We start from the raw sequence: 57671 nt of genomic DNA, 5'->3' as shown, positions 1-57671 counted from the left end.
GCTTCTCGATCTCGGCGTGGACGTAGCCCACACCCTTGTCGACGCGCTCCTGGTCGATGTCGGTCAGCACGACCGGCACCTCAAGGCGGCGCAGGAAGAGCAGCGCCAGCTGCGAGGCCATCAGACCCGCACCGACCACGCCCACCTTCGTCACCGGACGCGCCAGCGACTTGTCCGGCGCACCCGCCGGCCGCTTGCCGCGCTTCTGCACCAAATTGAAGGCATAAATACCCGACCGGAGTTCGCCACCCATGATCAGATCGGCGAGGGCCACGTCCTCCGCGTCGAACCCCTGCTGGAGGTCGCCGTTCTTCGCCGCGGCGATGATGTCGAGGGCGCGGTATGCGGCCGGAGCCGCCCCGTGCACCTTGCTGTCCGCGATGAACCGGCCCTTGGCGACCGCCTGGTCCCAGGCCTCGCCGCGGTCGATCGCCGGACGCTCGACCGTGATGTCGCCCTTGAGGACGGAAGCCGTCCAGAGCAGCGACTGCTCCAGGAAGTCCGCGCCCTCGAACAGCGCGTCGGCGATGCCCAGGTCGAGCACCTGCTGGCCCTTGAGCTGCTTGTTCTGGTTGAGCGAGTTCTCGATGATCACGCTCACCGCACGCTCCGCGCCGATGAGGTTCGGCAGGATCGTGCAGCCGCCCCAGCCGGGGACCAGGCCGAGGAAGACCTCGGGGAGGGAGAAGGCCGCGATGGCCTTCGACACGGTCCGGTACTCGCAGTGCAGACCGACCTCGACGCCACCGCCCATGGCGGCACCGTTGTAGTAGGCGAAGGTCGGGACGGCGATCGCGGACAGCCGCTTGAAGACCTCGTGGCCGCCCTTGCCGATGGCGAGCGCGTCGTCGTGGTTCTTCAGCAGCTCGACGCCCTTGAGGTCGGCGCCGACCGCGAAGATGAACGGCTTGCCGGTGACGCCGACACCGACGATCTCGCCGGCCGACGCCTCCTTCTCGACCTGGTCGATGGCGGCGCTCAGGTTCGCCAGCGAGGCCGGACCGAAGGTGGTCGGCTTGGTGTGGTCGAAGCCGTTGTCCAGGGTGATGAGGGCGAACCGGCCCGCGCCGAACGGCAGATCGAGGTGGCGTACGTGCGCGGACGTCACGACCTCGTCGGGGAACAGCTCGGCCGCACCCTTCAAAAGCTCGGTGGTGGTGCTCACTTGTCGCCTCCGGCGTCCTTGTGGTGCGGGTTCTCCCAGATGACGGTGGCGCCCATGCCGAAGCCGACGCACATGGTGGTGAGGCCGTAGCGGACCTCCGGCTGCTCCTCGAACTGACGGGCGAGCTGCGTCATCAGACGCACACCCGACGAGGCCAGCGGGTGGCCGAACGCGATGGCACCGCCGTACTGGTTGACGCGCGCGTCGTCGTCCGCGATGCCGTAGTGGTCGAGGAAGGCCAGCACCTGGACGGCGAACGCCTCGTTGACCTCGAACAGACCGATGTCACCGATGCCCAGGCCCGCCTTGGCGAGGGCCTTCTCGGTCGCCGGGATCGGCCCGTAGCCCATGACCTCGGGCTCGACACCCGCGAAGGCGTACGAGACGAGGCGCATCTTGACGGGCAGGTTGTTCTCGCGCGCGAAGTCCTCGGACGCGATGAGCGAGGCGGTCGCGCCGTCGTTCAGACCGGCCGCGTTGCCCGCGGTGACCCGCCCGTGCACCCGGAACGGCGTCTTCAGCCCGCTCAGGTTCTCCAGGGTGGTCCCCGGCCGCATCGGCTCGTCGGCGGTGACGAGACCCCAACCGGTCTCGCCGACCTGGTCGTTGGTGTTCCGCACGGAGATCGGCACCAGGTCCTGCTGGATCTTGCCGTTGGCGTACGCCTTGGCGGCCTTCTCCTGCGAGCGCACGGCGTACTCGTCGGCGCGCAGCTTGGTGATGTGCGGGTAGCGGTCGTGCAGGTTCTCGGCGGTCATGCCCATGAACAGGGCCGACTCGTCGACGAGCTTCTCGCTCACGAACCGCGGGTTCGGGTCGACGCCCTCGCCCATGGGGTGACGGCCCATGTGCTCGACACCACCGGCGATGGCGATGTCGTACGCACCGAAGGCGACGGAACCGGCGACCGAGGTGACGGCGGTCAGCGCGCCCGCACACATCCGGTCGATGGAGTACCCGGGGACCGACTGCGGCAGCCCGGCGAGAATGCCGGCGGTCCGCCCCAGGGTCAGCCCCTGGTCACCGATCTGCGTGGTCGCGGCGATGGCGACCTCGTCGATCGCCTTGGGGTCGAGACCCGGGTTGCGGCGCAGCAGCTCCCGGATCGCCTTCACGACGAGGTCGTCCGCGCGGGTCTCGTGGTAGATGCCCTTCGGGCCCGCCTTGCCGAACGGGGTGCGGACGCCGTCGACGAAGACGACGTCCCTGACGGTACGAGGCACGATGGCTCTCCTCCAGAGGTGCGGGACGGCACTGCTGCATAAGCATCCGCTGAGCGGGCGCTCAGCCCCATGCTACTTGTGAGTAACAGCCCTGCACACCCCTGGGCGGCCGAGCGGCGAACGTCACATGGTGCAACATGTTACCGCCGGTTACAGAGGTTGACCTCAGGGCGCGGGGAACTGCGCGACCAGCCACACGCGACCCGCACTCGCATGAACAACAGGAGCCCCCTACCCCTTAGGCGGAGCGGTGGACCCCCGAGGACTAAGTACAGGAGTAGCCACCGGGTGAGACACCCCACCTCCACCGATCACCCCGAACAACGTCCGAGCAACATCCGCCCCAAACCCGTACACATCGTGACTCATCGCAGACAACGTAGGCCGAGTCAGCCGACACAACTGAGAATCGTCCCAGGCCAGCAACGACACATCCCCCGGCACGCTCAGCCCCATCTCCGCCGCCACAGACAGCCCCGCCACCGCCATGATGTCGTTGTCGTACAGAATCGCCGTGGGCCGGTCCGCGCCCGCCGCGGACAGCAACGACCGAGTCGCCCGAGCCCCCGCGTCCCCCGAGAAGTCGGTCGCCACCTGAGCCACCCCGGCCAGCCCGAGCCCCCGCGCCGCCTCGTCGAAGGCGGCCGTACGAATACTGCTGTGCCCCAGCGCCACCGCACCCCCCACCCGCGCGACCCGCCGATGCCCGAGCGCCGCGAGATACCGCACCGCCTCCGTGACGGCCGTCGCGTCGTCGGTCCACACCGAGGTCAGCCCGCCGGCGAGCGACGGATGCCCGACCGCGACCGCAGGCATCCCGAGCCGCTCGACGGCCTGGATCCGCGGATCGTCGGCCCGCAGGTCGACCAGGATCGCCCCGCCGATGATCCGCCCCTTCCACCAGGACTCCTGGAGCCCGACCTCCTCCTCCAGGCTCCGTACGAGCCTGAGCAGCAGCGAGCACGAATGCTCGGTCAGTACGCTCTCCACGCCCGAGATGAAGTCCATGTAGAACGGTTCGAGCCCGAGCAGCCGGGCCGGCCGGCAGATCGCGAGCCCCACCACGTCCACCCGGGCCCCGGCCAGCGACCGCGCCGTGAGGTTCGGCTCCCAGCCCAGTTCACGGGCGGCGGTGAAGATCCGGTCCCGGGTCGCCTCGGCGAGCCCCGGCTTGTGGTTGAAGGCGAGGGACACGGCACCCTTGGACACACCGGCGCGCGCGGCGACGTCCTTGATGGTGACGCGGGGTGTCGGCGATGCCGTCATCGTGCGGGCTCCACGCAGTACAGGGCCGATCGGGCGGTCTCGGCATCCGGAGTCTCCCAGCCACGCACCCCGATGGTCACCTGTTCCCCGGGCAACAGGGTCACCAGCCCACGATCGGCCCACGCTCCCGGGTCCAGCCGGTCGGCCTGCAAGAGCAGATCCCGTACGAGGGTACGGGCCGTCACCGTGACCGCCCCCGGAGTAACACGCACGTCGAACTCGGGCCGGGGGTAAGGGATTTCACGGTCAGGTACGGGAAAGTACAGCGCCCGCAGCCCGTCCGCGTCGGCGACCAGGAACTCCTCGGCCCCCACGGGCGCAAGCCCCTCCGGCACCCGCACCTCGGCGACCGCCCGCCCCTCCGCCACGAACCCGACCCGCACCACCGAACCACCCACCACATCCCCGTCCACGGACAGCCGCCGCAGCTCCACGGTCCCCTTCCACCGTTCCGCCGCCTGATTGACGACCGCCAACACCAGCCCGGATCCCCGCACTTGAAGTGTGAGCAGCCGGTCCGCGTACAGCCGCCGCAGCTCGTGATAGAGCGGCTTCTCGCGTCCGTCCCCGTCGATCGCCGCCCAGGACGTCACCGGCCAGCAGTCGTTGAGCTGCCACACGATCGTCCCCGCGCACACCGGCCAGTGCGAACGCCAGTGCTCGATCCCGGCGGCGACGGCACGGGCCTGATTGACCTGGGTGAGGTAGTGCCACCGGTCGAAGTCCCCTTCAGGCAGCGCAAAATGGCGACCGAGCCCACGCTCCAGCTTCCCATTGCCGTCCTCCGCCTTCTGGTGGTGCAGCATGCCGGGGGATTCGGAGGCGAGCGTCTCGCCGGGCAGCGCGCGCCGCAGCGTGGCGTACGCCGCCGGTGCCTGCCACCCGAACTCGGCCACGAAACGCGGAACTTGGAGCAGGTAGTCGGCGTAGTCCGCCCGGTTCCACACCTCCCACGAGTGGTGCGTCCCGTACGCCGGATCGTTCGGATGCCGATCCCAGGACCCGGACCAGGGACTGCCCGCCGTATAGGGCCGCGTAGGGTCCAACTCGGCCACCAGACGCGGCAGTACGCCCAGGTAATACCCCTCACCCCACGACTCTCCGGCCAGCCGCTGCTCCCACCCCCAGTCCCTGAACCCCCACAGGTTCTCGTTGTTGCCGTTCCACAGCACGAGCGAGGGATGCGGCATCAGCCGTACGACGTTCTCCCGGGCCTCCGCCTCGACCTCGCCCCGCAGCGGCTGCTCCTCGGGATAGGCGGCGCACGCGAACGGGAAGTCCTGCCAGACCAGCAGCCCCAACTCGTCGCAGGTGTCGTAGAAGTCCTCGCTCTCGTAGATCCCGCCGCCCCACACGCGTACGAGGTCCACGCCGATGCCGGCCGCCTGCGCGAGCCGTTCCCGGTGCCGCTCCCGGGTGATCCGGGACGGGAACACGTCGTCCGGGATCCAGTTGACGCCCCGTGCGAACAGCCGCTCCCCGTTGACGACCAGCGTGAACCCGGCCCCGTGGGCGTCGGCGGACGTGTCGAGCCCGACGGTCCGGAACCCGACCCGCCGTCGCCAGCCGTCCAGCGGGACATCGCCATGACGGAGCGTCAACTCGACCTCGTACAGCGGCTGTTCCCCGTACCCGCGCGGCCACCACAACTCCACGTCCGGCACGTCCAGCCGGACGACACCACTGGTCCCGTCGACCGTGCCCCGCACCCGGAACTCGCTGCTCCCACGGCTCACGCGGGCCTCCAGCGTGAGCCCGGCCTCGACCCGGGTGCGCTCGACGTCGACCGCCAACTTGACCTGTCCCACGCCGTGTTCATCGACCGTCACCTCGGGACGCACCCGGGCGATCCGGGCCGTGGACCAGTGCTCGAGCCGCACCGGCCGCCAGATCCCGGCCGTGACGAGAGTGGGCCCCCAGTCCCAGCCGAAGGAACAGGCCATCTTCCGGATGTACTGATAGGGCTCGGCATAGGCGCCGGGCCGCTCGCCCAGCCGCTCCCGCACGGCCTCCGCCTCGGCGTAGGCGGACACGAACCGCACGGACAGCCGCCCTGTCGACCCGGTCACGTCGAAGCGGTACGAGCGGTGCATGTTCCGTACCCGGCCCAGGAGTTGACCGTCGAGCCGGATCTCGGCGGCGGTGTCGAGCCCGTCGAAGACGAGGTCGGTCTGCTCATGGACCGAGGAGGCGTCGAGGTCCGTCTCGTACGTCCACTCCCGGTGCCCCACCCATGCGACCTCGGTCTCGTTCAGCCCGAGAAAGGGGTCCGGGATCACTCCCGCCGCCAGCAGGTCGGTGTGCACGCAGCCCGGCACCGAGGCCGGCAGGGCGCCCCCCTCGTGCTTCAGGGTCCAGCCCTCGGTGAGCGGTGTGGCCTCCAGCATCCGCACTCCCTAAACCGTTTCAGGCCCGCAGGTGGCCACATCTTGGCAGCCTTGGCGAAATAGGGACTTTACCGGTTCAGAAAGCACTGTCAGAGTGCCGAATCAGCCAACCCACTCGTGCTCGTCCGTCCCCTGAACGGAGCTGACGCACATGAACCGCCGTACCGTCCTCGCCGCGGCCACCGCGGCCCTGCTGCTCTCGGCCGCCTGCACCGGCACCGGCGGCGCCTCGAAGGGCGCCGACGCCAACGCGCCTGATGATCCGTCAAAAGTCAGCGGCACCATCAAGGTTCTGACCCAGCGCACCGATCTCGTCGCCGACGGCACGATGAAGAAGTACGCCGCCGAGTTCAACAAGACGTACCCCAAGGTCAAGGTCGAGTTCGAGGCGCTCACGAACTACGAGACCGATGTCAAGATCCGCATGAACACGGAGAACTACGGCGATGTGCTGCTGATCCCCGCGGTGGTCAAGAAGAGCGACTACCCGAAGTTCTTCGCCTCGCTGGGCACCCAGGAGGAGCGCGCCAAGAAGTACCGCTTCACCGGCTTCACCACCGTCGACGGCAAGGTCTACGGGCAGAGCCCGATCGGTGTGAGTCCCGGGTTCGTCTACAACAAGCGCGTCTGGAAGGAGGCGGGGGTCACCGAATGGCCCACCACCCCGGCCGAGTTCCTCGCGGACCTCAAGGCGATCAAGTCCCAGACCGACGCGATCCCGTACTACACCAACTTCGCGGCCGGCTGGACGCTCACCTCGTGGACGTACGTCAACGGCTCGGTCCACTGCGACACCCGGGCGACCGACAAGCTGGCCGAGGGCGACCCGTGGGCGAAGGGCGCCGATCTGCGCGTCGGCGACACCCTGCTGCACGACATCGTGAAGTCGGGCCTGGTCGAGAAGGACCCGACGACCAGCAACTGGGAGGAGTCCAAGCCCCGGACGGCGAAGGGTGAGATCGCCACGCAGTGGCTCGGCACCTGGGCGATCGTCCAGTTCCGGGACGCCGCGAAGAAGGCCGGGGTGAGCCCCGACGACATCGGCTTCATGCCCTTCCCGGCCCAGGTGGACGGCACGTTCTGCGCGGTCCTCAGCCCCGACTACAACCAGGCCGTCAACGTGCACTCCCCGCACAAGGCGGCGGCCCGCGCCTGGGTCGACTGGTTCACCGAGAAGTCCAGCTTCGTCGACGACAACCTGGGCATCTCCCCGCTCAAGGACGCGCCCCTGCCCGAGGTGCTGAAGCCGTACGAGGACGCGGGCGTGAAGTTCATCGAGGTGGACGACAGTAAGGGCGCGCAGGTCAAGAACATCGACAACCAGTCGGAGACCGGCATCTACGCCCCCGAGTACCGGCAGAACCTCGTCGACCTGGCCCGCGGTGCCCGCAAGGGCAGCCTCGACGACTTCTTCGCCGACCTCAGCGAGCGCTGGACCGAGACACAGCGGAACCTGGGGTCCTGATGGCGGACACCACCGAGAAGGCGGCCCTCCGGGTCGCCACGGGGGCGGCCACCCCGGCCGCCCCCACCCCGGCCCGGGCTCCGCGGGGGACCCGGCTGTGGCGCTTCGTCACCCCCTGGCTCTTCCTTCTCGCGCCGCTCGCCCTGCTCGTCACCTTCACCTACGCGCCGATCGTCAACATGGTCGCGTACAGCTTCACCGACTGGGACGGTGTCAGCCCCGAACTGCACTACACGGGCGTCGAGAACTACACCGAACTCCTCACCCGCCCCGAGCTGTTCGAGGTGTTCTTCGTCAGCGGCTACTACCTGGCCGCCTCCGCGCTCCAGATCGTCGCCGCGCTCTACTTCGCGACGATCCTCAGTTTCAACATCCGGTTCCGGAACTTCTTCAAGGGTGTGCTGTTCTTCCCGTATCTGATCAACGGGGTCGCGATCGGCTTCGTGTTCCTCTACTTCTTCCAGGACGGCGGCACCCTCGACTCGGTGCTGTCCCTGGTGGGCTACCACACGGACCACGCCTGGCTCGGCACCCCGGTCTCCGCGAACACCTCGCTCGCCGGCGTCTCGATCTGGCGCTATCTGGGCCTGAACTTCGTGCTCTTCCTCGGCGCGATCCAGTCCATCCCGGGGGAGCTCTACGAGGCGGCCGAACTGGACGGCGCGAACCGCTGGCACCAGTTCCGCTACATCATCGCGCCCGGCATCAAGCCGGTCCTCACCCTGACGGTGATCCTGTCCATCTCCGGCTCGCTGTCGGCCTTCGAGATCCCGTACATCATGACCGGCGGGGCGACCGGCACCGAGACCTTCGTCATCCAGACCCTCAACCTGGCCTTCCGCTTCAACAAGACGGGGCTCGCCTCGGCCGCCGCGGTCGTCCTGCTGCTGATCATCCTGCTGGTGACCTGGGTGCAGCGCCGCCTCGTCCCCGACGACAAGGTGGACCTCACATGACGCGCCGCACCGTGGCCCGCACGCTCGTGTACCTCTCGCTGATCGGTGCGACGGCCCTGGTGCTGCTGCCGCTCGGCGTGGTCCTGATGACCTCCCTCAAGTCCTCGGAGGAGATGGCGAACGGCAGCGGCGCGCTCTCGCTCCCCGACCGACTGTTCAACGTCGACAACTATGTGACGGCGTTTCAGGACGGCCGGATGCTCACGGCGTTCGCCAACACGGCGATCATCCTGGTCGTGGCCATCGGCGGCACGGTCCTCATCGGTTCGATGACCGCGTACGCCATCGACCGCTTCACCTTCCGCTTCCGGAAGCTGGTGATCGCCCTGTTCCTGGTGGCGACCCTGGTGCCCGGCGTCACGACCCAGGTGGCGACGTTCCAGATCGTGAACAGCTTCGGCATGTTCGACACCCTCTGGGCGCCGATCGCGCTCTACATGGGCACCGACATCGTGTCGATCTACATCTTCCTGCAATTCGTCCGGTCGATCCCGATCTCCCTGGACGAGTCGGCACGCCTCGACGGAGCCAACGCCTTCACGATCTACCGAAAGATCATCTTCCCGCTCCTGAAACCGGCGATCGCGACGGTGGTGATAGTGAAGGGGATCACCGTCTACAACGACTTCTACATCCCCTTCCTCTACATGCCGTCCGAAGATCTTGGCGTGATCTCGACGTCCCTCTTCCGCTTCAAGGGCCCCTTCGCGGCCCACTGGGAGACAATCTCAGCAGGCGCGGTCCTGGTCATTCTGCCCACACTGATCGCTTTCCTGTCGTTGCAGAGGTTCATCTACAACGGCTTCATGAAGGGCGCGACCAGGTGAGACACCCAGGGGCGCGGGGAACTGCGCGAGCGACCACGAAGCACCCGCACCCGCCGAACAACAGGACCCCTACGGCGCCTTTGCGGAAAGCGCCTCAACCAAAACAGGCGTCACCAACTCCACCTGCCAGGCCCGAGCCCCGTACCCCTCAAGCGCTGCCGCAACAGCCTCCGCATCAGCGACAACAGGCGGCTCCCAGCAAACCCTCCGCACCGTGTCCGGAGTGATCAGATTCTCCTGGGGCATGTTCAACCCCTCGGCCAGCGCCGAGACCCCGGCCCGCGCCGCGGACAACCGCGCCGCGGCCACCGGATCCTTGTCCGCCCAGGCCCGCGGCGGCGGAGGCCCGACCACAGGCTGCCCCGGCTGGGGCAACTGCGCGTCGGTGAGCGCCTTCGCCCGGTCCACCGCGGCCTGCCACTGCTCCAACTGCCGCCGCCCCATCCGATGCCCGAACCCGGTCAGCCCGGCCAGCGCGTGCACATTGGCCGGCACGGCGAGCGCGGCCTCGACGATCGCCGCGTCCGACAGCACCTTGCCCGGCGACACGTCCCGGCGCTGCGCGATCCGGTCCCGGGTCTCCCACAGCTCCCGTACGACGGCCAGCTGCCTGCGCCGACGCACCTTGTGCATACCGGACGTACGGCGCCAGGGGTCCTTGCGGGGCTCGGGCGGCGGCGCCGACGCGATCGCGTCGAACTCCTGCCGGGCCCACTCCAGCTTGCCCTGCCGGTCCAGCTCCTTCTCCAGCGCGTCCCGCAGGTCGACCAGGAGTTCGACATCAAGCGCCGCATACCGCAGCCAGGGCTCGGGCAGCGGCCGGGTCGACCAGTCGACCGCGGAGTGGCCCTTCTCGAGTACGAAGCCCAGGACGCCCTCGACCATCGCGCCCAGGCCGACCCGGGGGAACCCGGCCAGCCGTCCGGCCAGCTCGGTGTCGAACAGTGTGGCGGGGATCATGCCTATCTCACGGAGACAGGGCAGGTCCTGGGTGGCGGCGTGCAGCACCCATTCCACTCCGTCGAGTGCCTCGCCGAGGCCCGACAGGTCGGGGCAGGCGACCGGGTCGATGAGCGCGGTGCCGGCGCCCTCGCGGCGCAGCTGCACCAGATAGGCGCGCTGTCCGTAGCGGTAACCGGACGCGCGTTCGGCGTCGACGGCGACGGGACCGCTGCCCGCGGCGAACGCGGCGATCACCTCGGCGAGCGAGTTCTCGTCGGCGATGACTGGCGGAATACCGTCGCGGGGATCGAGGAGGGGGATCGGCGCCTGAGCCTCAGAAGATCCGTTGTCGTCCGGAGGGGCGCCTCCGGTGGTTCGCAGTGAGCTGTCTGCTGCGGTCTCTTGGGCTTCGGTCACCTGTCAAGGGTATCTGTGTATGGAAGGCGCCCGCCGACGGAACGTTCCGTCGACGGGCGCCTTGGGGTCGTAAACCAGTCACGTGTCACACGTGTCAGTGAATTCGGTCGGTGATCAGTGGTCAGTCATGCTCGTTGATCATTGTTCAGCGGGGTTCAGTGGATGATCCCGGTTCGGAGGGCCACCGCCACCATCCCGGCGCGGTCACCCGTGCCGAGCTTGCGGGCGATACGGGCGAGGTGGCTCTTGACGGTGAGCGCGGACAGGCCCATGGAGACGCCGATCGCCTTGTTGGACTGGCCTTCCGCGACCAGTCGCAGGACCTCGACCTCGCGGCCGGACAGCTCGCGGTAGCCGCCCGGGTGGCTCGGGGCACCCGGGGGGCGGCGGTGCATACGGGCGCCGGCGCCGATGGGGGCGGCGCCGGGTCGGCTGGGAAGTCCGACGTTGTTGCGGGTGCCGGTGACGACGTAACCCTTCACACCGCCCGCGAGGGCGTTGCGCACGGCTCCGATGTCGTCGGCGGCGGACAGTGCCAGGCCGTTGGGCCAGCCCGCGGCGCGGGTCTCGGACAGCAGGGTGAGCCCGCTGCCGTCGGGCAGGTGGACGTCAGCGACGCAGATGTCGCGGGGGTTGCCGATGCGGGGACGAGCCTCCGCGATGGACGAGGCCTCGATCACATCGCGCACACCGAGCGCCCACAGATGGCGGGTGACGGTGGAGCGGACGCGGGGGTCGGCCACGACCACCATGGCGGTCGGCTTGTTCGGGCGGTAGGCGACCAGGCTTGCGGGCTGCTCAAGAAGAACGGACACCAGGCCTCCTGGAGTGCGGCGTGCTTTCAAGGTCACAGAGGTCTTCGGCATCAAACCTGTGCTCCTTTAGAGAAAGATCACGATCTGGTGAGTAACAATCCGTGCAATTCGGACACGCCTTCGATCATCCGAAGATCGAACGGTTTCGCTCTGCGTCGATACGCGGCCGAAAGTGGCCGTATCGACAAAGAGGTACTAAAGACGGCGTGCCGATGCGCGACAGAAGAGGGGGCTTGGGCGTGACAAAGGGAACGGCCTTGCGGTCCCCGCACGGGGGCCGCAAGGCCGTTCAACGGATTCAGGTGCTACCGGGACTGAGGGCCCCGCCGCTGCGGCAGCGTCACCACCGACGCGTCGCCGGGGGCGGCCGGTGGCAGGCCCGCGATCTGGGCGAGGAGGTCGCACCAGGAGGCCAGGTGGGAGGCGGTGTCCGGGACGCCGCCGAGGCCCTCGCGGGGCGTCCAGGAGGCGCGGATCTCGATCTGGGAGGCGGCCGGCCGCTCCGACATCCCGCCGAAGTAGTGCGAACTCGCGCGCGTGACGGTGCCGCTGGCCTCGCCGTACGACAGCCCGCGCGCCTCGAGCGCACCCGTCAGCCACGACCAGCACACGTCGGGCAGCAGCGGGTCCGCGGCCATCTCCGGCTCCAGTTCCGCACGCACCAGCGTCACCAGCCGGAAGGACCCCTGCCAGGCATCGTGCCCGGCCGGGTCGTGCAGCAGGACGAGCCGGCCGTCGGCCAGATCTTCCTCGCCGTCGACGACCGCCGCCTCCAGGGCGTACGCGAACGGCGCCAGGCGCTGGGGCGCCCGCGTCGGCTCGATCTCGATCTGCGGCCTCAGCCGCGCGGACCGCAACGCGTCGACGGCAGCCCGGAAGGGCAACGGAGCCGTGTCCGCATCCCGGTCCCCCTCCTTCGCGTCGTCCATTCCGCCAGCGCCGTCCGACAGTCGTCCCTGAGCCGCAGCCATGCGGGGAAGATTAAAGGGAACCGGGCCTCCGTGCGGGGAGGGACACCCGTGGGACGGGCCACAGTACGGTCGGAGCCGCCGACGGAGCTTGTTCGCGGGACTGTCGGCGGGGCTGTCGGTGGGGCGTGCGAGACTTTGGGTCGTGAGCGCGAACCAGAGCCCTGCGGGCCAGCAGCCGACAGCGACGTCCGCCGCCGTCAAGAACGACGCCGTGCAGGATTCCGCCTTCCTCAAGGCGTGCAGACGCGAGCCGGTGCCGCACACACCCGTGTGGTTCATGCGCCAGGCCGGGCGCTCCCTGCCCGAGTACCGCAAGGTCCGCGAGGGCATCCCCATGCTGGAGTCCTGCACCCGGCCCGAGCTGGTCGCCGAGATCACGCTCCAGCCGGTCCGCCGGCACAACGTGGACGCGGCCATCTACTTCAGCGACATCGTCGTCCCGCTCAAGGCCATCGGTGTCGACCTCGACATCAAGCCCGGCGTCGGCCCGGTCGTCGAGAAGCCGATCCGCACCCGCGCGGACCTCGCCCAGCTCCGCGACCTCACCCCCGAGGACGTCTCGTACGTCACCGAGGCCATCGGCCTGCTCACCCGCGAACTCGGCGCCACCCCGCTGATCGGCTTCGCCGGCGCGCCCTTCACCCTCGCGAGCTACCTCGTCGAGGGCGGCCCGTCGCGGACGTACGAGAACGCCAAGGCGATCATGTACGGCGATCCGCAGCTCTGGGCCGACCTCCTCGACCGCCTCGCCGACATCACGGCCGCCTTCCTCAAGGTCCAGATCGAGGCGGGCGCCAGTGCCGTCCAGCTGTTCGACTCCTGGGCCGGCGCCCTCGCCCCGGCCGACTACCGCCGCTCGGTGCTCCCCGCCTCCCAGAAGGTCTTCAAGGCCGTCGAGGGGTACGGCGTGCCGCGCATCCACTTCGGCGTCGGCACCGGCGAGCTGCTCACCCCGATGAGCGAGGCCGGCGTGGACGTCATGGGCGTCGACTGGCGCGTCCCGCTAGACGAGGCCGCCCGCCGGATCGGCCCCGGCAAGGCGCTCCAGGGCAACCTCGACCCGACGGTCCTGTTCGCCTCCACGGAGGCCGTCGAGGCCAAGACGCGCGAGGTTCTCGACTCCGCGAAGGGCCTGGAGGGTCACGTCTTCAACCTCGGCCACGGCGTCATGCCGAACACGCCCCCGGACGCCCTGACCCGCCTCGTGGAGTACGTCCACACCAGCACCGCCCGCTGAGCCCCGCGTCGGCGCCCGTCACCACGTATGCCGTGCCTGCCTGCCCCACAGCAGGCGCCCCGGCTCGGGCGGTGGCGGGGTGCCGGCCCTGAGCGGCCAGGCGAGCAGCATGCCCGCGAGGAAGCCGACGATATGGGCGGCATACGCCACGGTGCCGGCCTCGGAGACGCCCTCGCCGGACGAGTACACCGCCGATACAGCACCAGATAGGCGCCCAGGGCACCGGCGATGGCCCCGGAGGCGCCGGACTGCCAGGTGTTGGGCCTACGTGCAGGCCGCAGCCGTAAGGTCGGGGCGCTGGTCAGCGATTGGTCAGCGACGGGCCGAGCGGAGTTCGAGGTTGGTGACCCTGGGCGTGATGGTGGGGACGCACGATCTCGTCGGCGTCCGCGACAGCGAACCAGGCGTGGCCGGCCGCCGGGATCACACTCCGCGGTGAATGCCCCAGCCAGGTGAAACAGCATGGTGGCACAGCTGCGGCGCCGCCGCAGGGTGCACACAGGATCACCAGGTGACGGGAAGCCTCTTGACCCCGAAAACCAGCGAGTCGGTGCGGTATTCGATGTCCTCGAACGGGATTGCGAGCCGCAGGTCCGGAAAGCGGCGGAACAGGGCGGACAGCACGAGCTGAAGTTCAAGGCGGGCGAGTTGCTGGCCGACGCACTGGTGTTGACCGTAGCCGAAGGCCAGATGCGGTACGGGTTTGCGGCGCAGGTCGAGTTCGCCGGCGGGTGAGGGCAGGGCGGCGCCGTGGTTGGCCATCAGCGTGGAGACGACGACGTACTCCCCGGCGCGGATCTCCTGGTCGTTGACCGACAGGTCTGTGTTCGCCTGCCGAACCAGTGGAGGCGCCACTGCCAGCACCCGGAACAACTCCTCGACGGCGCCGCCGGACAGGGAATCGTCGTCGCGCAGGATCGCCAGCTGCTCCGGGTGCCTCAACAACGCCAGTGCGCTGAGCCCGATCATGCCCGAGAGGGTTCCGTGCCCGGCAACGAGAACGTCCAGCCCCATGCCGACCAGTTCGTCGTCGTTCAGCACCGCGCCGTGCTTGCGCACCAGGTCCCCGAGGATGTTGTCGCCCGGTTCGCGCCGATGCGCCGCGACCAGTTCGGCCATGTAGTCGATCATCGCCGCGAAGTTGTCCTGCTGGACCTCCGGCGTGGTGTCCACGCTGCTCGCGATCGAACTGCGCTCCCGGATGTCGGCCCGGTCCTCGATCGGTGCCCCCAGTAACTCGCAGATCACCATCAGGGGCAGCGGTTCGGCGAACGCCCTGATCAGGTCGACGCCCGGACCGGCTTTCTCCACGGCGTCGAGGTGTTCTTCGACGATCTGGCCGATCACGCCGCTGAGCGCCCGGACCCTCTTCATGGTGAAGGCTCCGGCCTGCATCCGGCGGTACCGGGTGTGCTCGTCCCCGTCGTAGTTGAGCAGGACGCCCGGCTGGTTCATCACCGAGCGCGGGCCGGTCCAATGCGGATCGAAGGCGAACCCGACCTCATAGCGAGCGTCGGACAGGACCGCGCGGGCATCGTCCTCGCGGGTGACGAGGACTGCCTCGACCTCGCCCAGCTGGGAGTTGGGCACGGGAATTCGGTGCAACGACGGGTCGTAATGCAGCTCGACGAGATCGGCTCCGGGCCGGAACGGGCACGTGGCCGGGCGGTGGTTGTGAGGCATCGACACTGGTTCGGTCATGGCGTTCGCTACCTTCCTGACGGCGCGTGAGTCGTTCAGCGGGAATGATGTGTACATGGTCGACATTCGGCTCATCGGAAGCGTCAGACCGATCGGTCCGAAAATATTGGCATTTATCGCGGAATCTCGCGGAGATCCGTTCGCGATATCGACTGCGGACCTTTTACGAAGCGCTGAGTTTGTCGTGCAACAGTTCCCGTGTGATGCTGTCCAGCCGCGCCGCGGCACCCTTGTCGAAAGCCGGGCGAATCAGACTGAGCGGCATGCCCTCCACAAAGGCGCTCAGCGGTTCCCGGGGCGGAGCGTCGATGATCCTGACGATCGGAGGAATGGCGAACTCGACCGGCTGCGCGGCTCTCTTCATCTGGTCGACGTGGGCCGCGGTGGCCGGGTCGAAGTCCCCCGCGAAACCGGTGCGCGTTCCACCCGGGAACAGCAGTACATACCGGGCGCGGTGCCCGTTCTTCTCGTCCGCGAACGAGACGCCGAGGAGGTCGTTCAGTCGTCCGCCCTGGAACATGGCCGACCAGCCGTCGTAGCCGCGTTCCAGTCCGAGGTCGTCCCACTGGATGCCCGCCGCTCCCGCCCCTGGGCCGGCGATGTTCATGACGACCGGAGTGTCGGCCTTGTTCATCTGGTCGGCCAAGCCGTATCCGAGCAGGTACCGGCTGAGATAATACAACGCGAAATTATGCTCGAACCCTTCGGAGGTCACCATGCGATGGCTGCGGAAGTACCGTGCACATAACACGAGGGCGTCGACTGCGGCAAACCTCGTCTTGATTTGCCCGATGGCACGCTGGTTCTCGCTGACGAGGCTGAGGTCGGCTTCGATGAAGAAGGCCCGGTCGGCTGCGCCCGACTTGTGGGCAGCGTTGAGGAACTTCTTCCCCTTCGCCGGATCAGGGCCGAGCACGACCACCTGCTCGCCCCGGTCGAGGTAGGTGTTCGCGAGCGCGTGCCCGATGCCGGAGGTTCCTCCTGTTACGACAATGGTCTTCACCGTGATACTCCTCGGAAACACTGAGTCGGAAGAACTGAGTCGCGAATCGTGTGATGCGGAAAGTCCCCGTCCAATGGGCAGTCTTCACCCTTGGGCGAGTAGTGGGAAAGTAAGGAAAAGGAGTCAGGTGGCCGCAGCGGCGATTTCGGCCCGCACCACGTCCCGGGCGAGCCCGACGGCCGTCGCCGCCGCGCCGGTGGGACCCAGGGTCGACCCGCTCACATAGAGACCGTCGATGATCAGCATGATCCGGTCCCCGAGCCTGTCCGGGTCTGTTGCCCGAGTCCGGCGGGCGAGTTCACGCAACTGCTCGCGCACGTTCTGGAAATGCTTCAGGGACACCTGATGGGCCGGATGATCGGGATCGGGAAACTCCGCGTGTGTGTTACGGAGCGGGCAGCCTCTCGTGTTCGGCGCCATGCCCTGGACCGCTCGGACCAGTTCGACCAACTGGTCCTCCGGCTTGTCCACCGTGGCGCACACGCCGGCCACGATCTGTTGCCAGGCTTGGGCGGACCGCTCGAGATAGGCCACCACCAGCTGGTCCTTGCTGGGGAACTCCCGGTAGAGCAACTGCTTGCCGCACCCGATTTCATCAATGATCTGCTGCATTCCCACCGCGTGCACACCTTGCCGATCGAAGAGGTCGGCAACGGTGTCCAGGATGCGCTCGCGGGTACCGGGAGCAGGTTTCCGGGGCATGCGCCGAGTGTAGCAGACCAATCGGTCCAATATCGGGCGGATCTCGATCATCGCACCTGATTCGGACGAGCATCATCAGACGCGGCGTCGCTACCGGTCCGCCGCTACCTCCGCCGTGCGCGTACATAGGACATCGGTGTCAGCACCCGCCCGTGCTCGTCCACTTGGACCGCGTCCGGGCCGGGCCTGGCGGCGGTGTCCAGTGCGCCCGCTTCTCCCATTCTGGCCAGCAGCTCGTGGGTGAAGCTGGTGGCGAAGACGGCTTCGGTGACGTCCAGGATCTGCCAGTGCGGGTCGAGATTCGCATGCAGATTGTCCTTGCTGACCAAAACCTCGTCCACGATCGGTGTCCCCGACGGCATGGACTCCGCGAAGCAGAACAGGTGGAGCGTGGCATCGGGTCGGCAGACCCGGTGGAGCGCGGCAGCGTACGCCGACCGCTGCTCGTCGTTCAGGCAGTGGTACAGCCCGCTGTCGAGCGCGGTGTCGAAACCGGTTCCGACACCGCGCAGTTCAGTGGCGTCGGCAACCAGGAATCGCACCTGGACGCCATGGTCCGATGCGCGCCGTGCCGCCTGCTCGATGGCACTGGGCGAACCGTCCACACCGGTCACCTCGTACCCTTGGCCCGCCAGCATGATGGCGTTCTCCCCCAGTCCGCAGCCCGCGTCGAGCACCTTGCCGGCGAAGCCTCCCGCTCGCGCCAGGTCCACAACGGCCTGTTGGGGCCCACCGATGTCCCAGGGAATCACCTTCCCGCCGGGATCAACGCCACCGAAAGCCGCACGGCCCGCATACAGCGCCTCGAATTCCATGTTCTCTTGAGAGAAAGTCTGTTCTTCCATGGCCATGCCGCTTCCCCTTGCCGTTCGGCCGATCGGGATCAGTTCCGTGGATGCGCTGTGAGTGACTTCAGTCGGCTTCCGGATCAGTGCGTCGGCACCGGACCCTCCTGCTACGGGACGGTGTTCGCTTCCTGGGCCGGTGTGACCGCGGGGGCTGCCGGAACCTTGGCCGGCCGCATACGTGTCGCGACGACCAGCGTGAGGACGACGACCACGGTCATGGCCAGGAAGACATCGGAGTAGGCGGCGCCGTCCTGGCCGGAATGGAGAGGGTTGGCGGCGCCGCTGCCGCTCTGCTGCCTCGCGGACACCAGTACGCCGAACACGGCGGGGCCGGTACCGGCCCCGAGGAACTGGGCCCCCTGAAGGATTCCGAGCCCGGCGCCGGCCTGTTCGGCGGGCAACTCGGCTGCCGCGGCGCCGATGATGGTGGTCATCACGAGGATGAAGCCGATGCTGATCCCGAGGATCCCGACGCCGGCGGGGATCACCGAGGAGCCGCCGGTGAAGGTCGAGAGCGACAGGGAGAACAGCCCGATGAGGGTGAGCCCGGCGAGGACCAGGGGGCGGGTGCCCATGCGGTCGGCGAGGCGGCCGATCAACGGCGAGAGCAGGGCGGTCGCCACACCGGCCGGAATCATGACCAGCGCGCCCTCTCCCGGGGTGAGGCCGTTGACCTCGACCAGCAGCAGCGGAACGAACACCAGGCCGCCGAGATTGACGATCATGGCGAGGAACGCGACGAGGATGCCGGTCCGGTAGACGCGGTTGCTGAACAGCGATGGCGGGACAAACGGCTGCTCCACGTGGACGGTGCGCCATCCGAAGAGCATGAGCGCCGCGACGGCGACCGTGAGGCTGCCCCAGGACAGGGGAGCGGTGAAGCCGGAGACCTGAGCCTGGGTCATGCCGAACAGCACCAGTCCGGTTCCGCTGCCGAGGAGGATGCCACCGGGGAGGTCGAGTCGACCGCCGCCCGCCGGAGCTTCGTCCGGCAGCACGCGCCAGGCGGCGGGAAGCAGCAGCAGCGAGACCATGAGCATGATCCAGAACAGGGCGGGCCAGCCGAGCCACTGGCCGACCCCACCGCCCAGTGTCGGTCCGGCGGCGGTGCCGACGCCCGCGCCCGCCGAAACGACACCGATCCCCATGCCGCGCTTCTCCGCCGGCAGCAGCCTCGTGACGGCGATGATCGAGAGCACCGGGATCGCGGCCCCGCCGAGGCCCGTCACGATCCGCCCGGTCACGAGCATGGGCAGATTCGGGGAGATCGCGCAGACAAGGCTCCCGGCGGCGTAGGTCAGCAGTGCGAAAGCGAAGAGACGCCGAAGGCTCACCCGGTCGGAAACGCGGCCGTAGAGGGGAATCCCGACAGAGAACATCAGCAGGAAGCCGGTGACGACCCAGGCGAGTTCCGCCTCGGAGGCCCCGAATTCCTCCCCGATCGTCGGGAGCATCAGATTGACCATGTCGCTGGCTGTGACCGTGACGAGGATCGCCGGCATCAGCACTGCCAGTAAGGCCAGTCCCGGACCGGTCTGTTCGGTCGTTGTCGACGTGGAAGTCATTCAAAACGTCCTTCGGGCAACTTTCTGCCACCGTGGTAGTTGCAGTTAGGGTAAAGAGATGACGGAGGGATCTTCCCTCCGTCATCGGTCGACTAGTGATTCCGTTGCGCGAGCTCCCGCTCGCTCGCCAGTACCTGCTGGACCAGATGTGCGATCGTCGTCCGGCTGAGCCGTTCCTCCATGGCCCGTTCCGCGTCCCGGAACTCCACTTCGAGCAGGCGCTGCATGTTGCGCCCCACCTCGCATTCGGCGCTCGGTGGATGCGGGTGCCGGGACAGTACCGGCCCCGCTTCGACGGCGGCGTACACGTCGTGGAGCGTGATGTCGCGCGCGGGGCGGGCGAGCGACCAGCCGCCGTTGCGCCCCTCGGTGGACCAGACAAGACCGGCGTCCCGCAGGCTGCCGAGGATCCGCCGCACCAGGACCGGATTGCTCGCCAGGCTCTCCGCGATCTCCGTGGAGGTCAACGAGTGATCGCGCCAGCGTGCCAGCATCGTGAGCGCGTGAATCGCGACCGCACTCCTGCTGCTGACACTCACCACGACCCCTTCCCGATCGGCACCCCATCGATCTGAACTGTAACGAGGCTAGTGGCAGTTTGATCGGCGCGTCAATGCGGGGTCCGGCCGGGGCCACGCACGAGCCCCCGGTGTGCGAAGCAACAGCCCGAAGAACCGCACCCCTTGGACGAGAGGAGCCTGAGGGTGAACCGTAATGACATCGGGAGCACGCGCAGTACCGTGATGAACAGACGCCGCCTGACCGGCCGGACGGCCACGAGGAGGAACGCCTGTGGAGCGGTTGACCAGCACGATCCTCAAGTCGCTGCCCGGTCCGCCCGACCACCCGGAATCGCCCGATCTCATCCGTCTCCTCGGCGGTCCCCGTGGTGAACGGGCCCCGCGAACGTGCGACTGTCAGGAAACCCGCGATCGCCACTGCCTCACCCTGCTCAGCCTCGGGGTCGACCGGGGCACGGTCGTGACCCACGCCGACGCCCAGCTGTACGACGCCGGCCGGTGTCCCGACACCGGGTGCGTATGGCGCTCTCTGCTCACGCTCGTGTTCGCCGGCGATCTGGTGCTGGCCGACCTGCACTGCTCGCGCCTGTCCGAGCAATCCCGGTGGTCCGGCACCGGTCCCGAGGCGCAGGTGGTGCAGATTGTCCGCAGCCGTATCGGCTTCCTGGTCGGGGATCCGGACGGCACCCGGCGCATCCTCGGAGAGCTCGTGCAGGGCCCCATCGCCGAATCGATGGACGCGGTGGTGGTGGGCTGGCTCACCGAGGCACTGGTCCAGCTGGGCGAGCCGTACACGGCGGAGAACCTGTTGGTCGGCCATGGCTACTCAGGAACCCTCCCTGTACGGATGCCGGGCAAGGCGCTGCTGCTCCAAGCGAGAGGGCAGCTCCATCTCGCGCTGCGGCGGTCGAAGCGTGCCTTGAAGGACTTCCTGGCCTGCGGGGCCGAGGTCGCGGCGTGCGATTTCGCCAATCCCACGGTGATCCCTTGGCGCACCGGCGTCGTGCTGTGTCTGCGGGAGCTCAAACAGGATGAGCTGACGCGTACGCTCGCCCGCACCGAACTCATCGGAGCGAGACGATGGGGTTCTCCCCGGGAGATCGGCAGGGCGTTGCTCACCGCGGCGTTGGTGGAGGACAGCTCGGTCGCGAGGGATCTCGTCGCCGAGGCCGTCGATCTGTTCACCACGTCGGACGCCCGCTGCGACGTCGCCTACGCGGCCCACGTTCTCGGCGCCGCCCCTGGGCTCCAGGACGACGTGGTGTGGGTGCGTCAGATCCTGCGGCGCATCGCGGAGCTCACGCAGCGGAGCGGCAACCGGCATGCCGTCGACCGTGCCACCGAGAGGCTGTCCGGGTTCCTGTCCTCCCACGGCGATCCGGTCCTGACCAAGCACGAGACCGGTGTGGTCAAGCTGGTCTGGGCCGGGTACAACAACACCGAGATCGCCGACCATCTCTCGCTGACGCGCCGCACTGTGGAGCACCATCTGTCCGCGATCTACCGCAAGTTCGGGCTCACCGACCGGCGGCACCTCTTCCGGTCGATGACCGAGTTCCTCTGAGGCGCCCGTGCACCGTCACCACGGCCAGCGCCATTCCTTGTTCTCCGGAACCACCCAGTAGTGCTCCAGCTGGATCCTGCCGAACAGCCAACGTCCGTGCTCGAGCACGTAGCTGTCGGAGAACCGGCCCACACTCTGGTGCACCACGTCCTCCTTGTCGAACCTGACGTGCTCCTCGAAGAAGCAGGCACCGGTCGCACGGTCGCCGTCGACCGTCACCTGGTGCACCTGGTTGAAGTTCTTGAGCATCACCTCGGATGCCCCCTGGAGTTCGACCATCTTCGGCAGCAGCGCGCTGTAGTACTCCTGGATCGCCGCGCGGCCACGGGCATCGCCGAAACTTCCGTAGTCCAGGTGCGCGTCGGTCGTGAACAGGGTGCCCAGGCCGGTCCAGTTCCGACCGTTGAGGCAGTGGTGGAAGGAGTTGCGCAGTTTCGTGAGTTCCCGGATCGCCTCCAGCTCCCGCACTCTGGCCGCCAACTCGTCGATCCGGGACCCCAGGTCCACCCCGTCCGCCATCTTGATTCCTCTCCAGCGCAGTCGAATCCCGTTCTGTTTCTTGCTGAAACCGCGCCCAGGTTCGCAGCCGCAGGACGGACATCACAAGTCCCGCGCCCCATTCCTGGGGTCACTCCGAAATCCGTGAATTCATGCATCCGATTAAGGTCGGGAACGGGAATGCCGGCGACACCGAACGGGAGACACCTTGAACCAGTCGAAGCGAATCGCACTGATCAGTGGTGCGGGCCGCAACATCGGGGCCGCGACGGCCAGGGAGCTGGCCGACCGTGGATACCACGTGATCGTGAACTACCGCAGCGACGGCCGTGCGGCAGCGGACGTGGTCGAAGCGATCGAGTCGCGCGGTGGCACGGCCGAGGCGGCCCAGGCAGATGTCTGTGTCGGTGAACAGGTCGGCGCGCTGGTGGAGCGGGTGCGCGCCGACTACGGGCGGATCGACCTGCTGATCTGCAACGCGAACACCGTGACACCGCCCTTCGCGCCCTTCGCCGAACTGGACTGGGACGCGTTCGCCGCGAAGGTCAACGGAGAACTCGCCGGTTCCTTCTTCCTCACCCAGCGGACGCTTGCCGTCATGCGTGAGCAGAAGTCGGGCAGGATCATCTACATCTCCAGCACGGCGTCGGACACCATCGGTATGGCCCTGCCCCATTCCGTCGCCAAAGCGGCGCTGAACACGTTCAGTCGTCATATCGCCGGCATCGCCGCCCAGTACGGGGTCACGGTGAACACGGTCTCCTTGGGCGCCGTGCACACTGATGCCACGTCGGAGTTCAGTGAGAGCTTCTGGAAGTACACGACCGACCGTTCCGTGGTGTCGCGCAGGGTGCAACCGGAGGACGCTGCCCGCGCCGTGGCCCTCGTCGCCGATGACGGCTTCGGGTTTACCTCAGGGCAGGTGATCCGGGTCGACGGCGGGTTCGAGGTGCTGGACCAGCAGCTGCATCCCCTGGCGGACAGCTTCCGCTGACGGAGGCACACGGGAACGGCCGCGGGTGCCCGTCCCTGTGGGACGCCCGTAGGTTTCCGGCCCATCCCTTGTTGCCCCCGAAGAAAGCATGCCACTGTGAGGTCGGCCCGAAAGGGCCGACCTTTCTTCGTGATTTCGGTCAGCTCGGCGTACGAAATCACATGTCGCGCTTCGTGAAACTGAGACGGGCATGGAATTCCGGGGACACGGTGAACCGACAGGAGCACGCTCACGGAACGCCGTTCGAAATGACCGCGGGGGACGTGGCCCGTCAGCGCACCGTGGGTGAGCCACGCCTCCTCCTCGCAGAGGCCAGGAGGAAACGGCACGAACTCGTCTCCCAGGGGCGCTGGCAGGAGGCGGACGTTCTGGTCGAACGGGCCCTCCGGGATGTCGCACGCGACGCGAGTGCCGTCAGCGGACAGGATCTGGCCTACCTGACGTACGTTCCGGGCGCCCAGGCGCTCGGCGCAGAAGAAGGCGAAGGGCAGTTCGGATGCCGCACGGTCAGACGCACGAATGCGGTGCGTGCGTTGCTCCTGACCAACCGTGGCCTGAACCGCACCGAGGCCGTCCGCCAGGCCAACCTCGTGCTGGGTTCGCCTGGACGAGACGACGTCGGCGGCTTCTGGGCGGCCGTACTCACGCTGATCCATGCGAACGAGCTGTCGGCCGCGAACAGTGCCTGTGCGCGGGCGGCCTCCGGGCCGACGCGGACCCGATCCGCCCTGCACCGGGATGCGCTGGCGCTGCTGCGCGGGCGGATATGGGCGGTGTCCGGTCAACTGCCGAAAGCCGTCTCGGTGTTCGGCCGGGTCCGGGAGCGCAACACGAGTCCCCAGCTCACCGGGGTGGCTGCCGCGTGGCATGTCGAGGCCCTCAGCGCGGTCGGGCAGCACCGGCAGGCGTACATCGCCCTGCATGAAAGCGGGTTCCACGGTGCCGGCACGCCCCACCCCGAGCGAGCGCAACTACTTGTCGCCCGCAGCGCAGCACATCTCGCCGCGGGGAACTTCCAGTTGGGGCTCCAGGACGCGCTTGCCTGCGGCGAGTGTGCCGGCATGTGGGGGGTGCGCAATCCGGCCGTCCTCCCCTGGCGTTCACAGGCTGCGCTCTGCGCCTCGGCGCTCGGGCGAGCAGGCTTCGCCGTCGTGCTCGCGCGCCAGGAGCACGAACTGGCCCAGCGGTGGGGAACAACTCGCGGGCAGGGAATCGCCCTGCACGCGCTCGGCATCGCCCAGCGGGACAACAGGGGGGTTGACGCACTTCTCGAAGCAGAGTCGTTGCTGTCCGGCTCGCCGGACACCCTGGAGGTGGCCAAGGTGCGCTACGGCCTAGGATGCCTGCTGCTGTCGCTCGGACGACTCGAAGAGGCGAGGGAGTTCCTCGGTGCCGCGGCCGGCACGGGCTTCCGGCCGTGGTCGGCCTTTGCGGCCGCCACAGTTCGACGGCTGGCCGACGGTCACTGGGCGCCGTCGCTCACCGAGCAGGAGAAGAAGGTCGCCAGACTCGCGCTCGCCGGCCGGACCAACAAGGAGGTGGCGCTCGACCTGTACCTGACGGCACGCACGGTCGAGTTCCACCTCTCGAACACGTACCGCAAGCTCGGCATCTCCGGGCGGGAAGAACTGGCGACAGCGGCATTGCTGATCGGCTGAGACCGTTGCCACGACTCACCGTCACAGCCCTTGGGCACCGGTGCCGACAAGCAGACCGTGCCGATGAGTTCCGGATGTCGTAGGGCTTGTCATCGTCCAGAGCGTCCGGATACGGCTCGTGGCCGTGCGGCTGGGGGGAGGGCCACTCCGCCCAGCCGCCGTGGAGGCGTTGGAACTATTCGAAATGCTGCACCATCGGGTGGAGTTGCTGATCCAGAACGTCGAAGCCGCCGTCCACGCGGAGTACTTGGCCCACTGACGCTCCGAAGTCGTCGTCGGCGACGATCGCGATACTGCGCGCCGCCTCGTCGGCCTCGATCAGTCGGCCGAATACCGATCGACTCTCCATGAGCTTGCGGAGGTCGTCGATCATGACACCCGAGGACGCGTCGGTCCGCACCGCGCCGAACGCGACCGTGTTGACGATGACCCCGTACTGCGCTGCGACCCCGGCGACGTGCCGGCTGAATGTGTTGAGCGCGGCCTTGGCCGTGGAATGGGCCGCGACACTGCCGACCCTGTCCGCCGCCGTGCTCGAAACGTAGACGATCCGGCCCTTCCGCTCCTCCGCCATGACACGCAGCACACTCTGGGTGAGGAAGTACGCTCCTGCCAGTTCCCCGATCACCTTCCCGATGAAATCGTCCCAGGAGAGCGTGAGCAGAGGCTCGAACGGCGGATTCACTGTGTTGGCGTTGCAGACGAGAGCATCGATTCGGCCGCGGTCGGTACGGATCCGGTCGATCATTCCGGCGACCTGCTCGGGGTCGCAGACGTCGGCTTGGACAGTCTGGGCGGAGCCGCCCGCGGACTCGATCGTGCTCACCACATCCGCGGCCGCATCGGCGTTCTGGTGGTAGTTCACGGCCACGTGATAGCCGCGCCTTCCCATCTCCCGTGCGGTCGCCGCGCCGATCCCACGGCTCGCGCCGCTGATCAGCACCACCTGCTGTGACTGCTCCACGTTTCCTCCCGGGTCCGAAGCGTCTGGAGATCGCCCGTCAGGCGACCTTGGACCCGAGCCTGCGGTGTTGTCTCTACGGCTCTCCACCAGACTTTCGCCGCCCGTTTCTGCGGGCCCCCCGCAGGGCTGCCAGGGCCCTCTTGCGGGCACGTCGGACCGACTGCGAGGCTCGGTCGAGCCGATAGATGCGTGGAAGGGCCATGTGGTGCACCGCGAACCAGGATCGACCGAAGCCGTCTCCACAATTCTGAGTGGCCTCGGGAAGAGCCAGGGTCCGGTCGAGCTCAGGGCAACGCGCTGCGGCTCGGTGCCCTCACCGGGGTGTCGCTGTTGCCCTATGGGATGAAACGTGGTGAAACAACTCTGAATGCTGCTCGGTGACTCGCCAAATATCCTCACGGGCCGGCCGAAACGGCGAGGGCACGTGAATGACATGTGGGTGAACCTTTTCCGAATTGCCGGGCAGTTAGGAGATTTTGCTCCGTGTCTTTCCGTTTGGTTGTCCAGTTGACAGAAGTGTGACCTTGTGGCACGATTTCTAAGGCGGACCGATCGGTCCCGAATCGATGGAGATGTTATTCTGGCAGGGTGGATTTGTTCGAAGGTGAGCTGAAGGCCCTGCTCATGGTGGCAATTCATGCCGCGAATCTCATTTTCTGTCGGCTGATTAAGGGTACTGCCTTGTGTCCCTGATGTAGTTCGTAGTCCGACCTCCAACGGCGGTCATCAATGGCGATGCTGCAGATCCAGTCCTGACGTCAGCCGTGGGCGGCCTGTCCGCCTTTCCGGACGAGAGGCGCCTGACCTGGCGGTGAGGCGTTCCCTGTATCTATGTCCATGTGTTGACCGATTTGCCGAGTGAGGTCAAAAGCCTTGTTTCTGTCGACGCGACCAGTCCGTGTCGCGTTGCCACGTGGCGCTGTTGGTCAACAGATGGGGGTGGCGAAAATGGCCGGAAACGACAGGGAGAGTCAATTCGCGAAGGCGGGCGCGGGAACCGAGGTGGTCCCCACGTGTCTAACGGCCGGACATGTGGCGAAAGGACCCGCCCCTGAGTCACGGACGACCGCGTGGCAGCGGGGCACGGCCACCTACGTACCGGGAATGTCCCTCCCCGACGACCGCACACTCGTACCGCCTGACGATTTATGTCTCGCCTTGGGCAACATCGAGTTCGCGAATCGCGGAGTGGACCGCGCGACGGTCACCGAGCGGGCCGAACGGCTGCTCGGCGCGGCGGAGCCGCACACGAACCCGCACCGAACGTGGCTCGCGATCCTGGCCCTGCTTTACGCCGGTGACCTCGAGTCCGTCAACGCCCAGTGCGAGCGCCTGGAGTGTGATCCCGCGTGGGTCGGCTCGCACCTGTGCCAGGAACTGCTGTTGCTGCTGCGGGCGCGGAGCAACCTGCTCTCGGGGAAGGCTCGCCGGGCTACGCACATGCTCAAGGCGGTGCTCGACCGTGGCCCGTCGGCCCAGCCGGCCTCCCTCGCGGTCGCGTGGCTGATCGAGGCGCTCGTGCACCTCGGTGAACTCGACGGCGCCCACCAGGTGCTGGTCGAGCGCAAGTTGGCCGGCCCACTGGACCCCGACCTGCCGGACCGCGCGTACATCCTGGCCGCACGCGGTGCCCTCCACATGTCCGGCGGGCAGTTCCGGCACGCCATCGACGACTACTTGGCCTGCGGCTGGGTACTGAGCACCTTCTCCGTGGTCAATCCGGCGGTGATCCCGTGGCGTTCGAAGGCCGTGTTCGGGGCGCTGGGTGCTCGTCGGTACGACTTGGCACTCGCGCTGGCCGAGGAGGAACTCATCGCGGCGAGGAAGTGGGGATCGCCGCGCGGCGTCGGCATCGCACTGCATGCCGTGGGAGTGGCCCGCCGGGACGACACCTCGGTCGGCGTACTCGAGGAGGCCGTCGCACTGCTGGCCCTGGGGCGGGCGCACACCGAGCTCGTGCAGGCCCTCTACGACCTCGGCATGATGCACATTCGGCGGCAGGAGATGACGAGGGCGCGCAAACGGCTCGACGAGGCCGCCTTCGTGGCGTACGAGTGCCGCAACACTTTCTGGCAGGAACGTATCCGCTTCGCTCTGGAGCGTCTGCAGGCACCCGACAACACCTCTACGCTCACCCGGCAGGAGGAGAAGATCGCCTACCTGGCCCGAGCCGGGCACAGCAACCGGCGCATTGCGGAGATGAATTTCCTGACGGTCCGTACAGTCGAGTTCCATTTGTCCAGTGTGTATCGGAAGCTCTCCATCTCCGGTAGGCGGGAACTCGTCACAGTGCTGAGCTGAGTCCCCTTGAGTGCGGCAGAATTCATGCTGTGCTCGCCATGTCTACGGGCGCCGTCCGCCGATATCGGTCCGGGCGGCGTTCTGCTTGTCCGGAAACAGCACGAAGATCTTTCTCTGAGAGATTGAGTTCCCATACTGCGGTTGCGCCGTAGGTTTTCCGGTCCGTCCTTGTGTCTCTCTCTTCCGGATGCCAGGATCGGATTGCGGTCATCGACCGTGAAACCATTTCTCCGAGACTCCCGTCGGGGTGTCTCTCGTGTGTCTAGGCAGGTGCTGCTCCTCATGCTCCAGCAGAACACGACGAAGCGCATTGGTTACTGGTTTCTGCATCTGCACCAGTTGTTCGACGAGGCGACTGGGCGGGCGCTGTCCGGTGAAAACCTGAATCGCCGGCAGTGGCAGGTGCTGCATGCCATCAGCATCAACGTGGACACGGTAGCCGCCATCGATGACTCGTTCGCTCCTTTTCTGGCGGTCGACGGAGTCGATTCCTACCAGTCGATCGTCGACGATTTCGGTAGTCGCGGATGGATTTCCGTAGCAGGTGATTCCGTCAAACTCACCGATGCCGGTGCAGCAGCGCACGATCGGGCTGAAGTGCTGGTGAACGCCCACGCCGCCACATCTCTCGTCGGTATCTCCGAAAGTGAGTTCCTCGTAGCCAACGACGTGCTCGCACGGATTGCCGAAAACATCGAGAAGGCGTAGCGGGAAGCGGTGGCCGACGGCCTTCGACCGCGACTTCCTGATCAGGCCGAGCCGCCAGGGCACCTTCCACTCCGCTGCCGTCATCCCAGGAGAGCCATCGTGCGCAAGGTGCTCATCGCCAACCGTGGCGAAATCGCTGTCCGCGTTGCCCGGGCCTGCCGGGATGCCGGAATCGCGAGCGTGGCCGTGTACGCCGACCCGGACCGGGACGCGTCGCATGTCCGCGCCGCGGATGAGGCGTTCGCCCTGGGCGGTGACACCCCGGCGACCAGTTATCTGGACATCGCCAAGGTGCTGCAAGCCGCCAAGGACGCCGGGGCGGACGCGATCCATCCCGGATACGGCTTCCTCTCGGAGAACGCCGACTTCGCCCAGGCCGTCCTCGACGCCGGCCTGACCTGGATCGGCCCGCCCCCGCAGGCCATCCGTGACCTCGGCGACAAGGTCGCCGCCCGTCACATCGCCCAGCGCGCCGGTGCCCCGCTGGTCGCCGGCACGCCCGACCCGGTCTCCGGATCCGACGAGGTCGTCGCCTTCGCCCAGGAGCACGGCCTGCCCATCGCCATCAAGGCCGCCTTCGGCGGCGGCGGACGCGGCCTGAAGGTCGCCCGCACCCTCGAAGAGGTCCCGGAGCTGTACGACTCCGCCGTCCGTGAGGCCGTGGCCGCCTTCGGACGCGGCGAGTGCTTCGTCGAGCGCTACCTCGACAAGCCCCGCCACGTGGAGACCCAGTGCCTGGCCGACTCCCACGGCAACGTGGTCGTCGTCTCGACGCGTGACTGCTCGCTCCAGCGCCGCCACCAGAAGTTGGTGGAGGAGGCCCCGGCGCCCTTCCTCTCCGAGGAGCAGGTCGCGGAGCTGTACGCCTCCTCGAAGGCGATCCTGAAGGAGGCCGGCTACGTCGGCGCCGGCACGGTGGAGTTCCTCGTCGGCCAGGACGGCACGATCTCCTTCCTGGAGGTCAACACCCGCCTCCAGGTCGAGCACCCGGTCACCGAGGAGGTCGCCGGCATCGACCTCGTACGCGAGATGTTCCGCATCGCCGACGGCGAGGCACTCGGCTACGGCGACCCGGAACTGCGCGGCCATTCCTTCGAGTTCCGCATCAACGGCGAGGACCCGGGCCGCGGCTTCCTGCCCGCCCCCGGCACCGTGACCACCTTCGCCCCGCCGTCCGGCCCCGGTGTCCGCCTGGACGCGGGCGTCGAGTCCGGCAGCGTCATCGGCCCGGCCTGGGACTCCCTCCTCGCCAAGCTGATCGTCACCGGCGCCACCCGCGAACAGGCCCTCCAGCGCGCCGCCCGTGCGCTGGCGGAGTTCCAGGTGGAGGGCATGGCCACCGCGATCCCCTTCCACCGCGCGGTCGTCGCCGACCCCGCCTTCGCCCCCGAACTCACCGGCAGCCAGGACCCCTTCACGGTCCACACCCGCTGGATCGAGACCGAGTTCGTCAACGAGATCAAGCCCTTCGCCGCCCCGACCGACGCCGACGCGGAGGACGAGACGGACCGGGAGACCATCGTCGTCGAGGTCGGCGGCAAACGCCTGGAGGTCTCCCTCCCGTCCTCCCTGGGCATGTCCCTGGCCCGCACCGGCCTCGCCGCCGGGGCCAAGCCCAAGCGCCGCGCGGCCAAGAAGTCCGGCCCGGTGGCCTCCGGCGACACCCTCGCCTCCCCCATGCAGGGCACCATCGTCAAGGTCGCCGTCGAGGAGGGCCAGGAGGTCAAGGAGGGCGACCTGGTCGTCGTCCTGGAGGCCATGAAGATGGAACAGCCCCTCAACGCCCACAAGGCCGGCACCGTCAAGGGCCTGGCCGCGGAGGTGAGTGCCTCCGTCGCCTCCGGCGCCCCCATCTGCGAGATCAAGGACTGACAACCTTGGAGAGGAACATGGACACTTCGGTGCTCATTATCGGCGCAGGGCCTGTGGGACTCATGCTGGCGGGGGAGTTACGTCTCGCGGGGATCGGCGTCACCGTCCTGGAGAGCCTCCCGCGGCGCACCGGTGAGTCCCGGGGGATCGGCATGACGATCCGCACCGTTGAACTCTTCGACCAGCGAGGCCTCCTGCCGCGCCTGAGCCGCCACCAGGCGGGCGAGATCGAGTACGGGAATCAGGGCCACTTCGGCGGAATCGGCCTGGACCTCGGGGTGCTCGGCGGCTTTCATCAGGCCGCGAAGACCGTGCCCCAGTCCGTGACGGAGGCAGCGCTGGAGGAGTGGGCACGGGAACTGGGTGCCGACATCCGCCGGGGCAGCGAGTTCCTGTCCCTCGAGGACGACGGATCCGGCGTCACCGTACGGACCCGGGAAGCCTCGGGTGAGGAGACGCTGCGTGCCCGGTACGTTGTGGGCTGCGACGGAGGACGCAGCCTGGTGCGCAAGGCCGGCGGATTCGACTTCCCGGGCACCCCCGCCACGACCGAACTCCTGCTGGCCGACCTGCGCGGCGTGGATCTCGAACCACGCATGGTGGGCGAGCAGTTGTCCGGCGGCATGGTGATGGTGGCCAGACTGCCCGACGGCGCGCACCGCATCATCGTCTCCGAACGGGACACGCGGCCCCAGCGGCGCACCGAGCCCCCGGCCTTCGCGGAGGTGGCCGACGCCTGGAAGCGGCTCACCGGCATCGACATCTCGCACGCCGAACCGGTCTGGGTCAGTGCCTTCGGCGACGCCGCCCGTCTGGCCACAGAGTACCGGCGGGGCCGGGTGCTGCTGGCCGGCGACGCCGCCCACGTCCATCTGCCCGCCGGCGGCCAGGGCATGAACACGGGTCTGCAGGACGCCGCGAACCTGGGCTGGAAGCTCGCTGCGGTACTCCGAGGCGGCGCCCCCGCCGACCTGCTCGACACCTACCACACCGAACGCCACGAGGTCGGCCGCAGGCTGCTGGAGAACACCAAGGCACAGAGCCTGCTCATCCTGGGCGGAGCCGATGTCGGACCACTGCGCGACGTGCTGTCGGAGATGGTCCGGAACGACGACGTCAGCCGGCATCTGGCAGCCAAGGTGAGTGGACTGGACATCCGCTACGACGTCGGCACCGGGAGCCATCCTCTGCTGGGGACGCGCATGCCCCACCTGCGGCTGGACTGCGACGGACGGGCGACCAGCAGCACCGAACTGCTACGCGCAGGGCGCGGTGTGCTGCTCGACCTGGAGGCCAGCACCTGGCTGCGTCAGCGGGCGGAGGGATGGTCCGACCGGATCGACGTCGTCACCGCCACCCCGTACGACGTGCCTGCGGGCAGCCCGCTCCACGGCACGGCGGCGGTGCTCCTGCGCCCCGACGGACATGTCGCCTGGGCGGCACCCGGCAGCCACCACGACCTGCCCATGGCCCTGGGCCGCTGGTTCGGCTCGCCACGATGAAGGTCTTCGCCCCGATGGAGCCCTTCGCGCATGGAAGAAGCTCACCCCGCACCCCCACCCCGACGAGCAGGCACCAGGAACCGGAGAGGGAAAGATGCACAGCACTCTGATAGTCGCTCGGATGGACCTCACGTCGGCCGGCGATGTCGCGCAGCTCTTCGCAGAGTTCGACCGCACCGACATGCCGCACCTCATGGGCACCCGTCGCAGGCAGCTCTACTCGTACAAGGGTCTCTACTTCCACCTGCAGGACTTCGACACGCAGGACGGCGGCGAGCGCATCGAGAAGGCGAAGACCGACCCGCGATTCGTCGGCATCAGCGAGGATCTGAAGCCCTTCATCGAGGCCTACGACCCTGCCACCTGGCGTTCGCCCTCCGACGCCATGGCGCAGCGCTTCTACGACTGGAGCGCGCGATGAGCGTCTCCCCGTCCCGCCGCCGGGTGGCCATCACGGGCATCGGCGTGACAGCCCCCGGCGGAGTGGGCACCAAGAACTTCTGGCAGTTGCTGACGGATGGGCGCACCGCGACCCGCCGCATCTCCTTCTTCGACCCGTCGGCATTCCGTTCCCAGGTCGCGGCCGAGATCGACTTCGATCCGGAGCTGCACGGACTGAGCCCCCAGGAGATCAGGCGGACGGACCGGGCGGCGCAGCTGGCGGTGGTCACGGCCCGCGAGGCCGTCACCGACAGCGGGCTGGAGTTCGCCACGCTCGACCCGCACCGGACCGGCGTGACCATCGGCAGCGCCGTCGGCGCCACCATGGGACTCGACGAGGAGTACCGCACAGTCAGTGACGGCGGACGGCTGGACCTCGTGGACCACCGCTACGCGGTGCCGCACCTGTACAACTACCTCGTCCCCAGCTCGTTCGCGGTTGAGGTGGCCTGGGCCGTGGGCGCCGAGGGGCCGAACACGGTGGTGTCGACCGGCTGCACCTCGGGGCTGGACTCGGTGGGATACGCCACCGAACTGATCCGGGAGGGCTCCGCCGACGTCATGGTCGCGGGCGCCTCGGACGCACCCATCTCCCCGATCACCGTGGCCTGCTTCGACGCGATCAAGGCGACCACCCCACGTAACGACGACGCCGAGCACGCCTCCCGGCCCTTCGACGCCAGCCGCAATGGCTTCGTCCTGGGCGAGGGCTCCGCGGTCTTCGTCCTGGAGGAGCTGGAGAGCGCGCGGCGACGTGGCGCGCACGTCTACGCGGAGATCGCCGGGTACGCGACGCGGAGCAACGCCTTCCATATGACCGGTCTGCGTCCGGACGGCCGCGAGATGGCCGAGGCGATCCGGGTCGCCCTGGACGAGGCCCGGCTCGCCCCGCAGGACATCGACTACATCAACGCGCACGGCTCGGGCACCAAGCAGAACGACCGGCACGAGACCGCCGCGTTCAAGCGAAGTCTGGGCGAGCGTGCCTACGACGTCCCGGTCAGCTCCATCAAGTCGATGGTCGGGCACTCTTTGGGCGCCATCGGCTCGATCGAGATCGCCGCGTCCGCACTGGCCATCGAGCACGACGTCGTGCCGCCGACGGCCAATCTCCACCAGCGGGACCCCGAGTGCGACCTGGACTACGTACCGGTCACCGCGCGGGAGCACACCACCGACACAGTGCTGTCGGTGGGCAGCGGATTCGGCGGCTTCCAGAGCGCGATCGTGCTGACCGGACCCGGAAGGAGCGATTGATGGGGGCGGACACCTCGGCGCGCGAGCCCACCCGGGTGGTGGTGACCGGCATCGGAGTCGCCGCACCCAACGGCCTGGGCCTGGACCGGTATTGGTCGGCGACGCTGAGCGGGGACAGCGGGATCGGCCCGCTGTCGAGGTTCGCCTCCTCCGGCTATCCGGCCCGGCTGGCCGGTGAGATCAAGGGCTTCAAGGCCGAGGAAGAGCTGCCCGGCAGGCTGCTGCCGCAGACCGACCGGATGACGCGGCTCTCGCTGGTGAGCGCGGACTGGGCTCTCGCCGATGCCGGTGTGACACCCGCGGAGATGGCCGACTACGCCATGGGGGTCATCACCGCCAGCCACGCGGGCGGCTTCGAGTTCGGCCAGAAGGAGTTACGGGCGCTGTGGAGCAAAGGCGGCAAGTACGTGAGCGCGTACCAGTCGTTCGCCTGGTTCTACGCCGTCAACAGCGGGCAGATCTCCATCCGACACGGGATGCGGGGCCCCAGCGGCGTCGTGGTCAGTGACCAGGCGGGCGGCCTGGACGCGGTGGCGCAGGCCCGTCGGCAGATCCGTAAGGGGACCCCGCTGATCATGTCCGGTGCCGTCGACGCCTCGCTCTGCTCCTGGGGCTGGGTCGCCCAGCTCGCCGGCGGAGGACTGAGTACCAGCGACGAACCCGAGCGCGCCTATCTGCCGTTCGACGCGGACGCCCGGGGCTACGTGCCCGGTGAGGGAGGCGCCCTGCTCGTGCTGGAGAGCGCCGAGCACGCTCGCGCCCGCGGTGCCGAACGGATCTACGGTGAGATCGCGGGATACGCCGCCACCTTCGACCCCGCACCGGACAGCGGGCGCGAGCCGGGGCTGCGCCGGGCCGTCGAACTCGCCCTCGCCGACGCGGACACGGATCCAGCCGCCATCGACGTCGTCTTCGCCGACGCCGCCGGGCTGCCGGAGCCGGACCGGCTGGAGGCCGAGGCGCTCTGCAAGGTCTTCGGCCCCCGGCGAGTACCGGTCACCGTGCCCAAGACGATGACCGGCCGCCTGTACTCCGGCGCGGCCCCCCTGGACCTGGCGACCGCTTGCCTCACGATCCGCGACGGGGTGATCCCGCCCACCGTGCACACCTCCCCGTCGGACGAGTACGACCTGGATCTGGTCACCGAGACGCGCCGGCAGCCGGTGCGCTCGGCCCTCGTACTGGCCCGCGGCCACGGCGGGTTCAACTCCGCGATGGTCGTACGGGCCGCGGTCACCTGACACCGGGCCGGCGGCGCGGACCCGCGCCCTCGACCGTGGGCCCGGGCCGGAAGCCCTGGGCCCCAAGACCCGGCCGACCTCCGGCCGCACTCCTGAGCATGCGGCAACTCCCTTTTGCTGCACGCAAGTTGCTCGTCCATGCCCCGAACCGAACCCCGGGAAGGACCACCGCCATGCCTGCCTGCTTCACCCTCGACGACCTCAAACGCATCCTGCGTGAGGGCGCCGGTACGGACGACGCCGTCGATCTCGACGGAGACATCCTCGACACCGAGTTCACGGCGCTGGGCTACGAGTCCCTCGCGATGCTGGAGACCTTCGGCCGCATCGAGCGGGAATACGGCATCGACCTCGCCGAGGACACGATGACCGACGACCTCACCCCGCGCCGTCTGATCGGAACCATCACCGAACAGGTGTCGGGTGTCCCGACCACCTGAGCCCTCGCCCCGAGGCTGCTCGCGACCCGACACCCCAGGAGACACACATGACACACCAGGACGCCAAGGTCGCCCTCATCACCGGCGCGACCAGCGGCATCGGCCTCGCCTCGGCCCGGGTGCTGGCCGGTGCAGGACATCAGGTCTACCTCTGCGCCCGCACCGAGGACAGCGTGAACAGCACCGTCAAGGAACTGCGCGACGAGGGGCTGGACGTGGACGGCGTCGCCTGTGACGTGCGGTCCAAGGAGGACGTCGAGCGGTTCGTCCGGACCGCCGTCGAGCGGTACGGGCCGGTCGACGTGCTGGTGAACAACGCCGGACGCAGCGGCGGCGGGGTCACGGCCGACATCGCCGACGACCTCTGGTTCGACGTGATCGACACCAACCTCAACAGCGTCTTCCGGATGACCCGCGAGGTACTGACCACGGGCGGCATGCGGGCCAAGAGCCGAGGTCGGATCATCAACATCGCCTCCACCGCCGGAAAGCAGGGCGTCGTGCTCGGCGCCCCGTACTCGGCCTCCAAACACGGCGTCGTCGGCTTCACCAAGGCCCTGGGCAACGAGCTGGCCCCCACGGGCATCACCGTCAACGCCGTGTGCCCCGGCTACGTCGAGACCCCCATGGCCCAGCGCGTCCGCCAGGGCTACGCCACCGCGTACGACACCAGCGAGGAGGCCATCCTCGACAAGTTCCAGGCCAAGATCCCGCTCGGCCGCTACTCCACCCCCGAGGAGGTCGCCGGCCTCGTCGGCTATCTGGCCTCCGACACCGCCTCATCCATCACCTCGCAGGCCCTGAACGTCTGCGGTGGCCTCGGCAACTTCTGATCCCGGAGGGGGACCCTCATGAACCCGCAGTCAGCGCGCCAGGTCGAACATGAGATCACCGTCGAGGCCCCGGCCTCGGACGTCTACCGGCTGCTCGCGGAGGTCGAGAACTGGCCCCGCATCTTCCCGCCGTCGGTGTACGTCGACTACGTCGAGCGCAACGGGAACGAGGAGCGCATCCGGATCTGGGCGACCGCCAACGGCGAGGCCAAGAACTGGTCGTCGCGCCGCACACTGGACCCCGAGGCCCGTCGGATCGAGTTCCGGCAGGAGGTCTCCACCCCGCCCGTGGCCGACATGGGTGGCACCTGGATCATGGAACCCGTCGGGGAGACCACCACACGACTGCGCCTGCTGCACGACTACCGGGCCATCGACGACGATCCCGGGAAGCTCGCCTGGATCGACGAGGCGGTCGACCACAACAGTCGCTCCGAACTGGCCTCGCTCAAGGCGAACATGGAGCTGGCGACCGGGGCGGCCGAGCTGACCCTGTCCTTCGAGGACACCGTCCGCATCGACGGAGCGGCCAAGGACGTCTACGACTTCCTCAACGAGGCCGAGCTGTGGGTCGAGCGTCTGCCGCACGTCGCCGCCGTCCAGTTCTCCGAGGACACCCCGGGGCTCCAGGTGCTGCGTATGGACACGCTCACCAAGGACGGCTCCACGCACACCACTGAGTCGGTACGCGTCTGCTTCCCGAACCGCAGGATCGCGTACAAGCAGACCACCTTGCCTCCGCTGATGACCCTGCACACCGGCTACTGGCTGCTGGCGGAGGACACCGATGGTGTCACCACCGCGACCTCCCAGCACACCGTCGTGATCAACAGCGAGAACATCCAGCGGGTGCTGGGACCCGAAGCCGACGTCGAGGCCGCCCGCTCCTTCGTCCGGGAGGCCCTGGGCCACAACAGCAGGGCGACTCTCGGATACGCCAAGGAGTACGCGGAAGCGCGGAGCGCCTGAACCATGGCGGACGCGCTGGAGAGCCGGGCCCGGGAGTCCGCAACGGAGACCGGGGCCTCGTACACCGACGGTTCCCTGGACACCGATGTCGTGGTCGTCGGCGCCGGACCGGCGGGCCTGATGCTGGCGGGTGAACTGCGCCGCGGTGCTGCCCGGGTGATCGTGCTGGAGCAACTGGCCGAGCCGACCGCCGAGTCCAGGGCCTCCACCCTGCACGCCAGAACGATGGACGTCCTCGCCGAACGGGGGCTGCTCGAAAGGCTGGGTCCGCTGCCCGACGGCGGCACCGGCCACTTCGGCGGCATACCGCTCGACCTGAGGGCCGCCGACCCCGGTCATCCGTACGCCGGCCAGTGGAAGTGCCCGCAGACCCGCATGGAGGCCATGCTCCACGAGTGGGCCGTCGAACTGGGCGCCGACGTCCGACGCGGCCGGGCGGTCACCGGACTCGTCCAGCACACGGACCGGGTGGAGGTGGTGGCCGCGGGGCCGGGCGGTCTCCCCGAGCGGCTGTCGGCGGCGTACGCGGTCGGCTGCGACGGAGAACGCAGCACCGTGCGCCAGTTGGCCGGCTTCGACTTCCCCGGGCAGCCCGCCACCCGGGAGATGCTCCGCGCGGACATTGCCGGCGTCCGCATCCCCGACCGGCGCTTCGAGCGGCACGAGGCCGGCCTCGCCACCGCTTTCCGCTGGCCCGACGGAACCACACGGGTCATGGTGCACGTGTACGGGCGGGCGCCTCGATCACGCACCCGCCTGCCGGAGTTCGCGGAGATCGCCGCGGCGTGGGCCGAGGTGACCGGTGAGGACATCAGCGGTGCCCGCCCGCTGTGGCGGGGCGCGTTCGACGACACCCTGCGGCAGGCCGCCCGCTACCGGATGCACCGGGTGTTCCTGGCGGGCGACGCAGCCCACGTCCAGATGCCGGTCGGCGGACAGGCACTCAACCTCGGGCTGCAGGACTCCGCCGCCCTCGGCCCACGGCTCGCCGCCCGGGTCACTGGAGCGGCCGGGGACTCCGTCCTGCACGGCTACCACGAGGATCGGCACCCCGCCGGCAGGCAGGCGCTGACCGCCATCCAGGCGCAGGCACGGCTGCTGCTCGGCGGGCCGGAGGTCGAGGGCCTGCGGTCGGTCTTCGGGGAACTTCTGCGCTTCGACAGCGTGCGCACCCAACTGGCTCGGGGGATCAGCGGCCTCGGTCACCCACCTCCGCCGAGCACAGCCCCTCCACCCTCCACACCCACCCCCTCCACACCCACGTCAGCACACACGGCACAAGGGAGTTCAGACATGACGAGGCTCACCGGCAAGACGGCACTGGTCACCGGGTCCAGCCGGGGCATCGGCCGGGCCACCGCATCGCGCCTGGCGCGCGAGGGCGCGCTGGTCGCCGTGCACTACGCGTCCAACCAGGACGCCGCCGACGAGACGGTCGCCCTGATCGAGAAGGAGGGCGGACGCGCCTTCCCCGTCCGCGCGCCGCTCGGCGTCCCGGGCGACGTGCACGAGCTGTTCCTCGGCCTGTCGGCGGGCCTGAAGGAGCGCACCGGCGGCACGGTGCTGGACATCCTGGTGAACAACGCGGGCGCGACGTCCGCGGTCGGCACCGCCCCGGAGGACGTCACCCCCGAGGACTTCGACCACTACGTCGCCGTGAACGCGAAGGCGCCGTTCTTCATCGTGCAGAGGGCACTCGGACTCATGCCGGACGGCGGACGCATCATCAACATCTCCTCCGGCCTCACCCGGGTCGCCAATCCCGATCAGGTGGCGTACGCGATGACCAAGGGTGCCATCGAGCAGCTGAGCCTGCACTTCGCACGGCACCTGGCACCGCGGCGGATCACGGTCAACACCGTGGCGCCGGGCATCACCAACAACGGTGGTCCCGTCTTCGACATCCCGGAGGCCGTGGAGCAGATGGCGCAGCTGTCCGCCTTCAAGCGGGTCGGCGAGGCAGGCGAGGTCGCCGATGTCATCACCTTCCTGGCCACCGACGAAGCACGCTGGATCACCGGCGCGTTCATCGACGCGACCGGAGGGACGTTGCTCGGATGAGTGCCGTGGACAGCCTGACCGAACTCGGCGAGCTGAAGGAGCAGGCCCGCAGCGGACCGGATCCCATGGCCACCGAGCGGCAGCACGCGAAGGGAAAGCTCACCGCGCGGGAGCGGATCGAACTCCTGCTGGACAAGGGCAGCTTCACCGAACTCGAACCGCTGCGTCGCCACCGTGCCACCGGTTTCGGCCTGGAGGACAAGCGGCCGTACACCGACGGTGTGGTCGCCGGCTGGGGCGAGGTCGACGGGCGGACCGTCTTCCTCTACGCCCACGACTTCCGTATCTTCGGCGGCGCGCTCGGCGAGGCGCACGCGCAGAAGATCCACAAGGTGATGGACATGGCCGCCGCGGCCGGCGCCCCACTGGTCTCGCTCAACGACGGCGCGGGAGCACGGATCCAGGAAGGCGTGTCCGCGCTCGCCGGCTACGGCGGAATCTTCGCCCGCAACACCCGGGCGTCCGGAGTGATCCCGCAGATCAGCGTGATGCTGGGGCCGTGCGCCGGCGGAGCGGCCTACTCGCCGGCGCTCACCGACTTCGTCTTCGCCGTGCGCGGCATCTCCCAGATGTTCATCACCGGCCCCGACGTGGTCCAGTCGGTCACAGGTGAACGGGTCTCGCACGACGGACTGGGCGGGGCGGACGTCCACGGCCAGAACTCGGGCGTGGCCCACTTCGTCTACGACGACGAGGAGACCTGCCTGGCCGAGGTGCGCTACCTGCTGTCCCTGCTGCCCTCCAACAACCGCGAACTGCCGCCCCGTACGCGAGGGGAGGACCCGCCGGACCGGGAGAGCGACACCCTGCTCGAACTGGTGCCGTACGAGGGCAACCGCTCGTACGACATCCGTGCGGTGATCGAGGAACTCGTCGACGACGGCGAGTACATGGAGGTCCACGCCGCCTGGGCCGCCAACCTGGTCTGCGCGCTGGCCCGGCTCGGCGACCGCGTGGTCGGGATCGTCGCCAACCAGCCCGCTGTCATGGCCGGCGTCCTCGACATCGACGCGAGCGAGAAGGGCGCGCGGTTCGTCCAGTTCTGCGATGCCTTCAACATCCCCCTGGTCACCCTCGTCGACGTACCGGGCTTCCTGCCAGGGGTCGGACAGGAGCACGACGGCATCATCCGGCGCGGAGCGAAACTGCTGTACGCCTACTGCAACGCCACCGTGCCACGCATCTCCCTGATCCTGCGCAAGGCCTACGGCGGCGCCTACATCGTCATGGACTCCCGGTCGATCGGCGCGGACATCGCGCTGGCCTGGCCCACGAACGAGATCGCGGTGATGGGCGCGGAGGCCGCCGCGGGCGTCGTCTTCCGCCGTGAGATCGCCGCCGCACCAGATCCCGAACACACCCGGCAACAGAAGATCGCGGAGTATCGGGAGGCGCTGATGCACCCGTACTACGCGGCGGAACGCGGCCTCGTCGACGACGTCATCGACCCGCGCCGAACGCGACCCGTGCTGATCCGCGCGCTGTCCATGCTGCACACCAAGGACGCCGACCTGCCTCGCCGCAAGCACGGCAACCCGCCCCAGTGAGACAGCGGGACGGCAGACGGCACACGACGTCGCGCCGACCCCGACCCCGACCACGAGACGACACGAGACGAATGGGGAACGTCCGATGAAAGTCGGCCTGCTTTTCGACCTGCGCAATCCGGCACAGTGGCACCGCCCCTGGGCCGATCACTACGCACGTGCCCTGGAGCTCTGCGAGGAGGCCGACCAGCGCGGCGCCGACGGCGTGTGGCTCACCGAGCACCATCTCTTCGAGGACGGCTACCTCCCCCAGCCCCTCACGTTCGCGGCGGCCGTCGCAGCTCGCACCCGCCGGGTCCGCATCGGCACCTCCGTCATGCTGCCCGCCCTGCGCGAGCCCGCTCACATCGCCGAGGAGGCGGCGATCGTCGACCTGATCAGCGGCGGACGGCTGGAACTCGGTATGGGCGCCGGATACCGGATGCCCGAGTACGAACTCTTCGGCGCCGACATCTCGCAGCGGTTCACCACGACGGAACGCCACATCGTCGAGGTCCGCCGTCTGTGGCAGGAGAAGGCGGTCACCCCCGGCCCGATCCAGGACCCTGTGCCCCTGTGGGGAGGGTTCTACGGTCCCCGCGGCGGGCGGCTGGCCGGCCGGCTGGGCATCGGCCTGCTGCACATCTCGCACAAGGTCTACGAGCACTACCGGGCCGGACTGGCAGAGGGCGGCCACGACCCGCGGCGCGCACGCGTGTCCGACCTGCTGCCCATCTTCCTGTCCGACGACCCGGACGCGGCCTGGGTCCGCATCGCTCCGCACCTCGCGCACCAGCTGAACTCCTACCAGCAGGCCTCGGTGGAGGGCACCGGCAAGCCCGCACCACCGCTGATCGACCCGGACGCGCTGCGCGACCGGACCTCCGACGCCCCCTGGGGAGCACTCCAGGTCCTCACGCCGGAGGACGCCGCCGTCCGCATCCGGGAGATGACCGAGGGGCTGCCGGTGGAGCACCTCATCTTCTGGGCGGACATCGCGGGACTGCCCGACGACCTTGTGCTGCGCCACATGGAACTCGTCTGCGAGAAGCTCCCCGCGCTGCTGTCCTCATGACCTCGCCGCCCGCCTCCGGCACCGGCGCCGGGCCCGCGAGTCGAGGGAGCCGGGTCCGGGACCCGAGGCTGCTTGGGCTGTTGTTCGTCCTCTCGGGAAACATGGTCCTGGACGCCCTGGAAGTGTCCGTGGTGCTCGTGGCGCTGCCCACGATCAGCGCGGACCTCGGGCTCTCCCTGTGGCAGGTGCAGTGGCTGATGAGCGGCTTCGCCCTGGGCTTCGCCGCGCTGCTCGTGTTCGGGCAGTGGTTCAACGCCCGGCTCGGGCGCCGCCGTGCCTATCTCGTGGCCATGCTCGTCTTCGCCCTGGCTTCGGCCGTCGGCGGCATGGCCGACAACACGGCGCTGCTGATCGCCACCCGAGTGGTCAAGGGTTTCTGCGCCGCGATCACCGCACCCAGCGGACTGGCCATCATCAGCACCGCTTTCCAGGAGACGGCACAGCAGCGCAGGGCCGTCTCCGTCTACTCCCTGTTCGGTGCGGCCGGGTTCACCGTGGGTCTGCTGCTCTCCGGCGTACTGGTGGAGGCGAGCTGGCGGTGGACGCTCCTGTTCCCCGCCCCCATCGCACTGTTGCTGCTGTTCTTCGGGCGCCGCCTGATCCCGTCCGCCCCGCGTACGGAAGGCAGGACCTCGGTCAACCTTGCGGTGCTCCGCGACGGACGGCTGGTAAGGGCGGCCGTCTGCGCTGCCTCGCTCAACGGCTCGTACATCGGGCTGCTGCTGGTCGTCACCTTTCAGACGGCCGCACCGGACGTCGGCTGGGCTCCCTGGCAGACGGCGCTCGCACTGCTGCCGGCCTGTCTGCCACTGGCTCTGACGGTGCCGTTCGCGGCCCGTCTCGTCGGCCGGTTCGGCACGGCACGGCTGATCACCCTGGGCGCTCTGACCCCGCTGCTCGGCCAGGTGCTCTACCTGTGGCAGCCGGAGGCCGAGCCGTACGCGGCCCGGCTGCTGCCCGCGCTGCTCCTGGTGGGGGCGGGCTTCGTGCTCTCCTTCGCCGCTCTGAACATTCAGGCCACATCCACGATCCCGGCCGCGGACCGGGGCTCGGCGGTGCCGCTCTACCAGACGGCGGTCCAGCTCAGCTCCGTCATCGTGCTACCGCTGGTCGCCCTGTCGCTCACCCGAGGCGACGGCCACCGGCCGGCGCTGGCGTTCATCGCGGCGGTGGGCGCAGCGGGCCTGTTCATCGCCCTCACCGGACTCCGGCCCGGCACCGACCGAAAGGCACAGCCGTGACAGATCCAGGAGCGACAGCATCCGAGGAGGAGCCGATCCGGCTCGTAGTGATCACCGGCAGCGTACGGGAGGGAAGGTTCGGCCCGACCGTCGCCACCTGGTTCACCGAGCAGGCCTCGGCGCACGACGACGTCGCCGTCCAGGTCGTCGACCTCCGTGAGCATCCGCTGCCGCTGATCATGCCCGAGCCCGGCCACGCCCCGCCGCCGGACACGTCCCGGGTGCACCGGACGCTGGCCGGCCGACTGGCCGAGGCCGACGCCTTCGTCGTCGTCACCCCCGAGTACAACCACACCGTTCCGGCAGCGCTGAAGAACGCCATCGACTGGTTCCGCGAGGAGTGGGCGGCCAAACCCGTCGGCTTCGTCTCGTACGGTGGACTGAGCGGTGGACTCAGGGCCGTGGAACACCTGCGGCAGATCTTCGCCGAACTGCACGCGGTCTCCGTGCGCGACTCGGTGAGTTTCCACAACGCATGGGACCGGTTCGACGCGCACGGCCGTCCCCTGAGTCCGCAGGACTGCGAGGGTGCGGCGAAGGTCCTGCTGGACCAGCTCACCTGGTGGGGCCGGGCACTGCGCAGCGCCCGGGCCGAACGGCCGTACGGAACATGACCACGGAGGGGGGAACGGAGCTTCCGGACCCGGGCCGGCACGAAATCCAGGGGCGCTCGACGCACCCGGCGGACACGCCGACGCAGTTGCTCGCGGGAGAGGACGACGGGGAGCCGGAGGAGTCGCACATTCTGCGCGGCACCGACTGACCGAGACAGCCGGAGACGAGACGAGACGAAAGGAAGGAACATGGTCCGCGTGTTGCCGGAAACCCTGTCCCCAGGCGTTCGCCGCATCACCCTCCAGGGCGGGGACGTCACTCTCTCCGCCCTGCTCGCCGAACCGGCGACCCCGGCACCGAGGGCCGTGGTCGTCGCCCTGCACGGCGGCGGCATGCGCGCGGGCTATTTCGACGGGCAGGCGCATCCGGACCTGTCGCTGATGACGCTCGGAGCAGGACTGGGCTACACGGTCCTGTCCGTCGACCGCCCCGGCTACGGCCGTTCGGCCGCCCTGCTCCCCGACGGACAGACCCTGACCGAACAGTCCGTGACCCTGCATCGCGCGCTGGACCACTTCACCTCCCGGTACGCCGTCGGAGCCGGGTTCTTCCTGGTCGCCCACTCCTATGGGGGCAAGCTCGCGCTGACGGCAGCGGGCGACGGCCGGAACGCGGGACTGCTCGGGCTCGACATGTCGGGCTGCGGCCATCGGTACGCCGTGGACCCCGACGGGCTCCTCGACGCCCGGGGAGCCCGGCTCTGGATGCGCAACTGGGGCCCGCTGCGGTCGTATCCGCCGGACACGTTCCGCACCAGCGCGACGCTGGTGGCTCCCATGCCGGCGCGTGAACGCCGGGACGCGGTGCGCTGGCCCGACCTCTTCCCCGGTATCGCCGCGAAGGTCCGGGTCCCGGTCAGGCTGACCTTCGCCGCCCACGAGGACTACTGGCTGCACGACGAGGACTCGCTGGCCGATCTCACGGCTCGTCTCGCGGCACCGCGGGTCCTCGTCGACCGCGTTCCGGACGCCGGACACAATGTCAGCCTCGGTTGGGCAGCGCGGTCCTACCATCTGAAGGCCCTCGCGTTCCTCGAGGAATGCCTCGCCTGCCGGGCTGTGTCGGGGCGCTCGGCGCCGACCCCGGCAGCCCCGGCGGCCTGACGGCCCGTTCCGTCGACGGCATACGGGAAGTGAGATGCGCTCAGACTTCACCCGACGCGCCCTCGCCACCGCCTTCCTGCCCCTGACATGGTCAACGCCGTCGAGGCGCCGACGCGCATCCCTTTCGTGAGCGAGGCTGCCGCCTACTTGTACATGTGGCGTGGCTTGCGCAAAGGCGGCACAGTAATCGAGTCGGCTGTATCACCAACCCGGCCGTGCCTGCCTGCCCCACAGCAGGCGGCCCGGCTCGGGCGGCGGCGGGGTGCCGGCCCTGAGCGGCCAGGCGAGCAGCATGCCCGCGAGGAAGCCGACGATATGGGCGGCGTACGCCACGGTGCCGGCCTCGGAGACGCCCTCGCCGGACGAGTACACCGCCTGCAGCACGAACCAGAAGCCCAGCACCAGCCAGGCCGGCAGCCGCAGCGGCAGAAACACCAGGAAGGGCACCAGGACCCACACCCTGGCCTTCGGGAACAGCACCAGATAGGCGCCCAGGACACCGGCGATCGCCCCGGAGGCGCCGATCAGGGGGTCGCCCGAGTCCGCGTTGACAAGCGCGAAGCCGTACGACGCCGCGTAGCCGCAGACGACGTAGAAGAGCAGATACCGCACATGCCCGAGCCGGTCCTCGATGTTGTTGCCGAAGATCAGCAGGAACAGCATGTTGCCCAGCAGGTGCAGCCAGCCGCCGTGCAGGAACATCGCCGTGAAGACGGACAGCACAGGTGACTTGTCGTAGGTGGGCGGGCCGATCACACAGCCCGGCCCGCCCGTGCCGATCCCAACGTCGCCCGTCGGGACCACGCGCGGCAGCTGGTGGTGGATCAGTTCCCGGGGCACGGCGGCGTACTGGTCCAGGAATGCCTGGAGGTGGCACAGCTGTGCCAGGCCGCTCTCGCCCGTCACCGAGCCCGCGATGCCGGGCATGGAGAGGAACACGAGGACGTTCGCGGCGATCAGGGCGTACGTGACCCAAGGGGTGCGGCTTGCGGGGTTCACGTCATGGACAGGGATGACCACAAGGAAGTAGTGCCCGCGATGCGTCCCGTGAACCGGTGAACGCGACTGTCCGTGTGTCCGTATCTGTCCTCAACGTCCGCGGCACGGCGAAGGCGCGTCGCGGGGACGAGGTGAGGAACAGGCGATGAACGACCGAGTTACTCCTCCGATGGTGGCTCTGCCGAACGGGGAGGCTGAACTGGCCCTGGTGGTCCACCTGCCCTGGGAGGACGTGGCGCGGCTCGGCCAGGAGGCGGGGCGGTTGGCCACGCAGATGCAGCGGCCTGTGTCGCTGGACGAGGCTGTCAGCCATCGGCTGCGGTCCAGTGGGTTGGGCACCCACGCGAAGCCGGCGGGGGCGCAGCCGCCTCCGGCGGTTGCGCCATCGGCGTCGGTGTCGTCGTTGCCGTCCCGGCCGCCGGCGGAGCAGGCTCGGCAGGCTATTGATCGGATCAACGGGACGGCCTAGCGGTAGGGGGGGGCGGTTCGTTGCCGGGTGCGGGCTGTGTGTGGCTTGTCGCGCAGTTCCCCGCGCCCCTAGGTAAGTCTCCGTACCGCTGCTGATGCCTTCCTGGCCGCTACCAGTACCGGGTCCCAGACCGGGGAGAACGGGGGCGCGTAGCCCAGGTCCAGGGCTGTCATCTGTTCGACTGTCAGGCGGGCTGTCAGGGCCACCGCCGCGATGTCGACCCGCTTTGCCGCGCCCTCGCGGCCTACGATCTGGACGCCCAGGAGGCGGCCTGTGCGGTGTTCGGCGAGCATTTTCACGGTCATGAGGGCTGCGCCGGGGTAGTAGCCCGCGCGGCTCGTCGACTCGATGGTGACCGTTTCGAAGCGGAGGCCCGCTCGGTGTGCGTCCTTCTCGCGCAGGCCGGTGCGGGCGATCTCCAGGTCGCAGACCTTGCTCACGGCCGTGCCGACGACCCCGGGGAAGGTGGCGTAGTCGCCGCCGGCGTTCGCGCCGATGACCTGGCCGTGCTTGTTGGCGTGCGTGCCGAGGGCGATGTGCCGTTCCCGGCCGGAGACGAGGTCCAGGACCTCCACACAGTCGCCGCCCGCCCAGATGTTCTCGTGGCCGCGCACCCGCATCGCCAGGTCGGTGAGGAGGCCCCCGTGGTCGCCCAGGGGGAGTCCCGCCGCGCGGGCGAGGGTCGTCTCGGGGCGGACGCCGATGCCGAGCACGACCACGTCCGCCGGGTATTCGGCGTCGTCGGTCACCACCGCGCGTACCTTGCCGTCCTCGCCCGTGAGCAGTTTGGTGACCTCGGCCTCGTTCACCATGGTGATGCCCAGGCCATCCATCGCCTCGCGCACCAGGCGGCCCATGTCCGGGTCGAGCGTGGACATGGGTTCCTGGCCGCGGTTGACGACGGTCACCTCGTAGCCGCGCTTGATGAGCGCCTCGGCCATCTCCACGCCGATGTAGCCCGCGCCGACGACGACCGCGCGTCGGCCCTTGGTGGTGGTCAGGGTGTCCAGGAGGGCCTGGCCGTCGTCCAGGGTCTGTACGCCGTGCACCCCGGGGGCATCGATGCCCGGCAGTTCCGGGCGGATCGGACGGGCCCCCGTGGCGATCACCAGTTTGTCGTACGACGTCCATGACTCGGCGCCCGTTTCCAGGGCACGCGCGCGTACCCGGCGGCCGGGGACGTCGATCTCCATGACCTCCGTCCGCATGCGCAGGTCGATGTCCCGGGCCAGGTGCTCCTCGGGTGTACGGGCGATCAGTCGGTCCCGGTCCGGGACGTCGCCGCTCACCCAGTAGGGGATGCCGCACGCCGAGTAGGAGGTGAAGTTGCCGCGTTCGAACGCGACGATCTCCAGCTCGTCGGGGCCCTTGAGCCGGCGTGCCTGCGACGCGGCGGACATGCCCGCCGCGTCGCCGCCGATCACGACCAGCCGCTCGGTCCCACGCTTCGTGTCCCTCGTACGGTCATCGCTCGCGTTCATGCTCATACGAACACGCTACGGGGACCCCGCATTTCAGTCCCGGTCGGTTCTGATCAGTTCTGGTCAGTCCTCGTCCGGGTTGGTCGGCTGCGTCGCCGGGCCCGTGGTCGTCGCCGGGGTGGGGCGGTGGCGGCGGGTGCGGGTCAGGCGCAGCCAGGCGAACAGCAGCAGGGCCGCCACCGCCGCGAACGGCAGTACGGCGGCGATGGCCACCACGATCCAGCGCAGCATCGTCACGAACGCGTCCCAGCCGCCCGAGAGGGCGTCCAGGAAGCCGGGGTCGTCGTCCTCGTCGGACTCCTTGGCCGGGGTCTCGGACAGGGAGAGGTTGATCGTGGCCAGGGTCGTGCGGTCCTTCAGGGAGGTCTGGCGGGCGAGCAGCGACTCCAGGTCGGCCTGGCGGCGGCTCAACTCGCCCTCCAGGGTGACCACATCGGAGAGCTTGGTGGCCTGGTCCATCAGCTCGCGGATGCGGTTCACGCTGGCGCGCTGGGTGGTGATGCGGCTCTCCACGTCGACGACCTGCTCGGTGACGTCCGTCGCCTCCGCCTCCCGGTGCAGCAGCTTGCCGGTGCCCTCCAGGTCGGCGAGGACCTCCTCGTACTCGCCGACGGGCACCCGCAGGACGATCTCGGTGCTCTCGCTGCCCTCCTCGCCCTCCTCGCCCTCCTCCTCGTTCAGGGTCGTCGTCTCGCTGCCTACATAGCCGCCCGCGTTCTGCGCGGTGGTGCGGACCTTGGCCAGGGCCTTGGACACGTCCTTGACCTGCACGGAGACGGACACGGTACGGATGATGTGCGCGCCGGCGGCGGGCTGGGGTGCGGTGCTGGCCTGGGCGGCGCCGTCCTTGCCGCTACCCGGCTTGCTGTCGGCCTCGGCCTCGGCCTGTTCGTCCAGGGCGCCCGGGGCGGCCACTGCCGCGTCGCCGCCCGCGTCACTGGCGGTCGAGCCGGAGTCGTCGGCGCCGGTGCAGCCGGTGAGTGCGAGGGCTGCGGCGAGCAGGATTCCCGCCAAGGCCTGAACAGGTCGTAGGGAGCGTCGTGTACGGCTTGTGCGCAGGGTGTTCATCTTGCGGATCCCCCCGAGGGCTGTCGTCGGACCGTCTTGGACCGTCTTGGACCGCCGTGGTGCACGGCTGACGTTCCTTCGACGCCCGAAGGGTTCGAGACGTTGGCCGGTTGTGGTCCCGATGCGGTCACGGTCGGGACTCGTGCCGGACACCGGGGAGCGGTGTGCGCCGACGGGAGTGTCAGTGGGGTCTGAGAGGGTGGTGACATGAGCGCAGTGGAGGCCCGTGCGGGTGCCGGGCATGTCGTCGTCATCGGGGGCGGGATCGCGGGTCTGGCCGCCGCGCACCGGCTCCTGGACCGGGGCGTTCGGGTCACGGTCCTGGAGGCGTCCGAGCGCGTCGGCGGCAAGCTGCTGCCCGGCGAGATCGCGGGCGCGCGGGTCGATCTCGGCGCCGAGTCGATGCTCGCGCGCAGACCCGAAGCAATCGCACTCGCCCGCGAGGTCGGCCTCGACGACCGCCTCCAGCCGCCCGCCACCTCGACGGCCTCGATCTGGACCCGGGGCGCCCTGCGACCCATGCCCAAGGGGCACGTCATGGGCGTCCCCGGCAGCGCCTCGGCCCTGTCCGGCGTCCTCTCGGAGGAGGGGCTGGCCCGGATCGAGCGCGACGCCGACCTGCCGCGCACGGAGGTCGGGGACGACGTGGCGGTGGGGGAGTTCGTCGCCGCGCGCCTCGGCCGCGAGGTCGTCGACCGGCTGGTCGAGCCGCTGCTGGGCGGGGTGTACGCGGGTGACGCGTACCGCATCTCGATGCGCTCGGCCGTGCCCCAGCTCTTCGAGGTGGCGAAGAAGCAGGCGTCCCTCACGGAGGGCGTGCGCGGCATCCAGGCCCGGATGGCCGCCGCCCCCCAGCAGACCGGCCCGGTCTTCATGGGCATCCAGGGAGGCGTGGGCCAACTGCCGCTCGCCGTCGCGGAGTCGGTGCGCGCGCGGGGCGGCGAGATCGTCACCGGGGCACCGGTGACCGAGCTGCGCCGGGTCGCCGGGACGTCGGCGGCGTGGCGGGTCGTGACCGCGGACCGGGTGTTCGACGCCGACGGGGTGGTCGTCGCCGTACCGACCCCGGTGGCCGCGGACCTGCTCCGCGCCGAGGCACCGGCCGCCGCGGCCGAACTCGCGGGCGTGGAGTACGCCTCGATGGCCCTGATCACCCTGGCCTACCGCCGCGCCGACGTCAGCCTCCCCGAGGGCAGCGGCTTCCTCGTCCCGCCCGTCGACGGACGCACGATCAAGGCGTCGACGTTCGCCTCCCAGAAGTGGGGCTGGATCGCGGAGGAGAACCCGGACCTGCTGGTCCTGCGGGCCTCCGTCGGGCGGTACGCCGAGACGGAGATCCTCCAGCGCCCCGACACCGACCTGGTCGACGTCTCGCGCCACGACCTCAAGGAGGCCACCGGACTGACGGCGGCCCCCGTCGAGACCCGCGTCACCCGCTGGGACGACGGCCTGCCCCAGTACCCCGTCGGCCACCACGCGCGCGTGGACCGCATCCGCGATCACATCGCCAAGCTCCCGGGCCTCGCGGTGTGCGGCGCGGCGTATGACGGCGTCGGTATCCCGGCGTGTATCGCGAGCGCGTACGCGGCGGTGGACGCGGTGAGCGCTTCGCGGGGGGCACGGGTTTGAAGCTGCGGGTTCGTCGTGGCTGGTCGCGCCCACGCGGCGGAGCCGCAGATAGGCACAGCCCCGCGCCCCTTGGGGCGCGGGGCGAACCGCACGGAGTTCGCCCCCGGTGCGAAGCGCCTCCGGCGGAGCGGGAGAATAGGCGCATGAGTGACGACGCCCCCACCACCGAGTCCGGCCGGATCCCGAACAAGGGCAAGCTGGCCAAGGACCTCAACGAGGTCATCCGCTACACCCTGTGGTCCGTCTTCAAGCTGAAGGACGTCCTGCCCGAGGACCGCGCGGGCTACGCCGACGAGGTCCAGGAGCTGTTCGACCAGCTCGCCGCGAAGGACGTGACCGTCCGCGGCACGTACGACGTGTCGGGGCTGCGCGCCGACGCCGACCTGATGATCTGGTGGCACGCCGAGACCGCCGACCAGCTCCAGGAGGCGTACAACCTCTTCCGCCGCACCAAGCTGGGCCGCGCACTGGAGCCGGTGTGGTCGAACATGGCGCTGCACCGCCCCGCCGAGTTCAACCGCTCGCACATCCCGGCGTTCCTGGCCGACGAGACGCCCCGGAACTACATCAGCGTCTACCCGTTCGTGCGCTCGTACGACTGGTACCTGCTGCCCGACGAGGACCGCCGCCGGATGCTCGCCGACCACGGCAAGATGGCCCGCGGCTACCCGGACGTACGCGCCAATACGGTCGCCTCGTTCTCCCTCGGCGACTACGAGTGGCTGCTGGCCTTCGAGGCCGACGAGCTGTACCGCATCGTCGACCTCATGCGCCACCTGCGCGCCTCCGAGGCCCGCATGCACGTCCGCGAAGAGGTCCCGTTCTACACGGGCCGTCGTAAGTCGGTGGCTGAGCTGGTCGAGGGGCTCGCCTGACCGGAGGCGGTGCTCTGCGGTCGGCCGGGGGCCGGGCCCGCCGCGCGGCGGCGTAGCCGGATGCCGCGTCCCCGGGAGACGCAGCGCCGGGCACCGCGTCTCCCGGGGACGCGGCACCGGGCGCCGCGAGGGCGTCGGGCGGCCGGTCGCCTGTCTCGCCCGATGGGCGCCCGCTTCACGCGCCTTGGGCGGCCTTCCCGCTGGATGCCTTCAGGGAACGGCCGACCGGGGCCGCCGGGCGCGGTTCCGGATGCGGGGCGCAGTCCGCGCCCCGCGCCGGCAGGCGGCCCGTCAGCAGATACGTGTCCAGGTGGGCGTTGACGCACTGGTTCGGGCCGCCCGCGATGCCGTGCGTGCCCGCGCCCCGCTCGGTCACCAGGGCCGAGCCGGACAGCCGGCGCCGCAGTTCGAGCGCGCCCGCGTACGGTGTCGCGCCGTCCCGTTCGGCCGCCAGGATCAGCACCGGCGGCAGCTCACCCGGGCCGGTCCGGACGTCGAGGGGCGTCTGCCGGGGCGCCTGCCAGTAGGCGCAGGGCAGGTTCATCCACGCGTTGTCCCAGGTCTCGAAGGGCGCCGTGCGGGCGAGCCGGGTGTTGTCCCGGTCCCAGACCTGCCAACTCGTCGGCCAGGGCGCGTCGTTGCACTCGACGGCCGTGTAGACCGCGTTGCCGTTCTCCGCCTCGGCGGCTGCCTCCGTCACCGGTGCCGCCTGGTCGATCAGCGGCTGCGGATCGCCCTTGAGGTAGGCGGACAGGGCGTGGGCGCGGTGCGGCCAGTAGTCGTCGTAGTACCCGGCCTGGAGGAACGCACCCTGCAACTGGCCGGGCCCCACCTTCCCGCCGGCCGGCTCGGCGGCGAGCTGAGCGGCAGCCTTCTCGTAGCTCCGTAGTACCCCATCCGGCGTGGCACCCAGGCCGTACACGTCGTCGTGCTTGGCCACCCAGGCCCGGAAGTCGGCCCAGCGGGCCTCGAACGCGGCCGACTGGTCGAGGTTGTTGCGGTACCAGACGCCGCCCGGGTCCGGGTTCACCACCGAGTCGAACACCATCCGCCGTACGTGCGAGGGGAACAGCGTCGCGTACAGCGCCCCGAAGTACGTGCCGTACGAGGCGCCCATGAAGGTCAGCCGGTCCTCGCCGAGCGCGGCGCGCAGGACGTCCAGGTCACGGGCGTTGTTGAGGGAGTGGTAGTGGCGCAGCGCGTCGCCCGAGCGCTCGGCGCACCCGCGCGCGTACGCCTTCGCCTCGGCGATCCGCTCCATCTTGAACGACTCGGAGGGGTGCGCCGGTGCCTGCGTGGGTCCCTTGAAGAAGTGCTTGGGGTCCTTGCAGGACAGGGGCGCCGAGCGGCCCACCCCGCGCGGGGCGTACCCGACCAGGTCGTACGCCCCCGCGATGCGCTTCCACTCAGGGATGACGCCGATCAGCGGGAAGAACATGCCGGAGGCGCCGGGGCCGCCCGGGTTGTAGACGAGGGCGCCCTGGCGCTCCACCTTGTGCTCGGGGTCGCGCGGGTTCTTGCCGGTCGCCTCCGCCCGGCTGACGGTGAGCTTGATCTGCTTGCCGTCGGGGCGCGCGTAGTCGAGCGGCACGGTGACGGTGCCGCAGCGCAGACTGTCCGGCAGCTCCTCCTCCGCCGGGCACTTCCCGAAGCGGATCCCGGCGGCCCCGGCGCGTGCGGCGGCCAGCACGGAGCCCCGGAACTCGGCCGAGCCGGGACCGCCCGGGCGGTCGGGCAGGCCAGGGGCGCTGTCCGCCGGGGCGGCGGCCAGGGTGGTCAGCAGCAAGGACCCGACAGCCGTGTAGAGGGCGGCAGCTCGCATTCGCGTATCCCTTCGGTGGCAACAGAAGGGATGTTTCGGGCGAGGGTAGGTGAAGGCAAGCACCGCCCGCCCGGTGTCGCCGCGAGCACTCCTATGCGCCCCCGAACACTCCTGGGGCGCCGGGGACGAGGGTCAGCGCAGGCGTTCGCGCAGGGTGGTGTCCTGCGGCTCCCGGTGCGCGAAGGCCGCGCGCAGATCGGGCTCGCCGACGGCACGCACCCCGAGTACGGCGACGGAGGTGAGGTACGTCCGGTCGTCGCCCGCGCCGCGGTGGCCGGCGGTCCTGGTACGCCGGGACAGGCCGGTGAGCAGGCGCTGTCCGGCCGGTGACGCCCAGCGCGAGTACGGGTGGACCTCGATCCGGGCGATCGCGAGGCAGCTCAGGGTGAGGACGAGGGGCAGCGCGAACCAGAGGGCGACCAGGTCGCGCGGCACGGTGTCCCGCCCCGGCAGCAGCAGCGCCACCGAGCCCAGCGCGATGACGGCCAGTGCGGCGGCCTGGGCCTGGCGGACCGCGAACGCGATCCCGCGCCTGGCCCCGTCGGGCACGGCCAGGCCCGCCGCGACGAGCCGGTCCGCGAGCCCCCGTACGGCCTCGGTGCCGGCGGCGGCCGTGCGTACCGGAGCGATGCGGGACTGGCCCTCCGGTCCGATGGCGCCTATCACCGACCGTTCCATCTCGTCGCGCCCGCTCGGGTCCACGACGGTCGCCCAGCCGGTGTGGGCGAGCAGCAGCCGTCTCTGACGGGCCATCGACACCAGGGTGAGATCGGCGACCCGGGCCGGTCCGCCGGACAGGAACGCGGCCTCGTACAGCGTCAGGTCACGCCCGCGTCCGCCGGGGCCCGCGTCCGGATCGACGGCGGCCGCGTGCACGGCGGCCAGACAGAGCCGGGTGCACGCCGTACCGGCGGCGATCCAGGCCAGCAGCAGGAGGAAGGACCAGAACATGCCGTTGTTCTATGCGAAGGGGTCCCGGAACGCCATGGGCTTTCAGGATATGGACGAGGTATGGCCGGTACGTGACGTATGGGCGGTGGCCGGATCAGGGTTCCTGGGAAGGCTCAGCAGGCTCCGAGGGCTCAGCGGGCTCTGCGGGCTCGGTGAGTTCCCCGACCTCCCCGACCTCCCCAACTTCCGGCGGCGGGCTGGTCGCGGGCGGCGGCAGCGGATAGGTCGAGACCGGCGAGGGTGTCACCGGGACGGCCGACGCGGGGTCGGCCGTCGGGCCGGGCGGGGCCGGGGAGTTGGTGAGCGGCGGGGTGCTCGCGGCGGCCATGTCGGTGGCCAGGGCGTCGAAATCGACGTACCCCGTGGCCTCCAGGACCTTGATGTGGTCCAGCACGGTCGTGTTCGCGTCGTCGGCGAGGGCGCGGACCAGGGAGTTGCGGGTGCTCGCGCGGACCTGCGCGACGACGGAGAACACCTTGCCGTGCGCCATCCGCAGCAGGTTGGCGAACTCACGGTCGAAGTCCTCGCCGTGGGACGCGTTCATGATGCCGAGCCATCCGCGCTGCTGCTCGCTGGGCTGGTTCGGCAGTTCGAGCCCGAGCCGCGACGCCACGTCCCGGACCCGAGCGTCGAGGAACGTGTGTCCCTCGATGAGATGCAGGCCCGCGGTCCGTACGGCCTCGGTGGTGCCGCGCTCCTGGGCCTGCTGACCGGCGGGCAGTTCCCACAGCCCGGCCAGCCGGACCTTGGTGAGGAACTCGCGGTCGAGCGCCGACAGCGGACCGAACCGCGTCGACACGCTCTGCGCGTTGAGCACGGCCGCGCCGGTACCGGAACGGTCCGTGTACGACCAGACCGGGAAGATCAGTGCGACGAGGGTCGCCGCCAGTCCCGCGATGATGAGCCCGGTGCCGCCCAGCCCGGGACGTTGGATGGATCGCATGGTGCCTTCTGCCTCCTGTTGCGGCACCGCACGCTAATGCGCTTCGGACACGAAGTTCGCATCTTACTGCGGGCGCTACGCCAACTGCCGTACGAGGAGGGACGGCTGAGGGGAGGGGGCGGACGACGGATGGGGGAGCGTACGCCTCGCGCATACCGCCCGAAACGCCAACAAGTGGGCCTCGTGGGCGAGACGTGTGTACCGCGCTGTTAACCCCCGCACAGTTCGCGGCGATTGGAGCCGGGGTGGCTCAGCGGCGCAGGAGTACGCGGCGGGTGGCGCGGGCCAGCCGGGCGGTCGGCCGCTGGGAGCGCGGGGCCGGGCCCGAGCGGTCCAGCCACCACTCACGCAGTCGCCGCCGGACCTCCGCGTCCTCGGGCTGCCCGCCGAGCAGCAGATGCGCGGCGAAGTCCAGCGCGTCGTGCCGGTAGCCGTCGGCCATGGGGTGCCCGTGCGCGTACGCGAGGAAGGCCGGCCGGTATCCGGCCCCCAGGATCTCGGGCAACTCCGGCGCGACCTTCGCCACGACATCGGCCCGCTTCGCCCCGAGCGCCCGCGACTGCACCCCGAGCCGCACCCGATCGAACCCCTCCGGCACGGGAGTCCCCGCGACAAGCGCGGAAAGCAACGCGGCCTGCGCAAGGGCGAGCCGCTGCCGGGCCCCTTCGGGAGCGGCGGCGGAGCTGTCACCGCGGCCGGCCGCGTCGCTGACGGCGGCGCCACGACTGCCAGCCACCTCGCCGGCCGACGCCTGCGATGCGGCCGACGCCTTGGACGCGGCGGTTTCCGGCACGGTTGGGGCTTCCGGCGGGGCTGCGACTGATGCCTGTGTCTGGCCGGTCGGGGCCTGCGATGAGGCGGGCGCTTTCGACTCGGGGGTCTCCGGCACCGCTGCGGCAGGGACCTCCGGTGTGGCTGTGGCCGAGGCATGTGCCTGGCTGGTCGGTGCCTGCGATGCGGCCGGCGTTGTTGACGCGGGAGTCTCCCTCATCCCTGCGGTCTCCGGCACGGCCGGGGCCTCCGGCGTGGTCGCCGCCGAAGCCTGCGCCTGGCCTTTCGGTGCCTGCGATGCGACTGGCGCCTTGGACGCGGCGGTTTCCGGCACGGTTGGGGCTTCCGGCGGGGCTGCGACTGATGCCTGTGTCTGGCCGGTCGGGGCCTGCGATGAGGCCGGCGCTTTCGACTCGGGGGTCTCCGGCACCGCTGCGGCAGGGACCTCCGGTGTGGCTGTGGCCGAGGCATGTGCCTGGCTGGTCGGTGCCTGCGATGCGGCCGGCGCCTTGGACGCGGCGGTTTCCGGCACGGTTGGGGCTTCCGGCGGGGCTGCCGCTGATGCCTGCGTCTGGCCGGTCGGTGCCTTCGTCGGGGCGGTCTCCGGCACCGCTGCGGCAGAGACCTCCGGTGTCGCCGTCGCCGTAGCCCGCGTCTGCGTGGACGCGGCCCGAGCCAAGGCTCCCCGTATCGACGCCAGTTCCCGCTTCAGTTCGTCCGCCTCGGGGAAGTTGTCGTCCCGTTCCAGTAGGACGCCGGGTGGGGTGACGCGGGAGGCGAGGTTCGTGAGGATGTCGAGGACGGTGTCCGGGATCGGGTGGGCGTGGCTGTCGTGCCAGACGCCGTCTCGTTCGAAACCGCCTGCGACATGGACGTACGCGATCGCCTCGACGGGCAGTTCGGCCAGGGCCTGTGCCGGGTCCTCGCCTCGGTTGACGTGGTTCGTGTGCAGGTTGGCGACGTCGATGAGGAGGCGTACGCCGGTCCGGTCGGCCAGTTCGTACAGGAACTGGCCCTCGGTCAGCTCCTCGCCCGGCCAGGCGATCAGCGCGGCGATGTTCTCGACCGCCAGGGGTACCGGTAGCGCCGCCTGGGCGATACGGACGTTCTCGCACAGCACGTCGAGCGCGTCCCGGGTGCGGGGGACGGGCAGCAGGTGGCCGGCCTCCAGGAGGGGGGAGGCGGTCAACGGGCCGCCCGCGCGGACGAACGCGATGTGCTCGGTGACCAGGGGCGAGCCCAGTGCCTCGGCCCGCTCGGCGAGCGCGGTGAGCCGGTCCTCGGCGGGCCGGTCCGCACCGCCCAGGCCCAGGGAGACACCGTGCGGGACGACCGTCACGCCACGCTCGCGCAGCCGCAGCAGCGACTCGGGGAGATGCCCCGGGCAGAGGTTCTCGGCCACGGCCTCGACCCAGTCGATGCCCGTCATGGCCTCCACGGCGTCCGCGATCTCCGGCCGCCACCCGATGCCCGTACCCAGGTGCCCAAGTTGCTCCAGTCGCTTCATCGTCCGTCCCTTCTACGACCTTCTCGGTCCACGGAGTGATGGCCCCGGCCCCCGGGATCGAACCCCTCCCGGGGGACCTTCAGAGCAACATTTGAGCTTCCGCCCGCCTACGGGGTCTGGGTGGTGACCGCGTTGGGATCCGGTGCCTCCGGCCGGTTGGTGTTGACCACGCCGGGTGTTGTCGGCGACGGCTTCGAGGACCCCTGGACGCCGCTGGTCGGCTCCACCGCGGGTGCGACGGGCGGCACCACGCCGGGGGACGGCGGCGGCGGACCGGTCGGA

Annotated in this window: 49 protein-coding genes and 3 pseudogenes (2 of these 52 only partly in view); 27 read left to right on the top strand and 25 right to left on the bottom strand. The window is 69.5% G+C overall.

From position 1 onward, the window contains the following. From LUX31_RS09015 to LUX31_RS09000, 4 genes are all read right to left on the bottom strand, one after another. Nucleotides 1-1165, bottom strand: the 5' portion of a protein-coding gene (locus LUX31_RS09015; protein ID WP_235474262.1) for a 3-hydroxyacyl-CoA dehydrogenase NAD-binding domain-containing protein. The gene continues 965 nt to the left of window position 1, outside the view; only the first 1165 of its 2130 coding nucleotides appear in the window; it begins with the start codon at nt 1163-1165; its stop codon lies off the left edge, out of view. Further along, on the bottom strand, nt 1162-2388 hold the full coding sequence (locus LUX31_RS09010) for a thiolase family protein (RefSeq protein ID WP_235474261.1): 1227 nt from the start codon (nt 2386-2388) through the stop codon (nt 1162-1164). The genes LUX31_RS09015 and LUX31_RS09010 overlap by 4 nt, the downstream gene beginning before the upstream one ends. A 231-nt stretch (nt 2389-2619) precedes the next feature. Beyond that, the gene (locus LUX31_RS09005; protein ID WP_235474260.1) at nt 2620-3654 is read right to left on the bottom strand and encodes a LacI family DNA-binding transcriptional regulator; all 1035 of its coding nucleotides are present in this window, start codon (nt 3652-3654) and stop codon (nt 2620-2622) included. Continuing rightward, nucleotides 3651-6041 carry a glycoside hydrolase family 2 protein gene (locus LUX31_RS09000; protein WP_235474259.1) on the bottom strand — a complete coding sequence of 797 codons (2391 nt, stop codon included), beginning with the start codon at nt 6039-6041 and terminating at the stop codon, nt 3651-3653. The genes LUX31_RS09005 and LUX31_RS09000 overlap by 4 nt, the downstream gene beginning before the upstream one ends. Nucleotides 6042-6192: 151 nt before the next feature. On the opposite strand from LUX31_RS09000, the gene LUX31_RS08995 reads away from it, so the two are divergent. From LUX31_RS08995 to LUX31_RS08985, 3 genes are read left to right on the top strand one after another with little or no spacing between them, the layout of a single operon-like run. After that, nucleotides 6193-7506 (top strand): ABC transporter substrate-binding protein, encoded by a 1314-nt coding sequence (locus LUX31_RS08995; protein WP_235474258.1) that lies wholly within the window; start codon nt 6193-6195, stop codon nt 7504-7506. Beyond that, nucleotides 7506-8462, top strand: a complete 957-nt coding sequence (locus tag LUX31_RS08990) for a carbohydrate ABC transporter permease (RefSeq protein WP_235474257.1) — start codon at nt 7506-7508, stop codon at nt 8460-8462. Before LUX31_RS08995 ends, LUX31_RS08990 begins: the two co-directional genes overlap by 1 nt. Beyond that, entirely contained in the window at nt 8459-9289 is an 831-nt protein-coding gene (locus tag LUX31_RS08985) for a carbohydrate ABC transporter permease (RefSeq protein ID WP_235474256.1), read from the top strand. The genes LUX31_RS08990 and LUX31_RS08985 overlap by 4 nt, the downstream gene beginning before the upstream one ends. A gap of 69 nt (nt 9290-9358) precedes the next feature. Here the strand turns inward: LUX31_RS08985 and LUX31_RS08980 are convergent, their stop codons facing one another. From LUX31_RS08980 to LUX31_RS08970, 3 genes are all read right to left on the bottom strand, one after another. Beyond that, the gene (locus LUX31_RS08980; RefSeq protein ID WP_235474255.1) at nt 9359-10648 is read right to left on the bottom strand and encodes an HRDC domain-containing protein; all 1290 of its coding nucleotides are present in this window, start codon (nt 10646-10648) and stop codon (nt 9359-9361) included. 155 nt (nt 10649-10803) lie between these two features. After that, nucleotides 10804-11463, bottom strand: coding sequence for a helix-turn-helix transcriptional regulator (locus LUX31_RS08975; RefSeq protein WP_235474254.1), 660 nt, complete (start codon nt 11461-11463; stop codon nt 10804-10806). A 305-nt stretch (nt 11464-11768) separates the two neighbouring features. Next, nucleotides 11769-12434 carry a DUF3000 domain-containing protein gene (locus LUX31_RS08970; protein WP_235474253.1) on the bottom strand — a complete coding sequence of 222 codons (666 nt, stop codon included), beginning with the start codon at nt 12432-12434 and terminating at the stop codon, nt 11769-11771. Between the two features lie 142 nt (nt 12435-12576). Here LUX31_RS08970 and hemE point away from each other — a divergent pair, with 142 nt between their 5' ends. Next, on the top strand, nt 12577-13671 hold the full coding sequence (hemE, locus tag LUX31_RS08965; RefSeq protein ID WP_235474252.1) for a uroporphyrinogen decarboxylase: 1095 nt from the start codon (nt 12577-12579) through the stop codon (nt 13669-13671). An 18-nt stretch (nt 13672-13689) separates the two neighbouring features. Here the strand turns inward: hemE and LUX31_RS08960 are convergent. The 7 genes and pseudogenes from LUX31_RS08960 to LUX31_RS08930 all read right to left on the bottom strand — a co-directional run. Next, nucleotides 13690-13863 (bottom strand): annotated as a pseudogene (locus LUX31_RS08960) (rhomboid family intramembrane serine protease); the annotation flags it as partial. Nucleotides 13864-14175: 312 nt separating this feature from the next. Beyond that, nucleotides 14176-15372 (bottom strand): cytochrome P450, encoded by a 1197-nt coding sequence (locus LUX31_RS08955; RefSeq protein WP_235474251.1) that lies wholly within the window; start codon nt 15370-15372, stop codon nt 14176-14178. Between the two features lie 163 nt (nt 15373-15535). Continuing rightward, nucleotides 15536-16375: an SDR family NAD(P)-dependent oxidoreductase gene (locus LUX31_RS08950; protein WP_235474250.1), complete on the bottom strand. Its 840-nt coding sequence runs from the start codon at nt 16373-16375 to the stop codon at nt 15536-15538. Nucleotides 16376-16498: 123 nt separating this feature from the next. After that, a complete protein-coding gene (locus LUX31_RS08945) occupies nt 16499-17128 on the bottom strand; it encodes a TetR/AcrR family transcriptional regulator (protein ID WP_235474249.1) in 630 nt (209 codons plus the stop codon). A gap of 53 nt (nt 17129-17181) precedes the next feature. After that, nucleotides 17182-17928: a class I SAM-dependent methyltransferase gene (locus tag LUX31_RS08940; RefSeq protein ID WP_235474248.1), complete on the bottom strand. Its 747-nt coding sequence runs from the start codon at nt 17926-17928 to the stop codon at nt 17182-17184. Between the two features lie 104 nt (nt 17929-18032). Next, nucleotides 18033-19490 carry an MFS transporter gene (locus LUX31_RS08935; protein ID WP_235474247.1) on the bottom strand — a complete coding sequence of 486 codons (1458 nt, stop codon included), beginning with the start codon at nt 19488-19490 and terminating at the stop codon, nt 18033-18035. A 92-nt stretch (nt 19491-19582) separates the two neighbouring features. Further along, on the bottom strand, nt 19583-20029 hold the full coding sequence (locus tag LUX31_RS08930; protein WP_235474246.1) for an Rrf2 family transcriptional regulator: 447 nt from the start codon (nt 20027-20029) through the stop codon (nt 19583-19585). Nucleotides 20030-20282: 253 nt separating this feature from the next. On the opposite strand from LUX31_RS08930, the gene LUX31_RS08925 reads away from it, so the two are divergent. Then, nucleotides 20283-21575, top strand: a complete 1293-nt coding sequence (locus tag LUX31_RS08925; RefSeq protein ID WP_235474245.1) for a helix-turn-helix transcriptional regulator — start codon at nt 20283-20285, stop codon at nt 21573-21575. A gap of 15 nt (nt 21576-21590) precedes the next feature. On the opposite strand, the gene LUX31_RS08920 is transcribed toward LUX31_RS08925, so the two are convergent. Then, nucleotides 21591-22094, bottom strand: coding sequence for a nuclear transport factor 2 family protein (locus LUX31_RS08920; protein ID WP_235474244.1), 504 nt, complete (start codon nt 22092-22094; stop codon nt 21591-21593). 187 nt (nt 22095-22281) lie between these two features. On the opposite strand from LUX31_RS08920, the gene LUX31_RS08915 reads away from it, so the two are divergent. Beyond that, a complete protein-coding gene (locus LUX31_RS08915) occupies nt 22282-23067 on the top strand; it encodes an SDR family oxidoreductase (RefSeq protein ID WP_235474243.1) in 786 nt (261 codons plus the stop codon). A 248-nt stretch (nt 23068-23315) separates the two neighbouring features. Then, entirely contained in the window at nt 23316-24725 is a 1410-nt protein-coding gene (locus LUX31_RS08910) for a helix-turn-helix transcriptional regulator (protein ID WP_235474242.1), read from the top strand. 175 nt (nt 24726-24900) lie between these two features. Here LUX31_RS08910 and LUX31_RS08905 read toward each other — a convergent pair whose 3' ends face one another. Continuing rightward, entirely contained in the window at nt 24901-25689 is a 789-nt protein-coding gene (locus LUX31_RS08905) for an SDR family oxidoreductase (RefSeq protein ID WP_235474241.1), read from the bottom strand. 1104 nt (nt 25690-26793) lie between these two features. On the opposite strand from LUX31_RS08905, the gene LUX31_RS08900 reads away from it, so the two are divergent. From LUX31_RS08900 to LUX31_RS08820, 17 genes are all read left to right on the top strand, one after another. After that, entirely contained in the window at nt 26794-27990 is a 1197-nt protein-coding gene (locus LUX31_RS08900; protein WP_235474240.1) for a helix-turn-helix domain-containing protein, read from the top strand. A 282-nt stretch (nt 27991-28272) separates the two neighbouring features. Further along, a complete protein-coding gene (locus LUX31_RS08895; RefSeq protein WP_235474239.1) occupies nt 28273-28698 on the top strand; it encodes a hypothetical protein in 426 nt (141 codons plus the stop codon). 99 nt (nt 28699-28797) lie between these two features. Continuing rightward, nucleotides 28798-30570, top strand: a complete 1773-nt coding sequence (locus LUX31_RS08890) for an acetyl/propionyl/methylcrotonyl-CoA carboxylase subunit alpha (RefSeq protein ID WP_235474238.1) — start codon at nt 28798-28800, stop codon at nt 30568-30570. A 17-nt stretch (nt 30571-30587) separates the two neighbouring features. Continuing rightward, the gene (locus LUX31_RS08885) at nt 30588-32072 is read left to right on the top strand and encodes an FAD-dependent monooxygenase (RefSeq protein ID WP_235474237.1); all 1485 of its coding nucleotides are present in this window, start codon (nt 30588-30590) and stop codon (nt 32070-32072) included. A gap of 94 nt (nt 32073-32166) precedes the next feature. Next, complete coding sequence (locus tag LUX31_RS08880; RefSeq protein WP_235474236.1) at nt 32167-32493, top strand: TcmI family type II polyketide cyclase; 327 nt, start codon at nt 32167-32169, stop codon at nt 32491-32493. Next, a complete protein-coding gene (locus LUX31_RS08875) occupies nt 32490-33770 on the top strand; it encodes a beta-ketoacyl-[acyl-carrier-protein] synthase family protein (protein ID WP_235474235.1) in 1281 nt (426 codons plus the stop codon). The genes LUX31_RS08880 and LUX31_RS08875 overlap by 4 nt, the downstream gene beginning before the upstream one ends. Then, nucleotides 33770-35011: a ketosynthase chain-length factor gene (locus LUX31_RS08870; protein WP_235474234.1), complete on the top strand. Its 1242-nt coding sequence runs from the start codon at nt 33770-33772 to the stop codon at nt 35009-35011. Before LUX31_RS08875 ends, LUX31_RS08870 begins: the two co-directional genes overlap by 1 nt. 173 nt (nt 35012-35184) lie before the next feature. Then, nucleotides 35185-35451, top strand: coding sequence for an acyl carrier protein (locus tag LUX31_RS08865; RefSeq protein ID WP_235474233.1), 267 nt, complete (start codon nt 35185-35187; stop codon nt 35449-35451). Between the two features lie 47 nt (nt 35452-35498). Further along, nucleotides 35499-36284: a 3-oxoacyl-ACP reductase FabG gene (gene fabG / locus LUX31_RS08860; protein ID WP_235474232.1), complete on the top strand. Its 786-nt coding sequence runs from the start codon at nt 35499-35501 to the stop codon at nt 36282-36284. Nucleotides 36285-36302: 18 nt separating this feature from the next. Continuing rightward, nucleotides 36303-37253, top strand: coding sequence for an aromatase/cyclase (locus LUX31_RS08855; RefSeq protein WP_235474231.1), 951 nt, complete (start codon nt 36303-36305; stop codon nt 37251-37253). Nucleotides 37254-37256: 3 nt separating this feature from the next. Continuing rightward, nucleotides 37257-39314 carry an SDR family oxidoreductase gene (locus tag LUX31_RS08850; protein ID WP_268828131.1) on the top strand — a complete coding sequence of 686 codons (2058 nt, stop codon included), beginning with the start codon at nt 37257-37259 and terminating at the stop codon, nt 39312-39314. Continuing rightward, on the top strand, nt 39311-40861 hold the full coding sequence (locus LUX31_RS08845; protein ID WP_235474230.1) for an acyl-CoA carboxylase subunit beta: 1551 nt from the start codon (nt 39311-39313) through the stop codon (nt 40859-40861). Before LUX31_RS08850 ends, LUX31_RS08845 begins: the two co-directional genes overlap by 4 nt. Nucleotides 40862-40946: 85 nt before the next feature. Continuing rightward, nucleotides 40947-41915, top strand: a complete 969-nt coding sequence (locus tag LUX31_RS08840; RefSeq protein WP_235474229.1) for an LLM class flavin-dependent oxidoreductase — start codon at nt 40947-40949, stop codon at nt 41913-41915. After that, nucleotides 41912-43156 (top strand): MFS transporter, encoded by a 1245-nt coding sequence (locus LUX31_RS08835; RefSeq protein WP_235474228.1) that lies wholly within the window; start codon nt 41912-41914, stop codon nt 43154-43156. The genes LUX31_RS08840 and LUX31_RS08835 overlap by 4 nt, the downstream gene beginning before the upstream one ends. After that, nucleotides 43153-43770, top strand: a complete 618-nt coding sequence (locus LUX31_RS08830) for an NADPH-dependent FMN reductase (protein WP_235474227.1) — start codon at nt 43153-43155, stop codon at nt 43768-43770. Before LUX31_RS08835 ends, LUX31_RS08830 begins: the two co-directional genes overlap by 4 nt. Then, on the top strand, nt 43767-43919 hold the full coding sequence (locus LUX31_RS08825) for a hypothetical protein (RefSeq protein ID WP_235474226.1): 153 nt from the start codon (nt 43767-43769) through the stop codon (nt 43917-43919). The genes LUX31_RS08830 and LUX31_RS08825 overlap by 4 nt, the downstream gene beginning before the upstream one ends. 40 nt (nt 43920-43959) lie before the next feature. Further along, complete coding sequence (locus LUX31_RS08820) at nt 43960-44874, top strand: alpha/beta hydrolase (RefSeq protein ID WP_235474225.1); 915 nt, start codon at nt 43960-43962, stop codon at nt 44872-44874. Between the two features lie 201 nt (nt 44875-45075). Here LUX31_RS08820 and LUX31_RS08815 read toward each other — a convergent pair whose 3' ends face one another. Continuing rightward, nucleotides 45076-45894 carry a rhomboid family intramembrane serine protease gene (locus tag LUX31_RS08815; RefSeq protein ID WP_235474224.1) on the bottom strand — a complete coding sequence of 273 codons (819 nt, stop codon included), beginning with the start codon at nt 45892-45894 and terminating at the stop codon, nt 45076-45078. A 124-nt stretch (nt 45895-46018) separates the two neighbouring features. On the opposite strand from LUX31_RS08815, the gene LUX31_RS08810 reads away from it, so the two are divergent. Then, the gene (locus tag LUX31_RS08810) at nt 46019-46342 is read left to right on the top strand and encodes a hypothetical protein (protein ID WP_235474223.1); all 324 of its coding nucleotides are present in this window, start codon (nt 46019-46021) and stop codon (nt 46340-46342) included. A gap of 68 nt (nt 46343-46410) precedes the next feature. On the opposite strand, the gene LUX31_RS08805 is transcribed toward LUX31_RS08810, so the two are convergent. Both LUX31_RS08805 and LUX31_RS08800 read right to left on the bottom strand, forming a co-directional pair. Beyond that, nucleotides 46411-47823: an FAD-dependent oxidoreductase gene (locus LUX31_RS08805; protein WP_443046045.1), complete on the bottom strand. Its 1413-nt coding sequence runs from the start codon at nt 47821-47823 to the stop codon at nt 46411-46413. Nucleotides 47824-47886: 63 nt separating this feature from the next. Further along, nucleotides 47887-48891 carry a DUF4349 domain-containing protein gene (locus tag LUX31_RS08800; protein ID WP_235474221.1) on the bottom strand — a complete coding sequence of 335 codons (1005 nt, stop codon included), beginning with the start codon at nt 48889-48891 and terminating at the stop codon, nt 47887-47889. Between the two features lie 207 nt (nt 48892-49098). On the opposite strand from LUX31_RS08800, the gene hemG reads away from it, so the two are divergent. Together hemG and hemQ are read left to right on the top strand one after the other, a co-directional pair. Beyond that, nucleotides 49099-50520, top strand: coding sequence for a protoporphyrinogen oxidase (hemG, locus tag LUX31_RS08795; RefSeq protein ID WP_235474220.1), 1422 nt, complete (start codon nt 49099-49101; stop codon nt 50518-50520). A 143-nt stretch (nt 50521-50663) separates the two neighbouring features. After that, a complete protein-coding gene (gene hemQ / locus LUX31_RS08790) occupies nt 50664-51395 on the top strand; it encodes a hydrogen peroxide-dependent heme synthase (RefSeq protein ID WP_235474219.1) in 732 nt (243 codons plus the stop codon). Nucleotides 51396-51570: 175 nt separating this feature from the next. Here the strand turns inward: hemQ and LUX31_RS08785 are convergent, their stop codons facing one another. From LUX31_RS08785 to LUX31_RS08765, 6 genes and pseudogenes are all read right to left on the bottom strand, one after another. Then, entirely contained in the window at nt 51571-53217 is a 1647-nt protein-coding gene (locus LUX31_RS08785) for an alpha/beta hydrolase (protein WP_235474218.1), read from the bottom strand. A gap of 132 nt (nt 53218-53349) precedes the next feature. Continuing rightward, on the bottom strand, nt 53350-54168 hold the full coding sequence (locus LUX31_RS08780; protein WP_235474217.1) for a TIGR04222 domain-containing membrane protein: 819 nt from the start codon (nt 54166-54168) through the stop codon (nt 53350-53352). Between the two features lie 94 nt (nt 54169-54262). Then, complete coding sequence (locus tag LUX31_RS08775) at nt 54263-55111, bottom strand: DUF4142 domain-containing protein (RefSeq protein WP_235474216.1); 849 nt, start codon at nt 55109-55111, stop codon at nt 54263-54265. Nucleotides 55112-55361: 250 nt separating this feature from the next. Further along, nucleotides 55362-55775 (bottom strand): annotated as a pseudogene (locus LUX31_RS37820) (endonuclease); the annotation flags it as partial. A gap of 779 nt (nt 55776-56554) precedes the next feature. Beyond that, nucleotides 56555-57389 (bottom strand): annotated as a pseudogene (locus LUX31_RS37815) (DUF692 domain-containing protein); the annotation flags it as partial. Nucleotides 57390-57496: 107 nt separating this feature from the next. Continuing rightward, on the bottom strand, nt 57497-57671 hold the end of the coding sequence (locus tag LUX31_RS08765; protein WP_235474214.1) for a DUF4142 domain-containing protein. 626 nt of this gene lie beyond the right edge of the window; the window shows 175 of its 801 coding nt (coding positions 627-801); its start codon lies beyond the right edge, outside the window; its stop codon occupies nt 57497-57499.

The organism is Streptomyces sp. GQFP (assembly GCF_021545335.1).
Taxonomy (GTDB): domain Bacteria; phylum Actinomycetota; class Actinomycetes; order Streptomycetales; family Streptomycetaceae; genus Streptomyces.
The sequence above is the reverse complement of the archived record's forward strand: the minus strand, read 5'-3'. Positions and strand labels throughout refer to the sequence as shown.

Excerpts from the sequence above, each read along its gene's own strand:
- LUX31_RS09005 (WP_235474260.1), bottom strand. The coding sequence starts at position 3,654 with ATGACGGCATCGCCGACACCCCGCGTCACCATCAAGGACGTCGCCGCG.
- LUX31_RS09000 (WP_235474259.1), bottom strand. The coding sequence starts at position 6,041 with ATGCTGGAGGCCACACCGCTCACCGAGGGCTGGACCCTGAAGCACGAG.
- LUX31_RS08995 (WP_235474258.1), top strand. The coding sequence starts at position 6,193 with ATGAACCGCCGTACCGTCCTCGCCGCGGCCACCGCGGCCCTGCTGCTC.
- LUX31_RS08990 (WP_235474257.1), top strand. The coding sequence starts at position 7,506 with ATGGCGGACACCACCGAGAAGGCGGCCCTCCGGGTCGCCACGGGGGCG.
- LUX31_RS08985 (WP_235474256.1), top strand. The coding sequence starts at position 8,459 with ATGACGCGCCGCACCGTGGCCCGCACGCTCGTGTACCTCTCGCTGATC.
- LUX31_RS08970 (WP_235474253.1), bottom strand. The coding sequence starts at position 12,434 with ATGGCTGCGGCTCAGGGACGACTGTCGGACGGCGCTGGCGGAATGGAC.
- LUX31_RS08955 (WP_235474251.1), bottom strand. The coding sequence starts at position 15,372 with ATGACCGAACCAGTGTCGATGCCTCACAACCACCGCCCGGCCACGTGC.
- LUX31_RS08945 (WP_235474249.1), bottom strand. The coding sequence starts at position 17,128 with ATGATCGAGATCCGCCCGATATTGGACCGATTGGTCTGCTACACTCGG.
- LUX31_RS08940 (WP_235474248.1), bottom strand. The coding sequence starts at position 17,928 with ATGGCCATGGAAGAACAGACTTTCTCTCAAGAGAACATGGAATTCGAG.
- LUX31_RS08935 (WP_235474247.1), bottom strand. The coding sequence starts at position 19,490 with ATGACTTCCACGTCGACAACGACCGAACAGACCGGTCCGGGACTGGCC.
- LUX31_RS08920 (WP_235474244.1), bottom strand. The coding sequence starts at position 22,094 with ATGGCGGACGGGGTGGACCTGGGGTCCCGGATCGACGAGTTGGCGGCC.
- LUX31_RS08910 (WP_235474242.1), top strand. The coding sequence starts at position 23,316 with ATGACCGCGGGGGACGTGGCCCGTCAGCGCACCGTGGGTGAGCCACGC.
- LUX31_RS08900 (WP_235474240.1), top strand. The coding sequence starts at position 26,794 with ATGTCCCTCCCCGACGACCGCACACTCGTACCGCCTGACGATTTATGT.
- LUX31_RS08895 (WP_235474239.1), top strand. The coding sequence starts at position 28,273 with ATGCTCCAGCAGAACACGACGAAGCGCATTGGTTACTGGTTTCTGCAT.
- LUX31_RS08885 (WP_235474237.1), top strand. The coding sequence starts at position 30,588 with ATGGACACTTCGGTGCTCATTATCGGCGCAGGGCCTGTGGGACTCATG.
- LUX31_RS08880 (WP_235474236.1), top strand. The coding sequence starts at position 32,167 with ATGCACAGCACTCTGATAGTCGCTCGGATGGACCTCACGTCGGCCGGC.
- LUX31_RS08875 (WP_235474235.1), top strand. The coding sequence starts at position 32,490 with ATGAGCGTCTCCCCGTCCCGCCGCCGGGTGGCCATCACGGGCATCGGC.
- LUX31_RS08870 (WP_235474234.1), top strand. The coding sequence starts at position 33,770 with ATGGGGGCGGACACCTCGGCGCGCGAGCCCACCCGGGTGGTGGTGACC.
- LUX31_RS08865 (WP_235474233.1), top strand. The coding sequence starts at position 35,185 with ATGCCTGCCTGCTTCACCCTCGACGACCTCAAACGCATCCTGCGTGAG.
- fabG (WP_235474232.1), top strand. The coding sequence starts at position 35,499 with ATGACACACCAGGACGCCAAGGTCGCCCTCATCACCGGCGCGACCAGC.
- LUX31_RS08855 (WP_235474231.1), top strand. The coding sequence starts at position 36,303 with ATGAACCCGCAGTCAGCGCGCCAGGTCGAACATGAGATCACCGTCGAG.
- LUX31_RS08850 (WP_268828131.1), top strand. The coding sequence starts at position 37,257 with ATGGCGGACGCGCTGGAGAGCCGGGCCCGGGAGTCCGCAACGGAGACC.
- LUX31_RS08845 (WP_235474230.1), top strand. The coding sequence starts at position 39,311 with ATGAGTGCCGTGGACAGCCTGACCGAACTCGGCGAGCTGAAGGAGCAG.
- LUX31_RS08840 (WP_235474229.1), top strand. The coding sequence starts at position 40,947 with ATGAAAGTCGGCCTGCTTTTCGACCTGCGCAATCCGGCACAGTGGCAC.
- LUX31_RS08835 (WP_235474228.1), top strand. The coding sequence starts at position 41,912 with ATGACCTCGCCGCCCGCCTCCGGCACCGGCGCCGGGCCCGCGAGTCGA.
- LUX31_RS08825 (WP_235474226.1), top strand. The coding sequence starts at position 43,767 with ATGACCACGGAGGGGGGAACGGAGCTTCCGGACCCGGGCCGGCACGAA.
- LUX31_RS08820 (WP_235474225.1), top strand. The coding sequence starts at position 43,960 with ATGGTCCGCGTGTTGCCGGAAACCCTGTCCCCAGGCGTTCGCCGCATC.
- LUX31_RS08810 (WP_235474223.1), top strand. The coding sequence starts at position 46,019 with ATGAACGACCGAGTTACTCCTCCGATGGTGGCTCTGCCGAACGGGGAG.
- LUX31_RS08805 (WP_443046045.1), bottom strand. The coding sequence starts at position 47,823 with ATGAACGCGAGCGATGACCGTACGAGGGACACGAAGCGTGGGACCGAG.
- LUX31_RS08800 (WP_235474221.1), bottom strand. The coding sequence starts at position 48,891 with ATGAACACCCTGCGCACAAGCCGTACACGACGCTCCCTACGACCTGTT.
- hemG (WP_235474220.1), top strand. The coding sequence starts at position 49,099 with ATGAGCGCAGTGGAGGCCCGTGCGGGTGCCGGGCATGTCGTCGTCATC.
- hemQ (WP_235474219.1), top strand. The coding sequence starts at position 50,664 with ATGAGTGACGACGCCCCCACCACCGAGTCCGGCCGGATCCCGAACAAG.
- LUX31_RS08785 (WP_235474218.1), bottom strand. The coding sequence starts at position 53,217 with ATGCGAGCTGCCGCCCTCTACACGGCTGTCGGGTCCTTGCTGCTGACC.
- LUX31_RS08780 (WP_235474217.1), bottom strand. The coding sequence starts at position 54,168 with ATGTTCTGGTCCTTCCTCCTGCTGCTGGCCTGGATCGCCGCCGGTACG.
- LUX31_RS08775 (WP_235474216.1), bottom strand. The coding sequence starts at position 55,111 with ATGCGATCCATCCAACGTCCCGGGCTGGGCGGCACCGGGCTCATCATC.